The sequence below is a fragment of the Streptococcus sp. cx1 genome (genome assembly GCF_052384325.1).
GTDB classification, from domain to species: domain Bacteria; phylum Bacillota; class Bacilli; order Lactobacillales; family Streptococcaceae; genus Streptococcus; species Streptococcus salivarius_G.
The window spans coordinates 1-57,671 of record NZ_JBQSUN010000004.1 but is presented as its reverse complement, the minus strand read 5'-3'; the positions used below and the strand labels follow the sequence as shown (position 1 = coordinate 57,671).

Genomic DNA, 57,671 nt, shown 5'->3' with positions numbered 1-57,671 from the left:
TCTGCATCCAAAACGATACGGTTATTCTCTTTGTCAATCTCATCAACAATAGCAATCAAACCACCGATTGTTTCAACTTCAGCACCCTTAGCAAGGCCTGCAAAACGGTCTTCCTGTGCCTTTGCTTGGCGACGACGGCTGAAAGCCACATAAGCAACAATGGCGACCACATAAATGGCCAAAACTAGCATCATATTCATATTTCGTATTCCTCCAATAATTCACTTAGCTACTACTATATCAGATTAAGTCAGGACAAGCAAGACAAATCCTTAGACAGACCACACAAAAACACTTTCCTCACGATGGAAAGTGTTGAATGAGATTACATATCCGCTACGTTGTGATAAACCTTTTGAACATCATCGTCTGCTTCAAGGGCATCAATAAGTCCTTCGAAAACTTCAAGGTCTTCACCTTCAAGAGTAACCTCAGTTTGTGGAATCATTTCAAGTTCAGTCACTTGGAACTCTTCTTGTCCGTTAGCACGGAGAGCTTCCAACGCTTTATGAAGATCTGTTGGCTCAGTATAAACAGTGATAGTACCATCTTCTGCTTCTACATCTTCAACTTCCACATCAGCTTCAAGCAATTGTTCAAAGATTGCATCTGCATCTTCACCTGCAAAAACGATAACACCTTTTTTATCAAACATGTATGAAACAGAACCTGATGCACCCATGTTACCGCCATTTTTACCAAAGGCAGTACGTACGTTAGCAGCTGTACGATTAACGTTTGAAGTCAAAGTATCTACGATGATCATAGAACCATTTGGCCCAAACCCTTCATAACGTCCTTCAACGAAAGTTTCATCTGTGTTACCTTTAGCCTTATCAATGGCCTTATCAATAACGTGTTTTGGTACTTGCGCTTGTTTAGCACGATCCAAAACAAATTTCAAAGCTGAGTTTGATTCTGGATCTGGTTCACCTTGTTTAGCAGCTACATAGATTTCAACACCAAACTTAGCGTACACCTTTGAGTTTGCACCATCTTTAGCAGTTTTCTTAGCAACGATATTAGCCCATTTACGTCCCATGGGATTCACCTCTTCTAAGAGATTTGCATCTCTGATTTGTTTTTTCTTTTTTGAAAATAGCAGAATTTGCTAAATTCACAATCCCCTACATTATAGCACTTTGACTGCCGTTAGTAAAATTGAAATAAATCCTAAGCATTTATCTTATGAAACATTTACTCAGTGCCCTCTCCCAAACGAATAATCTCATCAAAATATGGTTCATTTTCCTTTATAAGATGGTGGGTAACCGTGATATAAGTGATATTAGGATCACTTAATAAAAGGTGCTCAATACGAGTAGCATTATTATGGTCAAGATTTGCAGTGGCTTCATCAAAAATCACAACAGAACATCCTTTTAAAAATGCTCTTATCAGGCCTATTCTTTGTTTTTGGCCCTCCGAAAAGCTACCGTCGCTTACTTGCTCATCTATACGACTTAAAAAAGATAAAAGATTAACCCTTTCAAGAACTTCCTTGATGTGCGTATCAGTAATAGCATCATTCCAAAGAGTTAGATTATTCCTCAAGGTATCATTATAGATATGAGTTTGACTCCCAACATAGGCACAATTAGATACGATTGAGTTCTCATCAATCTCTTTTAACTCCAATTTCCCAAACAAGATTTTTCCCTCATAATCTTTAAGATTTCCTAGGAGCATATTAAGCAGGGTAGACTTCCCACTACCTGAGCATCCAGTAATAGCGTACTTTCCTCCTTTTTTAAAGGTTTGGGTGAATCCCTCAATAATACCCTTCTCTCCAAAATGATAACTTACATTCTCAAAACGAACATCCTGAATAGTCGCTATGCAAGTCTTTGGTTCCTCTGGAAAATCGTGAAATTTTTTTAAGATAGGATCGACAGACTTAATTGTCACTTGCAGCTGATTAATGGTAGATAGAGAGTTAAAAATATTACCTGATATCTGACCCACAGAAGCAATGGTACCTACGGCAATATTTCCAAAAATAATTAACAAGCCAGTTAGAAGAAGTATCAACATCTGAGCGGCAACTGAAAATAAAGCCATCAGCGTCTCTGTGCTAGTATTTCTTTTTGTAAAAATAATTTTTTGTACAATATATTCCTCAACAATGGACCTCACTTGTCTAAGAAATATCTGTTTACGACTGGCATAATAAACATCCGCATATCCATATAACTGATCGCTTACTCCAGAAACAAGCTCTTCATTCGCTTGGGAAAATTTCTCCATTGATTTCTGCATTTTATTGGTAAATGGTTTGGGAAGATAGGTCAGACACAAAGTTAAAAAAATGGCTAACAGAACAATTCTTACATCATAACTTAATAAGGCAATAATTGAAAACAAAGTAGTGAATACTGTTGAACAAAAGGTATAAATACTTGTAAAGCCATTTGATTCAATCAATTGGATATCATTATTTAATACAGAGAGATGCTCTCCAATATCTCTCTTTCTGAATTCACTAAAAGAATGGTGAATAATTTTACTAAGATAAGACTGACGAATAGACAAAGTCATTTTCTGAATTAGTTTTGTTTGATTTACAGCAATAATATAATTTAAAACTAAATAAACAACGTAAAGCCCTACCTCTAAACCTAATAAAGCTAAAAAGGATTGGATTCGCTTCGATACCAGCTGATTCGTCATTAAAGCCAAGGTTACCGAAGCACTCACGAAAATAGCAGCATTCAACGCTAACAGTAAGATATGAACTAAATTTTCATATTTGTATTTAAGAATATAGGTTCTCATAGATTTCCTCACAATCTAAATCACCTTGGTATTTAGTCAGTTGGATAAATTGAAGACATTGGAACTCCATATATCCATTGAAAATTAAAAACCATAGTGATATTGTACTATGGTTTTAGTTTATTCTATTTTTTAATTCACTCTATAAAATTGTCATATAGTGGAATTTAGCAACTCTTGATACTCTGATTCCTTAGTAAGCAATAAATTTTCCGCACCTAAAGTCCTAAGAGTTTCTAAACACCCCTCAATTAGACTTCTCCCTTCAGTAACTTCACCTGACTTTATCAAGTAGGTTCCCATTACAAATATCAACTCATGTCTTTCATATAAGAGGACCTCAGGAATTCCACTATCATTGACTAAATCTAAGTAGTATTTCGCAAAATCTAATTCATCACGCCGTAAAAATTCATAAGCTGCATTAATAAGAAGACTAAGTCGAATTCTTTGATTTGAGTCGCTCTTTCCAAAAAGGCTAGTTCTATACACGATCTCCTTGGTCAAAACATTAAGTGTCTGGGTGGAAATAAACGACATACTATTTCCTAATATGATTAACTCTCTTTTTCCCCATTGTTCAATGCTAAAAAGATAGTCTGTTAATTCCCTTACCTTATTTTCATCAACTTCTTTATTTGAAACACTTACCAAAAAAGATTCTAGCATAATACTGTTATAGAGAAATGATTTGTCTTGTGTGAGCTCAAATTTATGACGCTCTTCTCCAGCGTACTTCTGTAACAATAAACTATCGTTTTGATAATAAGCCTTACTAGCACTTTCTAATAACTTTTCAGTATGAGTTGGATTATCTTGAGATAAAATACCATAGAACTCTTCAATACTGACATCCAATTTATCTAACAAAAGAAAAAATCTAGATAATGAGATATCAGATTCTCCACGTTCAAATTTTGATAGGAAAGATACTGATAAATAATCACTAGCAAGTTCTTTCAATGTCAAATTCTTTGATAAACGAATTTTTTTCAACAAAGCACCCATTTCCACAGGTCCAATCATGATCCATCCTCCTATGCTTGAACTAATTATAACAACAATCATTTCTAAATTAAAGAGCCACAAAGCCCAACTAGCCAGTCCAAAACATTTAAAATAAAAATTCGTAAATTAACCTACAAGAAATCATTAATGGAGGGTTTAGCCTACAAATGGATAAAAAAAGACCAGCCAAAGCTGATCTTATCTGAGAATTACAAGCGAGCGTTAAGTTCTGCTCCAAGTTCTTCAAATCCTGGTTTACCAAGAAGGGCGAACATGTTTTTCTTGTATGCTTCTACACCTGGTTGGTCGAATGGGTTGATAGCATTCAAGTAACCTGAAAGGGCGATAGCAATTTCAAAGAAGTAGATGATGTAACCTAATGTAAAGGCATCTTGTTCAGGAAGAGTGATGAACATATTTGGCACATCACCATCTGTGTGTGCAAGAAGAACACCGTCTGTTGCTTTTTTGTTAACAAAGTCAACATCTTTACCTTGGAGGTAACCAAGTCCATCAAGATCTTCTTCCAATTCAGGGATAATCACGTTCTTACGTGGTTTTTCCACACGAACAACTGTCTCAAAGAGGTTACGTGTACCTTCTTGGATAAATTGTCCAAGAGAGTGCAAGTCTGTTGAGAAGTTTGCTGATGTTGGGTAGATACCTCTTTGGTCTTTACCTTCAGATTCACCAGCCAATTGTTTCCACCATTCTGAGAAGTATTGAAGTGATGGTTCGTAGTTAGCCAAGATTTCAGTTGTGTAACCTTTACGGTAAAGGATATTACGAAGTGCAGCGTATTGGTAAGCTTCATTTTCAGAGATTTTAGATGAAGAGTACTCTTTACGTGCAGCGTTAGCACCTTCCATAAGGGCTTTGATATCAGCACCTGAAGCTGCGATTGGCAAGAGACCTACAGCTGTCAATACTGAGAAACGTCCACCGATGTCATCTGGAACAACGAAAGTTTCCCAACCGTTAGCATCTGCTTCAACTTTAACTGCACCTTTTTGGCGGTCAGTTGTTGCGTAGATACGTTTGTTTGCTTCTTCTTGACCGTATTTCTTAACAAGGAGTTCCTTGAAAACACGGAAAGCGATAGCTGGTTCAGTTGTTGTACCTGATTTAGAGATAACGTTAACTGAGAAGTCTTTATTTTCAACATACTCAAGCAAGTCTGCAAGATAAGTTGATGAAATTGAGTTACCAGCGTAAACGATTTGTGGGGCTTTGCGTTCTTCTTTTGTTTGAAGGTTAGCAAAGTGATGATTCAAGAAGTCAATGGCTGCTTTGGCACCAAGGTAAGAACCACCGATACCGATAACAACCAAAACATCGCTTTCTTCTTTGATTTTTTCAGCAGCTTTTAAGATACGATCAAATTCTTCACGATCGTAGTTTTCTGGAAGGTCACGCCATCCAAGGAAGTCTGCCCCTGGGCCAGTTCCTTTGCGAATCATTTCGTCTGCTACTGTTACTTGTGCTTGAAGGTTGTCCACTTCGTGTGGTGCTACAAATTTATCCAAAACTTTTGAATAATCAAATGTAATATGAGCCATTAGTCTCTCCTTATAAAAATTCAATTATAGCTTCTAGTTTACTCTTTTATTTGTCTTTTGACAATGTTTTTTACCCTTATTAGGTCATAATAGGATACAGTTTCTACTTAAATGTTAATTCTGCTTCAAGACCGTAATGGTCACTTACCAAAGGTTGATTATTACCGTCAAAAATCACACTAAGGCGCTCTACTGTCCAATCTTGGCTAGCAAAGACATAATCGATACGTAAAGGCTCTTCATTGCCCTTCCAGCCATCGATACCTGGTCCAACTGTATAGCTACCAGTTGTTTCTTTAGCTACTTCAAAACTATCTTGAAGATTGAGCGAGCTAGCCAAGATGGCTTGATGCCCTTCGCGACCTGCTGGGTTATTAAAGTCACCTGCTAGGATGAGCGGTTTCCCAATAGCTTTGAAACGTTCCTCAATACGTGCCCACTCTTCTTGGAAACCTTTGTCCCACCATGAAAGGTGAACACTAGCAACAGCAACTTCTCGGCCATCTACAGTAGTTTCAGCAACTGCTACACGGCGTGTATGGTAGTCAGTTGGATCATCAACATCTGAAACCAAGATTTCACTCGCTGTCAATGGTTGACGTGACAAGACGGCAACCCCTTCATTAAGGTGATCATAACCAATGTGATTGTAGGCCCAAGTCCAATGGTATTGAAGCCCTTCTTCAGCCAACTTTTCCACAAGAAGACGGACAAAGTGATCTTGATGGATTGGTGTTGCTGATGGAAGTGCATGATAGTAAGCATCCGTGTCCACAACAGAAGTCTCTATTTCTTGGTTAACTTCTTGGAAGCAAATAATATCATACTTAGCCTTTAGGATCTGTTCCTTTAAGGTTTGGAATTTTCCTTCAGCATCTTCTTCCATCCAACTGTGAGTATTTAAAGTTAGAAATTTCATAAGTTTATCCCTCTTCTGACTTGCATCTAGAAATGACATAGGGTCATTTACAAACAAAACAGCCCAAGGGCTGTCTGCTTGTTTATCGTTTAGCAAATTAAAGTTCTACTTCTGCAACTGGAGCGTTAGCAGCCAATTTACCTGTATGTTCTACTTTAACTGATTTGATAGCATCTGCATTTGTAAAGACAACAACTGTAGATGTTTCACGACCTGCTTCACGGATAGCATCAAGGTTTGCTTCAACCAAGAGATCACCTGCAGCAACTGTTTGACCTTCAGTAACTTTAACGTCGAATGGTTTACCTTCAAGACTAACAGTGTCAAGTCCGATGTGAACCAAAACTTCAAGACCATTGTCTGTTACCAAACCAAGAGCGTGCTTAGTTGGGAAGATGCTTGTCACTTTACCAGCTACTGGTGAAACGATTTTACCATTTTCTGGTTCTACAGCGAAGCCGTCACCCATCATTTTTTGTGAGAATACTGGGTCTTTAACATCTTCGATGTTGATAACTTGACCATCAGCAACTGAATGCACTTCATCAGTCACACCTTTGAAGTTAGCTTCTGCTTTTTGAACAGCAGTCATTTGACTTGGAAGTGTTTCAGGAATAACTTCACCTGAATCAAGAACGTCTTGGATATCAGATTTCAATACGTCTGCTTTAGGACCATAGATAGCTTGAACCCCTTGTCCTTTCATGACAAGACCCATAGCTCCTTCAGCTTTCCATTGTTCTTCAGTTCCGACTTTTTCAGCGTCTTTAACAGTAACACGGAGACGAGTCATACATGCGTCAACATCGACGATGTTAGCACGTCCACCAAGAAGGTTGATGATATTGATGACTTGTGAGCTTGCTGAGCTTGTTCCAGCACCTGCTGATCCAGCAGATTCTGCAGGAGCATCATCATTTTGTTCATAGTTACCGTTACGTCCTGGTGTAGCGTAATCAAATTTCTTAATCATGAAGTTTGCGATGAAGAACATGATAACACCAAAGAGTACAGTTACCCAAATGAAGTTAACGATATCCATCGCCAAACCAGCGTTAATAGCGAGTGGTGTACGTGTCAAGAATTCGATAGAACCGAATGAGTGAACACGAAGGTGAACGATATCAGCCATGGCAAAGGCACATCCTTGCACCAAAGCATAAATGATGTAAAGCGGAGTAGCTACGAACATGAACATGTACTCGATAGGTTCTGTTACCCCTGTCAAGAATGTTGCAAGCGCAGTCGCAGTCAACATACCTTTGTACTGATGTTTCTTATCATCATCAACGTTACGGTAGATAGCTACGACCATACCCATCAAGATACCAAATGAACCAATCATTTGACCAACTTTAAAGCGGGCTGGTGTAACGGATTCAAGAAGGTGTTTGTATTGTTCTGGGTGTGCACCTTTAAGGTTTGCAAGGTCAGTAACCCAAGCAAGCCAGAGTGGGTCTTGACCCACTACTTCAGTACCTTTAGCAGCACCAGTCAATACGTGGTAAGTACCACCCAATTGAGTATAGTTAATTGGGATAGTCAACATGTGGTGGAGACCAAATGGCAAGAGAAGACGTTCCAAAGTACCGAACAAGAATGGTGCCAAGATTGGAGCAGTTTCTTTTGAGTTGGCAATCCACATACCAAAGCCGTTGATTCCTGATTGGATAACTGGCCATACGATAGCAAGAACGATAGCTGCGATAGCTGAACGAAGAATAACTACGAATGGTACGAAACGTTTACCATTGAAGAATGACAAAGCTTCTGGCAATTTACGGAAGTTATAGTATTTGTTGTAAGCAGTAGCTCCGATGAAACCAGAGATGATACCTACGAATACACCCATGTTAAGGGCTGGAGCTTCCAAAACACTGATGAAGTAGTCAGACACCTTGATTGATTGACCAAGAAGTGTGTGAACTGTAGCACCCTTATCAGCAAGAATATCTGAAGTAACACCAAAGATTGAACCAGTCAAACGGTTAATCAAGATAAATGCTAGACCTGCTGCAAAGGCACCGCCTGCACGTTCCTTAGCCCAGCTACCACCAATGGCAAGGGCAAACAAGATGTGAAGGTTACCGATAACCCCCCAACCAATTTGCTCAAGAAATCCACCAGTAATAACGAGAGGTGCCACGTTTGGATTAATCATGGCAATCGTTTTACCGATAGAGATCATGAGACCTGCTGCTGGCATAACTGCGATAACAACCATGAGGGCTTTACCGAATTTTTGCCAGAACTCAAAGCCAAATTTTTCTTTTAGCTTATTCATTTCATTTCCTCCTACGTTTGATGCAAACGTTTGCATACTTTATGTAATTATTATAGCATCTTTTGATGATTTGTAAAGCGTTTTCTTAAACTTTTTTGACTTTTTTTTTACAAAGAGAACCCGCCCAGCAAAAACCGGTGGGGTCAGGCATTTATTAGGCCATTAGAACCATGAGAATTGGGATAACAATCATGGTCGCGAGAGTAGTCTCAGTCACCATGACAGCAGCGTAATCACTATCAGCTCCGTAGAGTTTGGCAACCACAGGTGCATTGGTCATGACAGGCATAGCCGACTGGATGATAAAAACTTGCTTCATCAAAGTTGGAAGGGGTGCCCAATATACGATGATAGCCATCAAAAGCGGGGCAACCACAAAGCGACCAAGCAGAATTAATACCTGGTCTTTTTTCAGAACCAACTGCTTCAATCCTGCATTAGACACTGACAAACCGATGAAAATCATTGATAAAGGAGTTGTTAAACTACCTAGGTACTGCAAATCACTGGCTAAAAATGTCGGTAACTGAATATGAAGAATAACGATAATAAGACCTACGATAAACCCCATAAGAGGAGGAGAGAAAATCTTTTTTAAACTTGTTTTTACGTCAAAGTCAGCTTCTCCTTCACCATCACGCTGGATGAGGTAGGTTCCCAAGGTCCAGAAAAAGGTCGTATTACACATATAATAGATAAGAACATAGGGAATACTAGCATCGCCAAAGAGGGCTTGATTGATAGGGAGCCCCACAAAAATAGTATTCGAATTAAAAAACATGGAAATAAAGAGGCCACGACGCTCCTTTTTCACTGCAAAAATGCTAGCCACCGCTGTCGCAATGCCAAGCAAAATCACCATAGACAGTGCAGGAAAACGCAATTCTGGCAACATTTTAAGTAGGTCTGTCGCTGTGAAACGCTGTGTGATCGTATAGAGCATGTAACAAGGCAGGGCAATTTGAGTGACTAGCTTCGCTATAAGACCACGTGACTTGTCGTCAAACCAGCCTTTTTCGCCCATAACGAATCCCACTAAAATCATACCTAAGATGACTAGGATTCCCGATATACTCGTTAAAAAGATTTCCATGTTTTCTCCTTTTTGTTATTGCTACGATTTATGGCGGACACTAGCAAAATCTGACTGATTTTTTCTGACAAGAAATCTACCATTATTTTTAACTCAAATCTAAAAAACCACTTTAGTATATCACAAAAAGAGCTCGATTTCTCAAGCTCTTTTCTTCTATTATTTATTCTGCTTTTAAGAGAGGTTCAAAGATTGAGACCAGACCAAAGAAGGCGATGAAGATCAGAGTAATGGTCGCACTAGCTGGTGTTTCCCAATAATAGGAAATAAAGATACCAGAGAGCATTCCAACCAAACCAATACCAATAGCCCAGAAAATAACAGACTTGAAGGTTTGACCTATTTTCATACCAATAGCTGCTGGAAGAATCATGATGGTAGAAACCAAAAGTGATCCTGCCGCCGGAATCATCAGGGCAATCGCTATACCTGTCACAATATTGAAGAGAAGCGACATGAGACGTACTGGCAAGCCATCTACATGAGCAGTGTCCTCGTCAAAAGTCAAAAGATACATCGGACGAATAAAGAGAAGAGTCAAGACCAGTACAATAGTCGCAATCACAAAGAGGGCATGAACCTGCTCAGAGCTAATCGTGATGATAGAACCGAAAAGATAGCTATCCAGACTCATGCTACTGCTACCCGCCTTGTTACTAAGAATAAGGGCCACTGCCAATCCCATTGACATGAGGATAGCCGTTGAAATCTCCATATAATGCTTGTAACTAACCCTGAGATATTCCAAAACCAAAGCGGCAATAACCACAACCACAAGGGTCATCCAAGTGGTTGATTGTCCCAAGAAAATCCCAACAGCCACCCCAGCTAGGGACACGTGACTCAAGGTATCGCTCATCAGACTCTGACGACGAAGAATTAAGAAGAGCCCCAAAATTGGCGAAAAGATACTAATAGCAATCACGGCGAGAATAGCACGTTGCATAAAATCATAGGCTAATAATTCGCTAATCATGTTTGTGCTCCTCTCCATCCTTTTCATGGACATTGAAACAACGCCAAGGCAATTTCTGGTTACGAACCAGATGAATGTTACGATCTGTGTACTCCTTGACTTCCTCTGGGTCATGGGTAATCATCAAGACAGACTTGCCATGCTTATGAGCAGAGTGGTGCATGAGTTCGTAAAAGGTATTGGCTGTCCCTGCATCCATCCCTGTCGTTGGCTCATCCAAAACAAAGATATCAGGATCTGAAGCGAAAATACGAGCAATGACGGCACGTTGCTTTTGACCACCTGAGAGATGTCCAATCTGCTTGTGACGATTTTCCCACATGCCAACAGACTCTAGGGCACGTTGAACATGCTCCAAGTCGTGCTTCGTCAAACGACGGAACCAGCCCTTATGGGGGTAGCGACCTGACTTGACAAACTCATAAACGGTACTTGGGAATCCTGCATTAAAGCTGGCAATCTGCTGTGGAAGATAGGCCATACGAAGCTTTTTACCATCTTTATTGGTCTCAGAGATGGTTACAGTTCCCTTCTTAGGTTTGAGAATTCCTAGGGTAGCCTTAATAAGCGTTGACTTGGCAGCTCCATTTTCCCCAGTCAGGGTCACAAACTCCCCAGAATCCAAATGATAGTGAATATTGTCCAGAACGGGCTCCGCATCATACTGGAAGCTCAGTCCTTCAACTGTAATATAACGCATCTTATTCCTCGATTTTTTCTGCTAATGTTGTCAAGAAACGTCCAATAACCTGACGCTCTTGATTATCGAACTGATCCAATACAGACCGATAAACCCCCAAGGTCTCTTGGTGGTGTTCCTCATGCTCTTGGGCTATGGGTTGAGCTTCTTGTGTCAAGACAAAGTAGGTCACGCGCCCATCATCCTTGTCTTTCTTAGCCTCCAACATGCCCTCTTTGACCAAGGTTTTTACCGCCTTGGTAACAGCAGCCTGGCTGACATTGAGGGTCTTAGCCAACTCAGAATTGGTCTTTCGTCCCTCAGACAAAAGCATGAGAATATGCTCCTGGGTATTGGTCAACTTAACCTGACTACGGCACTGACCAATGAGGAGCTCATGCTGATTTTCAGCCTTAAGCAAAATCTGATTAATCAATTGATTTACTTGTTCTTCTAGTTCTAGCATTGCTTTCTCCATTTACTTAACCAGTTAATTATATCGAAAACACAGAGGTTTTGCAAGGGTGGACCAAGAAAAAGATTGGTGATGGGCTATCATCACTATCAAGGAAGAATAAAGGTAAAATAAAAACCTAACCAAGCTGGTTAAGTTTTCATCATATAGAAGCTTATCTCAAAGTTGCAAAGATTTCTTCGACCTGAGCAATAGAATCGGCACGTGAGACTTCGCCACGAACCTTAGCCGCTCCTGCTGTTCCACGAAGATAGTGTGGTGCCAGACCACGGAATTCACGAACAGCAATCTTTTCACCTTTAAGGTCCACCAAACGTTTGAGGTGGTCTTCAGCGATGTCCAGCTTCTTATCAAATGGAAGCTCTGGCAATTCCTCTCCCGTTTCGAAGAAGTGGTTGATTTGCGTGAAGATGTATGGGTTGTTCATAGCTGCACGCCCCACCATAACCGCATCTACACCAAGTTCTTCAATCATAAGTTTAGCATCTTGAACGCTACGAACATCACCATTTCCGATAAATGGAACCTTAGTAATAGCTTTAGCAACACGAGCCAGCGTCTCATGGTCACAGTGACCAGTATACATTTGTTCACGGGTACGCCCGTGCATGGCAAGAGCAGAAACACCTGCAGACTCAGCTGCAAGAGCGTTTTCCACAGCCAAATCACTATCTGACCAACCCGTACGCATCTTAACAGTCAAAGGAATATCAAGCACTGACGTGACTTCCTTGACAATGTGATAAATCTTATCTGGATCCTTGAGCCACTTGGCACCTGCTTCATTTTTGACCACCTTATTGACCGGACAACCCATGTTGATATCAACGATATCAGCCTTGGTATTGGTCTGGATAAAGTCGGCTGCTCGCTTCAAGCCTTCAGCATCTCCACCAAACAGCTGGATAGACATTGGATGTTCATTCTCATCAATATGAAGCATGTGGAGAGTTTTCTCATTATTGTAGAGGAGACCTTTTTCAGAAATCATCTCCATTACCACAAGACCAGCACCAAACTCTTTTGCAATGGTACGAAAGGCAGAGTTGGTCACGCCTGCCATAGGAGCTAGGACTGTTCGGTGAGGGATCTCTACATTTCCAATCATGAAGGACGAATTAAGTTTAGTCATTGATGAGTTCCTCCAAGTCAGCTTCTGAAAATTCATACTTGTTTTGGCAGAATTGGCAGATGATTTCAGCACCATGATCTTCATCTTTAATAGCTTGAAGTTCATCCTTACCAAGCGTCAAGAGGGCATTTTCAAAGCGTTCACGTGAGCAATCACAGTCAAAGCTAAGCTCCTCTTCAGACAAACGTTTGAAAGGCTCATCCCCATAAATAGCATTCAAGAGAGCTTCGATATGGTCATCAGACTCCAAAAGCGTTGAAATGGCTGGCATCTCTTGGATGCGTTTTTCGTAACGAGCGATTTCTTCCTCGCTAGCCCCTGGCAAGACCTGAAGCATGAAACCACCAGCAACCTTAACCTTGTCCTCTTCGTCAAGAAGTACATTAAGACCAACAGCAGATGGCGTTTGCTCAGATTCCGTCAAATAGTAGGCAAAATCTTCACCAATTTCACCAGAAATAAGTGGTGTTGATGACGTGTAAGGATTACCAGTTCCATAATCGATGATTGAGACAAACTGCCCTTGCCCCATGAAAGGTCCTACCAAAACTTCACCAGTCGCTGTTTTCTTGATGTCCACGCCTGGATTTTGGATGTAGCCCTTAACATGTCCTTTGGTATCAGCTACTGAGATGATATGCCCAAAAGAGCTATTTCCGATAACCTTAACCGTAATTTTGCTTTCACCTTTTTGGTTAGCAGCCAAGATTTGGTTAGCAATAAGGGTACGCCCCAAAGCAACTGTCGATGATGATAAAGTATTGTGTTTTTCTTGTGCGGTTCTAACAGTTTCCGTGCTATCAAGAACATAAGCACGGAAAGAACCTGATTCTGAAATTGTTTTAATTAATTTATCCATAGTGATTCTATTATAACACAAAAAAGAGGGTGGAAAAGTCGTAAACGCTTGGCGTTTCCTCTCCCACTCTCTCTAGCAAATTACCATGAAAACTCGGAAAGTTTAGCTTTCCAGTCCATTATTTGGCGATTATCAAGCTGATGTTTTTCTTTTATTAATGGCGGCAAATTCTCCAAATACTCAATATAGATGCTGACAAGGAGATTATAGTCATTAGTCGTCAAACGTTTGAGTTGACTATGAATGAAGGCTGTCGCCTGATCATACTTTTCGTGAATTAACAAATCATCAATGTAGTCATTTCCATCAACAGTGTGCCCTTGCTCATCTTCCACCTGACCTAAATCAATATCCAGAGTCTCAAATTTAAAAGCCTTGCTGACGACATTAGCTGTCCCTCGAATCTGATTGAGTAGCCAGTCACTGTTATATACTCCCATATTAGTCACCTCCATTACTTGCTATTCAAATCTATTATATCTTTTTAAACATGAGTTGTAAACGCTTTCTACACTTTGCAATTACTCTGTTCCTAACAGTTATCTATAGCCCATCTCCTGATTTTTCAAGCAAAACAAAAAGGACCATCTGGTCCCTTTAGATTATCAGAGTTTTTACCCAACTGATCCTTCCATTTCATAACTAATCAAGCGGTTAAGCTCAACAGCATATTCCATTGGAAGTTCTTTGGTAAATGGTTCCACAAATCCCATAACAATCATCTCTGTTGCTTCTTGTTCTGAGAGTCCACGGCTCATGAGGTAGTAGAGTTGCTCTTCAGAAATCTTAGAAACTTTAGCTTCGTGTTCAAGGGCAACTTGTGAGTTGTGGATTTCGTTGAATGGGATAGTGTCTGATTTAGATAAGTCATCCATCAAGATGGTGTCACATTCGATGTGAGATACCGATTTCTTAGAATCCTTGTTGAAAGTAACTTGTCCACGGTAGTCAACCTTACCACCATTACGAGCAATTGATTTAGAGACAATAGATGATGATGTATGCGGTGCATTGTGAATCATCTTAGCTCCTGTATCTTGGTGTTGACCCGCATTGGCGAAGGCAATTGAAAGCATGGTACCACGCGCACCTTCTCCATCAAGGTAAACAGATGGGTACTTCATAGTAACTTCGGCACCAAGGTTACCATCAATCCACTCAACAGTCGCATTTTTCTTAGCGGTAGCACGTTTAGTTACCAAGTTGTAAACGCTATCTGACCAGTTTTGGATAGTTGAGTAGCGCATGTAGGCACCATCAAGCGCAAAGATTTCAACAATGGCTGCATGAAGGCTAGCCGTTGTGTATGTTGGTGCTGTACATCCTTCAACATAGTGAACGCTGGCACCTTCATCTACGATGATAAGGGTACGTTCAAACTGAGCAGTCGCTTCGTTATTGATACGGAAGTAGGTTTGAAGCGGAATATCCACCTTGACGCCTTTAGGTACATAAATAAAGGTACCACCTGACCAAAAGGCAGAGTTAAGGGCCGCAAATTTATTGTCTGTTGGCGGAACCAGTTTTGAGAAGTACTTCTTAAAGAGCTCTGGATGCTCTTTGAGAGCTGAGTCCGTATCTGTAAAGATAATACCCAACTTGTCATACTCTTCTTTCATGTTGTGGTAAACCACTTCTGATTCATACTGAGCTGAGGCTCCAGCAAGATAGGCACGCTCTGCTTCTGGGATACCAATACGTTCAAAAGTTTCCTTGATTTTCTCAGGAACGTCTTCCCAGTCACGAGCAGGTTTGTCTGATGCTTTTTGGAAATATGTCAAGTCATCAAAGTTAATACCAGAAAGGTCTGGTCCCCACTCTTGCATGGCCATTTTGTTAAAGGTTTCCAATGATTTCAAGCGGAATTCAAGCATCCACTCAGGCTCCCCTTTTTCAGCAGACATGGCACGGACCACATCTTCACTGATTCCTTTTCCTGTTGAAAAGACTGGTGTCACATCGTCATGGAAACCATATTTATATTCTCCCAAATCAATGGGTTTTGGTTCTACTTTTTCATTTGTTTCAGTCATAGTATTTTCCTTTATTAAAGGTTTGATTCATTTTCTTTTTTGCTTGGGCAAGGAGACTAACTGCTCCCTGACTTCCTAAAGCTCGCTTCTCTCTATGGCTTTTTTAAGGGCATTCCAAGAGAGTGTTGCACATTTGATACGTTGTGGAAATTTAGAAACCCCCGCCAAGAGCTTGGCTTCGCCCAGCTTATCTTCATCTTTATGATCTCCTTGAATCATAAGAGAGAAAATCTCCGCTAGTTCTAAGGCCTCTGCCTTGGTTTTACCTATAACAGCATCCGTCATCATACTTGATGAAGCTGTAGAAATGGTACAACCATCACCAGCAAAGGCAATGTCTTCAATCACGTCACCATCAAATTTAACTGACAGATTGATAACATCTCCACAAGTCGGATTATTCAGTTGAAGTTGCTCCACATCAGGTAGGACACCATGATGGTGAGGGCTCTTAGAGTGATCGGCCACAACAGCCATATATAAACTATCTAGTCTAGAGAGTGCCATTGAAAAACTCCTTCGTCGCAAGAATTGCCTCTACAAGCTTGTCACAATCCTCTTTAGTATTGTAAATATAGAAGCTTGCTCGGGCAGCTGATGAGATACCTAAATGATTGATTAAAGGCTGAGCACAGTGGTGACCTGCACGCACTGCTACTCCTTCATAGTCAAGGGCAGTCGCCACATCATGAGGATGAAGCCCATCAATGTTAAAGGCAATAACACCTGCGTGCTGGCTAGGATTATCTGGACCGTAGACTGTCAATCCCTCAATCTCATGAAGTTTAGGCAAAACATAGTCTACTAACTCCTGCTCGTAAGCATGAACATTTTCCATACCTAAAGCAGAGAGGTAGTCGACAGCAGCACCAAGAGCAATCGCCCCCGCAATGTTAGGTGTCCCAGCCTCGAATTTCCAAGGCAATTCCTTCCAAGTGGCTTCCTGTTCGTAAACGAAATCAATCATTTCACCACCAAATTCAATAGGATTCATCTGGTTAAGAATCTCTTCCTTGCCGTAAAGAACCCCAATCCCTGTTGGACCTAACATCTTATGTCCAGAAAGGGTGAAGAAATCACAATCCAAATCCTGAACATCAATGACCATGTGGGGCGCCGATTGGGCACCGTCCACCACCATATAGGCACCAACTTGGTGGGCGAGCTTGGCAATTTCTTTGACAGGATTGATGCAGCCTAAAACGTTAGAAACCTGAGCTAGACTGACAAATTTTGTCTTTTCAGTAATCTTGTTGGCAAAATCTTCCATATCCAATTGGCCATCCTTCAAGTAGGCGTAAACAAGTTTAGCCCCCGTCTTCTTACAAGCTTCCTGCCAAGGAATGATATTCGAGTGGTGTTCCATAATTGAAATAACCACCTCATCTCCTGGCTCAAGAACCTGCTCTGCAAAACGACCAATCCAGTTAAGACCTGTCGTCGTTCCACGGGTAAAGAGGACCTCTTTGGTTGATTTAGCATTGATAAACTGACGAAGCTTTTCACGACTAGCTTCGTAAGCAGCTGTTGCACGCTCAGCCAAAGTGTGCACACCACGGTGAACATTGGCATTGTCCTCATGATAGTAGGCCATGAGAGTATCCAAAACTACTTGAGGCTTCTGAGTCGTTGCTGCATTATCCAAGTATACCAAAGGTTCATCATTAACTACCTGATCTAAAATGGCAAAATCTTGTCGAATCTTATAGGCATCTAAAGCTGACATCTTATCTCCCTATCTAGATATATCATAGGTTAGACTATCTGTGTCGATAGTTCCTAACGTTTGTTTAGTTTTGTATCAGTTACAGAAATCATTTCATCGCGCACTTCTTTAACTGGGATTTCAGTAATAACTGCTCCTAAGAAACCGCGAATAACCAAACGTTCTGCAGTGTCTTGATCAAGTCCACGACTCATAAGGTAATACATATCCTCTGGATCTACCTGACCGATTGAAGCAGCATGTCCTGCTGTAACTTCGTTTTCGTCAATCAAGAGGATTGGGTTGGCGTCTGAACGTGCCTTGTCAGAAAGCATAAGCACACGGCTTTCTTGTTGTGCATCAGCACCCTTAGCACCTTTGACAATGTGACCAATACCATTGAAAGTCAAAGTACCACGTTCCAAAATAACACCATGTTGGAGGATATGTCCCACAGAGTTGTTACCATAGTTCGTCACACGAGTATCAATCCCTTGAACCTGACGACCTGATGAAAGACCAATAACTTTAAGGTTGGCATGACTTCCATTGCCAATCAAGTCACTATCAAAGTCAGCAATAACATTGCCCTCGTTCATGATCCCGAGAGCCCAGTCAATGCTGGCATCACGACCGATACGACCTCGACGACTAATATAAGTTGTGACGTTTTCACCCAAACGGTCAATAGCCGCAAACTTGACTTGTGCACCGTCTTGAGCAATGACTTCAACTGAAATATTGGCACTAGCTTTTTCAGTCGCTTCACCTAGCGTTTCAAAGCGCTCAAGGTAAGTCAATTTACTGTTTTTACCAGCCACGATCAAAACGTGTTTGTTAAATGGAACATTTGAAGTTCCATCTTGGTAAAAATAGCTTTCAACTGGCAAGTCAACTTCAACATTATCTGGTACATAAAGGACTGCTGCACTATTGAAATAGGCATAGTTATAAGCTGCCAATTTGTCCTCGTCATAGGCTACAGCCTTACCAAAGAAGGCTTCAACGACTTCTGGGATTTCCTCAAGAGCAGTCGTAAGGTCTGTGAAGACCACACCTTGACTAATCAAGTCAGCTGGCAATTGTTCAAGTACAGTATTTGTTCCTACTTGGACCAATTTAGGGTTGTTTCCAAGCGCTGTAAAATCAGGCACATTTGCTGATGGTTCATTTTCAGTAATCGTTCCATCACCGAGATTCCAACGGTGGAATTTAACACGCTCAATTTTTGGAAGAGCCAAACTTTCAATCTTATCAAAGGCTGCTTGACGAAGGTCTTGCAACCAAAGTGGCTCTGCCTTTGCTTGTGAAAAAGCGATAATAGATTCTTTTGACATAGGTTACTCCTTTTCTAGTTATTTCGAGTAACAGACTTACGCTTCTTCGTGGTACTCGTAACCGAGCTCTTCAGCGATTTTCGCATAACCTTCTTGCTCAAGACGAGCAGCCAATTCAGGACCGCCTGAAAGAACCACTTTACCTTCCATCATTACGTGTACGACATCTGGAGTGATGTAGTTCAAGAGACGTTGGTAGTGAGTGATAATCATAGCACCGAAGCCTTCGCCACGCATAGCGTTAACCCCTTTTGAAACCACTTTAAGGGCATCAATATCAAGACCTGAGTCAATCTCATCGAGAAGAGCAAACTTAGGTTCCAACATGAGCAATTGAAGGATTTCGTTACGTTTTTTCTCACCACCTGAGAAACCTTCATTAAGGTAACGCTCAGCCATTTCTTCACGCATACCAAGCAATTCCATCTTTTCATCCAACTTAGTGATGAAATCAAGAACAGAAATCTTTTCGTCATCTTCTTTTCCAGCGTTCATAGCCGCACGGATGAACTCAGCATTTGTGATTCCTGGGATTTCAGCTGGGTATTGCATAGCAAGGAAAAGACCTAGGCGTGCACGTTCGTCAACTTCCAAATCAAGGATGCTTTCGCCATCAAAAAGGATGTCCCCTTCTGTGATTTCATAGTTTGGGTTACCCATGATAGCAGCTGAAAGGGTAGATTTACCAGTTCCGTTAGGCCCCATGATAGCAGCAATTTCACCAGTTTTAAGAGTCAAATTAAGACCCTTCAAGATTTCTTTATCTTCAACAGAAACATGAAGATTTTTGATTTCAAGTACAGACATTGTATACTCCTTTTTTCATATATACAGCGAGTACTTGCTCGCTAATTTGCATTATTTTTTTGAAAATAGTCTTACTATTTTCTGGAAAATAAAAAGAGAACTTCCATTTTCCTTAATTAGAATCATTATAACAAAAAAGCCATTACTTGGCTTTTCAAATGTTTAATTTTTTCGCCCTTGCTTCCATTTTAACATGGTTGCTTGACGATAATCGCTATTCCCGATAAATTTTAGGAAATTGAAGAGAGGTGTTCGACCAACGCCCCAAATCTCAAGCCCTTCAATCAGAATTTCCATTCCCAAAATCAAACTCAAGAGTAAGAGAATACCACCGAGACGACTGGAAACGTTTAACAAGAGGGCAATCAATGAAAAGAGGATAGCGATGGCATAAACCACCAGAACCGCTCCTCGATGAGTGAAGCCCATGGCTAGGAGACGATGATGCAAGTGCATCTTGTCAGCCTCCATGGCTGGTCGCCCTGACAATTTACGTCGGACAATGGCTACCACTGTGTCGACAATAGGCACTCCAAGGATAATAACAGGTGACAAAATAGCTACTGCGGTTGCATTTTTTAACCCTTGCAATGACAAGACACCAATCATAAAGCCAATAAAGAGCGCCCCCGTATCACCTAGATAGATAATTGCTGGATGATAATTGTAGGGGAAGAAGCCCATAATGGCAGCGACCAAGACAAAGATGGTCATGGTCAAGAAAATATCAGTATCATAGAGGAAGAAATAAGAAATCACCCCCATAGTCATAAGGGAAATGATAGAAACTCCTCCAACCAAGCCATCTAAACCATCAATCAGATTAATGGCATTGGTGATGGCCGCAATCCATAACACCGTTAAAATCAAGGTCAGGACTGGCCCAAAATGAATCATGGGACCACCAAATGGAATCTTAAAGCTATCAAATCGGAAGTCTGTAAAAGCCCAAACGATAACAGCTCCAATAACAATACCAAGCATCTTAGGTAGAGGCTTTAATTCCAAGATATCATCAATGAAGCCCGTCAGAGCTACGACAGATCCACCCACAACAACCGGTAAGATATACCTGATGTAGGAAACATGCCAAATATCCTTATGGATAATCATAGGCATAAAGACCAAGGTCGCTAGTACAAAGGCCAACAAAATAGCTAGACCACCAGCACTAGGCATTGGCTTTTTATTGATACGTCTTGCATTGGGATTGTCAACAGCTCCGACACGTAAGGCCAAAGAGCGTACCAAAGGGGTCGTCACGATGGCTATCAAAAAGGTCCCAATCAAAACGAATATATAATTAATGGTCCAAGGCATGTCTTAGCTCCATTTCGTTGCTTGTAGTACCGGTAAGGCGTCCTCTTCCATCAAGATTGTTGCATGCTCTTGTAGGTAGGCACGTGTTCGGTCTGCCACATTCGCATATTCAAGAAAACGCGCATACATATTGTTCGCGTAATAATCAGGCTCATCAGCCAAGTAAAGAAGGACTGTCATATAGTAGACATCCCCAAGTTTATAAAGCTCAGAACCTTCAACAGGCACATCCTTCAAACCTTGCGTAAAAGTCACCACTTGATCAAAGTCAGAGAAGGCCAAGACATAGTGGGTATAGTCTTCACGAATATTTTCTTCAGCCACTTCCTTGGTAGGCTCTGTCATAGCCTTATCAACCTCTTCCAAGGTCTTTTCAAGCTCTTCGAGCTTATGGTGTGCTTCGATGTCACCCTTGTCCATAAAGTTACCCTCAAGGGCCTTGAGGAACTCTTCTGGAGAAAGCCCTGAGTAGTCATCCATATCTGACAAATCGTTGAAATCAAGGTCTTCCTTAAGATCTGATTTAGTCACAAAGACATCCACACGATCCTTGCGTGGCGTGACACGGAAGCTCAGCATCCCACTATTTTTAAAGTTATCAGGCAAGTCCAACTCATCCATGACAGTATAGAAAAATTCCTCTGTTTTTTCCTGGGGAATCAAGAAATCCTTCAATTCCATACCATGTTCTTCAAGATCTTCCATGGTAATCATGATTTTTAGAGTTGTCTCGCTTATTTGTTTCATTTCCATATGTAAAAAACCTCGCACGAGTAGTTATTTCATTATACTAGAAAAGCCAAGAGATAGCAATTTCTGAGCAAGTTTGAGTCTTATTTTGGAAAGGATTTCTAAAAACTTCTTAATACTAACAAAACCTTGTATTTCCCCATTTATACCTGTCATCTATCCTAGATTGGAGTATAATAAAAGTGAAGATATACATGGAGGTGATGACCATGACTGCCTATAAAAAAGGGTGGCTACGAGCTAGCATTGCTGGAGGAATAACGAGTTTATTGACGCTCTTTCTCTACTTATCGGGGCAACCTTATCAAGTAAACAAATCTACCTTTCTTACAGGGCTAATCGTCGCCATCATACTAGCAACTGCACCCATTTACGACGATAACCGTTTATCGCTCAAACAGCAATCTCTTCTCCACTTCTCAATCATGTGTGTTACCATCCTTCCAATTCTCTGTTTGTCCGGATGGTATCCCTTGCATAATATCGTGGACTTCTTGAAAATCCTAGCTAGCTTCTTGACTTGTGGACTGGTCCTATGGTTGCTAGCTTACCTTATCTTTGGAAAACTTATCCACAAATAATCTCTAAACCAGATAAAAAGGACTTCAATTGAAGTCCTTTTCAGTTTACTTAAAAGTAATTATCCGAAAATAAGTTTGACAGCTCCATAAAGAAGCACAATAATACCAAGCACGATACGGTATTTTCCGAAAACAGTGAAGTCATGTTTCTTAATGTAATTCATCAAGAAGCGAATCACGAACAAGCTGACAACAAAGGCTGTCACACTAGCTACCAAGAGAATAGCCACTTGTCCACCTGTCAAGGTATTCCCGTCAATGAAATACTTAACCGCCTTAAGTCCACTATAACCAAACATGGTTGGAATACCAAGGAAGAAGGTAAAGTCAGCAGCTACGCTACGACTAGTACCAACGATGATACCCCCAAGAATAGTAGCACCTGAACGGCTTGTCCCTGGAATGATACTCAAGACTTGGAAAAGACCAATATAGAAAGCTGTCTTGTAAGACATACGTGCCAAATCCGTTACCTTAGGCTCTACACGTCGATTGCGGTCCTCAATCCAAATAAAGGCAATCCCGTAGACTACCAACATGATAGCTACTACAAAGAAATTACTGAGATGGGCCTCCATCCAGTCATCTAAAAGAAGACCAAAAAAGGCTGAAGGAATACAGGCAATGACCACCTTGAGCCAAAGTTGCCAAGTCAATTGCACTTCACGTGCTGTCTTACCAGGTTGGAAGGGATTCAAACGTTTAAAGTAAATGACCATAACCGCAAGAATAGCACCAAGTTGGATTACGATATTAAACATATCAATGAAATCTTTACTCTGTCTCAAGTTCAAGAATTCATTAACCAAAATCAAGTGACCTGTAGATGAAATAGGTAGCCACTCTGTGATTCCTTCGACAATCCCAAGAAAGACTGCTTTTAGTAATTCAATAATAAATTGTGCCGTTTGCATAATTATCTCCGTTTTAAAATGCTAGCCCATCATACCAAAAATGATCAGGGCTCCAAACCGTCCTTCCCATTATATCAAATTACAACTTGTATTTGAAGACAATCTTGATATAGAGATTGTTTTTCTAATCCCAGCTTATTGTCATTAGTCCTAATTTCCTGTAAAATAGTAAGGTATGACATTTTTATAGGAGACATTGTTTCAATGAAAAAAATTATTGTAGCCTGCTTTGCAGCGCTCCTCCTCGTTTTTGGTGGGGTATCAAGCGCTCAAGCAGACGAGTATCTCCGTGTCGGTATGGAGGCTGCCTATGCACCTTTCAACTGGACGCAGGACGATGACTCAAACGGAGCCGTTCCAATCGAAGGTACTAAACAGTATGCCAACGGTTATGACGTGCAAATCGCTAAAAAAATTGCTCAAGCCCAAGGTAAGAAACCCTTAGTGGTCAAAACAGCTTGGACAGGTTTGATTCCTGCCCTCACTTCTGGCAAGATCGATATGATTATCGCAGGTATGAGTCCAACAGCTGAACGTCGTCAAGAAATTGACTTTTCAGATAGCTACTACCGAAGCGAACCTGTTATGGTTGTTAGCTCTGATGGTGATTATGCTAACGCTAAGAGTCTCAAAGACTTCAAGGATGCTAAAATCACAGCTCAACAAGGGGTTTATCTCTATAATTTGATTGATCAAATCCCAGGTGTCAGCAAACAAACAGCTATGGGAGACTTCGGTGCTATGCGCCAAGCCCTTGCATCTGGTATCATCGATGGTTATGTTTCAGAGCGTCCTGAAGCAAAAACTGCCGAAGAAGCTAGCTCAAAATATAAGATGATTACGCTTAAAGATGGTGGTTTCCAGGTTTCAGACGATGACGTGTCCTTGGCCGTCGGTCTTCGTAAAGGAGACAGCCAGCAGATGGAACAAGTCAATAAGGTCCTTGCTGGAATCAGCCAAGAGGAACGTGTCAAACTGATGGATCACATCATTGACATCCAACCTGCAGATAAGACTGATGATGCTAAAAAAGGAAACTTCTTTAGTCAGATGAGCGCTATCATCGCTAAGAACTGGCCACAATTCTTACGTGGTACAGGAATTACCCTTCTTATCTCAATTATTGGTACAGTTGTGGGTACTTTCATCGGTCTTATGATTGGTGTTTACCGCACAGCTCCTAAAGCTGCTAATAAATTTGTAGCCTTGCTCCAAAAACTCTTCGGTTGGGTTCTTAATGTCTATATCGAAGTTTTCCGTGGTACGCCAATGATTGTACAATCTATGGTTATCTACTACGGTACTGCCCAGGCCTTTGGTATCAACATTGACCGTACCCTAGCAGCTGTCTTCATCGTTTCTATCAACACCGGAGCCTACATGAGTGAAATCGTTCGTGGTGGTATCTTCGCTGTAGATAAAGGACAATTTGAAGCTGCAACTGCTCTTGGATTTACCCATGGTCAAACCATGCGTAAGATTGTTCTTCCACAGGTTATCCGTAACATCTTGCCAGCTACTGGTAATGAGTTCGTTATCAATATCAAGGATACCTCTGTTTTGAACGTTATCTCTGTTGTGGAACTTTACTTCGCAGGTAACACTGTTGCAAGCCAAACTTATCAATACTTCCAAACATTCTTTGTTATCGCAGCAATCTACTTTGTCCTCACCTTCACAGTGACACGCATCTTGCGTTATGTAGAACGCCGTTTGGATCAAGATACTTACACACAAGGAGGGGTTCACTAATGACTGAGACGATTTTAGAAATTAAAAACCTCAAAAAATCATACGGAAAAAATGAAGTCCTCAAAGATATCTCCCTCAGCGTCAAAAAGGGTGAGGTTATCTCAATTATTGGTTCTTCAGGTTCAGGGAAATCAACCTTCCTTCGCTCTATTAACCTACTCGAGTCACCTTCAGGTGGTGAAATCCTCTATCATGGAGACAATGTCCTTGAAAAAGGTTACGACCTCACTACCTATCGTGAAAGACTCGGTATGGTTTTCCAATCTTTCAACCTCTTTGAAAACCTTAATGTTTTGGAAAATGCTATCGTAGCTCAAACAACCGTTCTCAAACGTGACCGTAAAGAAGCTGAGAGTATCGCCAAAGCTAACTTGGAGAAAGTTGGTATGGGGGAACAATACTGGAAAGCTAAACCAAAACAACTCTCAGGGGGACAAAAACAACGTGTGGCCATTGCCCGTGCCCTCTCTGTTGATCCAGAAGCCATCCTATTTGACGAGCCAACTTCAGCCCTTGACCCAGAAATGGTAGGGGAAGTACTCAAGACTATGCAGGAGCTATCTGAAACTGGTTTGACCATGATTATCGTTACCCATGAAATGGAGTTCGCACGTGATGTTTCAGACCGTGTCATCTTCATGGATAAAGGGGTAATCGCTGAACAAGGTAGCCCAGAACAAATCTTTGAAAATCCTAAAGAAGAACGTACCAAGGAATTCCTCAAACGTTTCTTGGGTTAAAAACAAAAAAGTTAAGGTCGAAACCTTAACTTTTTTTAGATTCTCAAATAGATAAAAAAACGGCAGATGCCGTTTTTTTGTCTATGATTAGTTACGACGTGTACGTCTGTCAACAAAACCAAGGAAGGCCAATAGTGTCATAAAGAGACCTACAAGACTGAATCCTACTGTAGTTGACTCACCTGTTTCTGGCAAGCTGTCTGTTTCTTGTACAGGAGCTTGTTTCTCTGCTTTTGCTTGACCATAATTTACAGGAATTTGAGCCGCCGTTTGAGCTGCTTTTTCTTGTGTTGTGAAAGCAACAACTTTACCATCTACATCGTAAACAGGTACTGGTGTAAGACCTTTAGAGATGATGTTAGCATACTCTTTAGTCAATTGTGTTTGAAGCTCTTTGTCTGCTTTAGCTTTCATATAGTTATCGAAAGCTGTTTGAACAGTCGTGTATTCGCTCGTTAATTTATCACGTTTAGCAGACAATTCAACCAGTTTCGCACGTTCAGTTGAAAGAGCACCTTTCGCCGCAGTAAATTTAGCAAAGGCTGTTGCACGTTCTGCTTTAGCCTTAGCTAGGTTACCTGAAGCATTTGTAAGGGCTGCTACACGGTTCTTAGCAGCAGTCAAGGCTTGGTTAGCTTGTGTCAATGCTACTTGTTTCTTAGCAGTATCTTGCTTAGCAGCGTTGTAGGCATTTGTCAAACGTTGCAAGGTTGCAGAACTTGTCGCAAGTTTATCTTTAGCTGTTTTAAGCTCTGCTTGTTTTTCATCAAGAGTTGCTTGAGCTTTGCTAAGGGCTGCTGCTTTTTCTTGTGCGTTAGCATTAAGGTTTTCAACTGCAGCGTTAGCTTTTTCCAATTCTGATTTAGCAGTTGCAAGGGCTGATTGTTTTTCAGAAAGGTTATTCTGAGCAGTTGCCAACTTGCTTGCAGTCGCTTTAAGAGCTGCAAGTTCTGACTGAGTATTCTTAAGCTTAAGAGTTGCTGACTCAGAAGCCGCTTTCTTGCTAGCCAAGTCACTTTGAGCTTGATCGTTAGCTTGCTTAGCAGCTTCATAAGCTGCTTTTGCAGCAGCAAGATTTGCATTTGAAGATGATTGAGATTGGTTACCTTCATATGGGTTAGCAATCTTAGTTGTGTCAAAGCTACTATCAGAAGCGATAGAATTTTTATTGACATTGTTTACGTGAACGTTAAAGGCACCGGCAACAACACTGATGTCTGTACCAATGTAAGCCTCACCACCATCTGCTGTAAGTCCAGAGATAGAACGAGCATGGTTCCACTCATTACCATTAAACATGAAGTCGAGCATAGCTTCATAGACATATTTCTTAATGTCGTTAAGTGTAAATGGTCCTGTCAAACCTTGCCATGTATTAAGGTTTTCACCAATACTTACACTATTAAATGACTTACCAGCACGGTCAAGGGCGGCACTATCATGTCTTTTATGGGTAATAGCTTCCCAACCCCAGTTATCTGCTACATAACCATCTGAAACACGATCAGCTGCAAGAACACTACCTTTTGAAACAGATGTTTGAGTTGTACCAAAGGCTGTACGAATTTGGTTAATCAAACTTGAAGCATACAATGACAAATCTGTAATTTGAGCTTCACTAAGATTATTCAAATCACTAATTTTAACATTTTTATCTGCTTCATTGTCTTGATAACTATTGTTACCACGATCACGTTTATTAACGTTCTTCAAGACTTGTTCAGCTTGAGCTATTTCTGCTGCTGTCGCTGTTTTAGACTCATGAATCTTAAGAGCATTGACATACTCTTGTGACACTGAGAATTTTTGACGAACATTAGCTGTTGAAGTTGTTGAAGATTCTGCTTTTTTCTTAGCTGCTTCAGCGGCTGCAAGGGCAGCTGCCTTTTCATTAGCTACTGTTTGAGCAGTCTCATAGGCTGCTTTAGCTTGGTTTGCTGCATTTTGGTCTGCAGTCAATTGACCTTCTTTAGCTAAAATAGCAGTAGCTTTTTCTTTATCAGCTGCCTGAGCTGCTGCCAGTTCTTCTTGAGCTTTTTTCTCAGCTACTGTTGCAGCGTCAAAAACTGATTGTGCTTTAGCTTGGTTAGAAGCTGCCTCAGAAGCGCTAGAACCATTAAGAGCTGCTTTAGCAGCATCTACTGATTTTTGAGCATTAGCAACTTCACTAGCTTTAGCATTGACATTAGCTTGATCTGTATTAACGACAGATTGCTGTTTGTCTGCTGCATCTTTGGCAGTTTTTTCTGCTGATTGAGCTGTTTCGACTGCTGACTTAGCTTCCTTAGCCGCATTTTCCGCAGTAGTTACTTGACCTTGAGCGGCAGCAATAGTTTCTGGACTTGCTTCATCGGCTGCTGTTTGTGCCTTTTGCAAGTTAGCATCTGCTGTCGCTAGGTTTGCTTGAGCCTGGTTGGCAGCTGCTTCATGATTAGCAACTACTGACTCTTGTTGCGATACTGCTTGATTTGCAGCGCTGGCTTGTTCTCTAGCCGCTTCAACTTGGGCTTGAGTTGGGACAGCTTGTGTAGCTGTCGATGATACTGATGCTGTTGTTGAGGCTTGATCGTTTGTCGTTACCTCATCAGCTTTAGCAACTGTAGCAGAAACTGCAAGTGCTGCAATTCCAGCTGTCGCCAAAACCTTTTTATTCATAAGACGAACTCCTTTTTATGTTAAAAATTCACTACTATATAATAACATTTTAATAATCCTGAAACAAGATGCTGACTCCTAATTTTTTAAATTTAATTATTTTATAAGCTTTCATAGCCTGTTTACAAAAACCATTAAATTGTTAGTCAAAAGTAGAGTTGCTGTTTCAAAGTCCTTTTTTAGTCTTTGATTCTGCCTTATCTTTCCATTCTATCAAAACTTCGTTACAGTTTCTTAACTTTCTTTAAACGTTTTTTTGATATAATGTGTGCTCATCATATGCAAATGGAGGAGCAAAGTGGCAAAAACATTAAAAACATTGAGTAATATCTTACTAGGAAGCCTATCACTGTGCTTGTCTTATTGGTTTTATAGGGGTCATCTCGAACAGTACGTTCATTACATCGCCCATTATGGCTCCTACTTCCAAGTCTTACTCAACCTAGTCATCATAGTCCTGCTTAGTTACTTTGTCTATGCTTTTTTGAAACTCCTTCTTACTAGACAGCTGAAAAAACAGACACTGCTCCTACTCTACTTCATTTACTTTCTTGCTCTCTTCTACCTACTTTTCTTGAAAAACATTGGTACCCAAGGTCTCTCACTTAATCCCCTTTCCTTCGCTCGGGAATTATACTGGGGGAGCCACTTCGTTCCCATCATGAACCTATTAATGTTCATTCCTCTGGGACTCCTCTTTTCTTCACGATTGAGTAATCTCCTACTTTGTCTCCTGACCCTTTTCACCGTCGAATCCATTCAGTATTTTGGACATTTGGGAGTCTTTGATTTAGGAGATATCGCCTTAAATATGCTAGGTATCCTTGTCGGAACCTCTATCCATCAACTCCCTCAATTTCAAACAGTTATCAAAAAGATTTTAAGATAGAGAAGCCTCCAGAATTAAACCTGGAGGTCTTTTGCTTGCTCTATAGATTTATCATCGTAAGAAATTCTTAGATGAATACAGCAAAACTGCCCTCTGAATCTAGAGAGCTGTTCTGAACTCGGGCTAAAATCCTGGTAAAAAAGAAAAACTGCCCCATCATAGAGCAGTTCCATTTTCGTGTATTCAATTGAACAAAGCCTAGACACTTGTATCTTGAATTAACGACGAAGTCCGAGTGAGCTGATCAACTCACGGTAACGGTTAACGTCTGTGCGGCGAAGGTATGCCAACAAGTTACGACGGTGACCGATTTTTTTCATCAAACCACGGTAAGTAGCGTGGTCTTTTTTGTGTTGTTTAATGTGTTCGTTAAGGTGGTTGATTTCCCAAGTAAGGACAGCAACTTGAACCTCTACTGAACCAGTGTCACCTTCGTGACGTGCGTATTGAGCAATGATTTCATTTTTTTTCTCTTTTGAGATTGCCATGTTTTTTCTCCTTTTTTTGCTCCATCCGAGTCTTAGGATTGGCTCTCCTAAAACCAAGAAAGAGTTGGTTTGTCTTTACGACCTCTCTATTTTAGCTCATCTACTAATCTTTGTCAATCGCAAGATTTCACTGATTAAGTTTTTGAAGCTTAGACTTTTTTGGCCATTTTTGCATTCAGAAAGAATCCAAGGAAAAGTAGGAAAAGTAGGAAACTTACGATAGCATAAGCTAGAAAAATCCAACTAAAACTTGGAGATATGAGTGCTAACAATTTCAAAACATAAGGGGAAATGGCTGACCCTAGGTTACAGCCTAAGAGGACATAGGCTGTCGCCTTGTTCAACAGACTTCTAGCAATAGACTCAGAAAGTCGGTTAAAGATAATTGTCAAAATAATACTATAAAAGAAACCAACACCAACTGAAGATAAAATCAAAATCGGTAAGTTACTAGCCACTGACATCCCAAAGAGACAAACCGCTAACAAGAACATCACTATAAGCAAAAGACGATTTTTAAAATGTCCTATAAGCGAGGCGAAACTCAGTCCAGCTACAATTCCAATTCCCTGCTCTAAACTCAGTACTAAGGCTGATTGACCACTCTCAATAGTCTTACCAGCAACTTGAAACAGAGGCACGCGCAAACTAATCGAAGAATTGATACAGATGACAAAACCTGCTAAAAGAGCCATGCCAAGAATCATACCAAGGTCTTTTTTGTTCAGAACTTGTTTTCTTTTTGTAATCTGCTTCTTCTCCACCTGCTCCATCGATGGCACAAAAAGGAGGTACATAATCAAAATCACAAAACCAAAACCATAGATAAGAAAGGCAAAGGTCCAATGAATTTTCAGTAATTGTCCAACTAAAAGAGAACAAGAAGCTCCACCAATCAACTCCATGGAGCCACGAATACCTAACATCTGAACTCGCTCTTTACCTTGATAACGTTGACTGATGATGGCAATCGCCTTAGCATTGATAAGACCAATCCCCATTCCAAAAGCAATACGTGACAGTAAGACAAGAGGATAGGCTTGTACAAAAAAAGGAAAAATCCCAGCACTACTAAGTAAGAGCAGCCCAGTCACAATTAGCTGTCTATCACTTAGCCATTTGTCAATAAATGAATTAAGTAAGAGCATCGCGACTACGGAAAATGAAGGGACAGATACTAAAAGCTCCACTTGCGCGGCAGAAAAGGTTGGGCTATAGTAGTCCAACATAGGTGGTAACGCTGTTGAAATCGAAAAGGCCGAAATCAAGAGCAAGGATAGCCCAAGCAGGCTCATTTTTTCTAAAATTCGTGTCATAATATAGGGATAAGAACATCCTTTCCTTACTTGTCTAATAGTTATTTTTTCATTATAATCTAAGGAGACTTTAAAAAATAGGACCTAGGTCCTAAAAAAGGAGATGTATGCGTAATCATACCATAAGACCTCAATTTGACCAGGTCTTTCCACCCCCCTACCTCAACCAATTACAGAAAGTCACCTTTCAAAAGAACGATTATATTTGTACCCAAGGGCAAGCTATCACTGAGCTGACCTACATTTTATCAGGAAAGGTAAAAATTGTTCGTTCTCTCTTCAATGGTAAAGAACATATCCTAGAAACGCTCAATCAGCCTCAGATATTGGGAGATGTAGAACTCATGACCAACCAACCAGCAGGATCATCAGTCATTGCTTTAGAAGAGGTTCAAGCAGTTCAGCTCCCATTAAATAATAAAGAAGAACTCCTCAAAGACCCTGTTTTTCTCTACCAAATTGGACGTAACCTGGCTATGGCACTGCATAAGCAAGGTATCACTGCTTCAACGAATGCGAGCTACTCTGTCAAAGAGCGTCTGGCCACCCATATTTTGAATAGTGAAGAAGAGAATATCTTTCAATTATCGCCATCTATTTTAGCTTCCCGTTTTGGAACTAGCTATCGTCATGTACAGCGAGTCATCAAACAATTTATCGACCAGGGAATTATCGAAAAAGAGGCCTTTAAAACCTATCGTATTTTAGAGAGACAAACCTTGGAAAAACTGGCTTTTATCGATTAGAAAAAGCCTCACTTTAATCCTTGATGGTTTAATTTTCAACCCTTTTGTGCTATAGTTATAAACAAGTAAATCAAAGAAAATAGAGGTAAACAAATGGACGCTCAAACCAAAATTATCCGCGCCAGCCATATGATTAATATGAATGATATCATTCGCGAAGGAAATCCAACCTTGCGTGCTGTCGCTGAAGATGTAACCTTCCCACTATCAGACGAAGACATTATCCTAGGCGAAAAAATGATGCAGTTTCTTCGTAACTCACAAGATCCTGTTATTGCCGAAAAAATGGGGCTTCGTGGGGGAGTCGGTCTTGCAGCCCCTCAATTAGATATTTCAAAACGCATTATCGCTGTTCTCGTTCCAAACCCTGAAGACGCTGAGGGTAATCCACCAAAAGAAGCATATAGTCTTCAAGAAATCATGTACAACCCTAAAGTAGTTGCCCATTCTGTTCAGGATGCTGCTTTGGGCGATGGCGAAGGATGCCTCTCAGTTGACCGCGATGTTCCTGGTTACGTGGTTCGTCATGCTCGAGTAACTGTTGAATACTTCAACAAAGAGGGCGAAAAGCAACGTGTTAAACTCCGTGGTTACAACTCAATCGTTGTTCAACATGAAATCGACCATACTAACGGTATCATGTTCTACGACCGCATCAATAAAGACAATCCATTCGCCATCAAAGATGGACTCTTAATTATCGAATAAAGAAAACCTCAGTAGAAATACTGGGGTTTTAGTTTGAAGATAAGGCATTAGTACCACTTTATAGCTAAGTCAAAGTAGAAAAGAACCGACTTCGTCGATTCTTTTTTCATTGTCTGAACCTGTCCTCAGACAAGCATATTGTATAGTGTTTCGTTACCGTGAAGGTTGATATAACTTGGGTCAAAGGCCGAAAGACGCTCGAGAAGTCCATCATAGTCGTTCTTATCACTAAGAGCTATACCAATGAGAACCGGACCTTTTCCTTTATTAGCACGTTTGATGTACTCAAAACGAGTGATATCATCATTTGGTCCCAAGATATCATTTACAAATTCACGAAGGGCACCAGGACGTTGTGGGAAGTTAACCACAAAGTAATGCTTGATACCATCGTAGATAAGCGCACGTTCTTCCATCTCTGGCATACGGTTGATGTCATTGTTACCACCTGAAATGATGCAGACGATGGTTTTTCCTTTAATCTCATCTTTGATCACTTCCAAAGCTGCCACTGATGCCGCACCTGCGGGTTCTGCAATGGTACCAACCTTAGAGTACATATCAATTAGGGTTTCTGAAATCAATCCTTCATCAACTCCCAAGAGGCGGTCAACATATTTACGTGCGACTTCATAGGTCTTGACACCTACCTTTTGAACAGCAATCCCGTCCGCAAACTTATCAATTTCTTCGAGTTTTACAGGATAACCACGGTCAAAGGCAGCACGCATACTACGAGCACCACTAGCCTCAACACCAATAACCTCCATAGACGGTGCTACATCCTTGATATAGGTAGCTACACCAGAGATAAGGCCGCCACCACCTACTGGAACCAAGATACTATCGAAGGAAACACCTTCCTCTTGAGCCTGCTCATAAATTTCATAAGCAACAGTTCCTTGCCCCGCTTGGACATTATAATCGTCGAATGGATCAATGAAAGTCATCCCTTCAGACTTGGTATATTCCTGCGCTGCTTGGGCAGAAGCATCAAAGGTATCTCCCACCAATTTGATTGTTACAAACTTGCCACCAAAGAAACGGACTTGACCAATTTTTTGGAGAGGTGTTGTTACTGGCATAAAGATGGTTGCCGGAATCTTCATCTCGTTACAAGTGTAGGCAACCCCCTGAGCATGGTTTCCGGCTGATGCACAAACCACACCACGCGCCTTATCCTCATCACTCAATTGATGGATAGCATAGTAGGCTCCACGCAATTTGAAAGAGCGTACCTTTTGCATATTTTCTTTTTTAATATAAATGGTCGCCCCGTATTTTTCAGATAGGTAGCGATCAAAATCTAGTGGTGTGCGTTCCACCACGTTTTTTAAGACTTCATTAGCCTTTACGATATCATTTGCAGTAATCATTGGCTCTCCTTTGACACAATATTCAAACTATTTCTATTGTATCACAATTTTCAGAAAAAATAGCAGCCAGTATAAAGAAAACTCCTTGTTTACACAAAGAGTTCTACTTATTATTTATCAACTTTTTTTGACATCAAGAAGTTACGAAGAGCTGCAAGGGTTGCCGCACCTGCAAGGACAATAGCTGTAAGGATAGCTACAGCATGTTCTCCCCACTTGTGAGATTTTGCTGTTTTAGCAATTGTAGCCTTAAGATCTTCAGTTGTTCCTTTTTCACCTGCTTGCGTCGTTGTCTTACTTGCAAGGTTAAGATCTTGACTACCATTGTAAGTATTATCTGACGAAGCTGTATTGACAAGGTCTTGACGGCTACTGCGAGTATAGCTGACATTTGTTGTAATGCTATCAATCATCTCAACAATATTTCTGATTGTTGTTGCATCGTACAAGCCACCCTCAGTATCTTTCAAGATAGATACTGCTAATTTTTCAATAGAAACTTCTGAAGAAGCTGCTACCATAGAGTGAGATTCTGAGCTTGCTGTTTCTGAATATCTTGCATAGTTGCTAAAGAGTGATGCTGCTTCTGTAATCGTTTCAGAAGTACTTGGTAAGGTTTCTGAGACGCGAGGAGCTACAGAGAGTCTATTCCAACTATTGATGTTTTCTGATAGTCCATCAAGGATGACTTCCTCTGATGTGCTTACTGTTTCTGAAATCGCCGAAGTCACTTCTGAAGTGCTCACTTGACTTTCTGATTCTGTCAATGAAACAGCTGGTTCTTCAACTACTTCTGATTCTGAAACGACTGTGCTGATTGAATTCTCTGATTCAGATGCTGAAGTCTCTGAAGTTGATGCTTCTGAGATAATATCAGTTTCTGAGACCTTCGATGATACTGTTGTGCTTTCTGATACTTCTGACGGAGCAACTGAGACAATTGTGCTTGTAGTTTCTGAAACAAGGCTAGTGCTTGCCTGACTTTCTGATTCTGTCAAAGAAGCCACTGGTTCAACTACTGCATGTGATTCTGAAATTGCTGTCGTCGTTGAAATTGCTGACTCTGAAGTCGATGCTGCTGAACTATTTTCAGTTTCTGATGCTTCCGATGATACTGTTGCACTTTCTGATACTTCTGATGAGACTGTTGAGGCAACTGTGCTTGCAGCCTCTGAAGCTGGTGCAGTGATTGAATCTGACGCTACTGTACCTTGATCCGTATTAGATACTGAGTTGTCATCTTTCTTATCATGTGCGGTCTCTGACACAGCTATCGCCACTGGAACAGCTGCTGAGTTTACTAACTCGTCAACTGATGGTGCTGGTTTGGTTGTTTCATCGAGTTTAGGAGCTTCAACAGATGGTTTCGTATTAGTTGGAGCCTCTGAACCTTTGTTTACTGTTGTATTTTCTGATTTAGCTGTTTCTGAGCTTGCTTCAGATGTTACGGTATTATCTGCTTTCTTACTAGCTTGGTTAGTAACTGGTTTCAAGATAACTGGTTCTACCGGTGTTGCTGTTGTGTCTTCCTTGATATAGAGCATGTCCCAAAGAGTTAGTTTAGGAACTGAAATGACAAGCACTGGTTGACCATTTTCATCTGTTTCAAGGCTTGCTTGTGCCTTCTTCATGCTTGAAGTTGCCCAATCATCTGGTGATGTCACATAGACTTGATCAGCAATTTTAGCTGCTTCTTGAGCTGTTTTACCTGCTAGGCTAAGACGAATTGTGAGATTTTCTTGTGCGTCCGGTGTTTTATTGTCCGCATAACCCTCTTCATTATGCCAGCCCGCATTGATGCCCATCATGTTAATCATTTGAACAGTTGAGAAACCTTTTCCTGATTTAGCAAATGTCCAAACTTGATCTCCTGTCACACCAAGAGCATCTTTAGAAAGGATTTCACCAGCCGCATTCTTGGTAGATACAGACTGAGTGCTGTTAGTCACACCCTCACCACGGAGAAGATTTTCATAAGCAGTGATAAACTGTTGGTAATTGTAAAGCTTACGAATAGTGTCCTTAGCTACACTGAGGTATTGCGTTGGGTAATAAGCACTTTGAAGAACGTTAAGGGCTGCATTAGCATTGGCAAGGGCTGCAATGGACATGTGATAGCCACCGGCTGCAGCTACTGTCGCATCTACGAGAAGTGTCGCGTCAGCTTGCAATGGTTTACCAGCAAGGGCATCTTTACCAGCACCGTTAGTTGCTTTTCCGCCAGGAACAGTATAGTCAATCCCTGGTTCTTCCATGTAGGCACCAACGATAAGTGATTTACCAGTTTTATTGCGTACCATATCGATACGTGCTTTCAAATCACCATAGGCAACCTGCATACGTCCTGGAATAACTGAACCACCGTTTGTCCAAAGCTCATTATAAACAACATCTTGACGTGCCTTGACTAGTTTATCATCATTACCACCATTAACATCATTGATTGTGATGTAGTACTTTTCACCGATGAGGTCCTTCATGGCATTAATAAATGACGCATATGAATCAGACATCATGTGTGAGTCAGCCTCGTCTGTGCTGTTACGGTGCTCATAATCAGTCACACGGTTGTCACCAATTGTATCACCTTGCCAACCATCGAATCCCATACGATCCATAGCTGATTTCATGACACCTGCGATGTATTTTTGCCAATCTGGATTCGCTGGATCATAGTAAACTTGAGTTGGGTTATCACCGATAGTGTAAGTCATCGGTTCACCCTTCTTACCAAAGCTATCGTAGAAGTTATAAGCCAAAGCAGCAAGTGGAAGTGCTGGATTCTTTGGATTTGAATCTGCTGAAATCATGTTATAAAGCATGGCAACAGCACCTGACTTATGAACTTGGTCAACCAATTCTTTAACAGCCTTAGTGTCAACCTGAGTATGACTCCAGGTATTCCATTTTTGAACAAAGCTATCGACACCTTCTGGGAAAGGATCTGTAGCTTCATTATAAGCATCATAGAAGAAATATGAGTTAATATTCATAGACTTCATGAGCTCAAGCTCTTTACGGTAGGCTTCAAGATTTTTAACAAGAATACTGTTTTGATCAGTTGGCGAACCTGCTACGATACCGTAACGTGGGAAAACTGTCCAATCATCTTCAACAGACAAGCCAGCACGCTTGCTTGACAAAGTACTACCTGATTTATCGTTGACACTGATTGTCACCAAGTAACCTGTATTGTTTGTCAACCACTCTGACGCTACTGTCAAGTTTGAAACCTTAGCTGAAGCTCCTGCCGCTAGCGTAAGGTCAACGTTATCTTGACCGATGATTTCTGAAGCATGTTGAAGTGTCAAGTTGACAGTCATCGTCTTAGTTTCTGCTGTTGGATTAGACACAACAACGGAATAATTAATATCACCATCTGTCTTGCTATAGGCTGCTTTTGTTGTTTCTGGATCTGTCAAGTAGGCATCACCATTCAAGTTTTGCTCTGTCACTTCTGTAACTGGTGTTACTTGAGCAGTTGAATGGCGTCCTGCTTCAGTAGCATTATCAGATGATGATGTGATGGTTTCCACAGCAGCTGACTCAGGAGCTAGTGCTTCACTGGCTACAAGCGTTTCTGAGCTAGCACTTTCTGCTGGCACAGCTTGTGAAAAGATTGTAGAAGCTGTCGCTGTTGTTGCAGTATCTGTCGCAACAGTAGCAGATGATGGACCTACTTCTGTTGTCGCTACTGGAGCAACGGCCTCAGTTGGTACCACCACCAAGTTATCTGCTTCAGTTGTAATAACTGGTTTTGTTGCTTCTGAACTGACCACATTATCTGCCTTGGCGACCTGATTAATCCCTAGGACACCACCGGCGACAAACAAACCTGATAATAATTTAGTTGACGCTACTTTCTTTGACATATCTCTCTATCCCTCTAAAAAAGTTTAAATCACCTCGGCGTTTCAAATTATCACTATTTGTATTTGCATGCTGTAAACTCGAGTTATTTTTAGTTTCATAAAAATCGCTTGGTGTTTCTTATGAAACTAATGTTAACTTAATCTTTTTTGTAAGACAAGGGAATTTCCGGTAATCCTCGTAAACGGTAATTTTTTCATCATGAATGGTCAGGTTTTTTCAGAAATTTGAGAACAACATTTTCTAATTTCATTAAATATTCACTTGATTCAGTCTACTTAAAATGACAAAAATAAATCCCAAATAATGAAAATCCATCACCTAAATAATTCCTGCGATGAGAATAAAAAACCACCTCTCACACAAGGCGAGAAATGGTTTATTTATCGATTTTTAGTATCTAAAATAATGGTCACAGGTCCGTCATTGACCAGACTAACCTGCATATCTGCACCAAAGCGGCCTCTTTCTACAGGAACATGAGTTGACAAGGATTGGTTGAAATCGTCATAGAGCTGGCTAGCCATGTCGGGCTTTGCAGCACCCGTAAATGCTGGTCGATTCCCTTTTTTCGTATCTGCAAAAAGCGTAAACTGAGAAATCGACAAAATCTGGCCACTAACATCCTTAACAGAAAGATTCATCTTGCCATCTTCATCTGAAAAAATGCGCATATTGACAATCTTACGAACTGCATACTCTAGGTCCTCTTTGGTGTCCTCGGGACCAACTCCGACCAAGAGTAAGAGCCCCTGCTTAATAGCGCCAACCGTACAATCCTCAATAACCACAGAGGCACTTTGAACACGCTGAATTACAATCTTCATCGCAGAAACTCCTTACCCATTCGTACGTTTAACACTGTAAACGTCAGGAATAATTTTAATCTTATCCACAAGACCAGTCAATTCAATAAGGTTTGCAATTTCAAAGCTAACGTGAATATTGGCAAACTTCATGTCCTTAGTTGGTTGCGCATTGACCGTAGCAATGCTCTTGGTCGTATTTGACAAGATTTGAAGAACATCATTCAACAGACCAGAACGGTTAAGGCCATAGATGTCAATCTCTGCCAAATAAGATTTATTGGCATTACGTTCATCCCACTCCACTTCGATTAAACGTTGCTCATAACCTTCTTGACTCTTGATATTATTACAATCGGAACGGTGAATTGCAATCCCACGGCCCTTGGTGATATAACCTTCAATCTCATCTCCAGGTACTGGGTTACAGCACTTAGCGATACGCATGAGGAGACCTGAAGCACCTTGAATGATGACGCCATTTTCACTCTTAACCTTAAGAACTTCTTTCTTCTCAGTCTTAACTTCGCCACCGTTCATTAGCTCTTCAGCTTCAGCTTTTGCCTTCGCACGCTCTTCTTCACGGCGTTCTTTTTCCGTCAAACGGTTGAAAACAGCAGCAGCACTAATTTCACCAAAACCAACAGCGGCATAGAGAGCTTCTTCACTACGCACACTCATACGAGGGAGAATTTCCTCAATATGTTTCTTGTCTAGGTACTTATTGGCAACATAGCCATGCTCTTGGAAGTAGGCAATCAAAAGCTCACGACCCTTGGTGATAGAGGCTTCCTTGTCCTGATTTTTAAAGAATTGACGAATTTTATTTCTGGCCTTGGTGGTCTTAACCATCTTAATCCAGTCACGGCTAGGGCCAAAGGAATTGGCATTGGTAACAATCTCAACCACATCACCTGTCTTGAGTTTGGCAGTCAAGGGCACCATACGGCCATTAACCTTAGCACCTGTGGCCTTCTCACCGACTTGAGTATGGATGGCATAGGCAAAGTCAATAGGTCCTGAATCTTTAGGCAGTTCCTGAACAGCACCATTTGGCGTAAAGACATAAATACGCTCCGAGAAGATATCCTCTTTAACAGAGTCAACAAACCCCATAGCATCACCATTTGAGGCGTCTTGAAGTTCAACAAGATCTTTAATCCAGTTCATTCCCAAAGCAGACTCTTTCGAATCTACCTTGCCCTTGATACCTTTCTTGTAAGCCCAGTGAGCTGCAACCCCGTATTCGGCAACTTGGTGCATTTCCTTGGTACGGATTTGGATTTCAATAGGTCCTTTTGGCCCATAAACCGTTGTATGGATAGACTGGTAACCATTGGATTTAGGATTGGCAATATAGTCTTTAAAACGGCCAGGCATCGGACGCCAGAGCTCATGGATGTATCCCAACATGGCGTAAACATCACTATGCGTCTCCATAACACAACGGATGGCAATCAAATCATAAATTTGATTGAAGCGCTTTTTCTTGTCGCGCATCTTACGGTAAATAGAGTAGATATGCTTTGGACGACCATACACATCACCAACAAGTCCTTGTTCAGCTGTATAGGTCTTAATTTTATCGACAATCTCGTCCACAAGTTCCTCACGCTCACGACGTTTTTCCTTCATCATGTGAGAAATCTTGTAGAATTCCACCTCATTAAGGTAACGGAAGGCCATATCTTCCAGTTCCCATTTGATACGGCTAATACCTAAACGGTGGGCCAAAGGAGCATAGATTTCCATAGTTTCGCGAGAAATGCGCTCTTGCTTATCCTTACGAAGATGCTTAAGGGTACGCATATTGTGCAAACGGTCGGCCAATTTAACCAAGATGACACGGATATCCTTAGACATGGCCATAAGCATCTTACGGTGATTTTCAGCCAACTGCTCCTCATGGGACTTGTACTCAACCTTACCAAGCTTAGTAACACCGTCCACGATATTTCGTACATCCGTACCAAAATCCGCTTCCAAATCATCGAGCGTTTTTTCGGTGTCTTCAACGACATCGTGTAAGAAACCACAGGCTACTGTCACTGCATCAAGATGGAGATCTGCCAGGATACCTGCCACTTGAATAGGGTGAATAATATAAGGTTCTCCTGACTGACGAGATTGCCCACTATGAGCATCTGTCGCATAATGCCAGGCTTTTTCAACTAATTTCAAATCATCTGCTGACATGTAGGCCGAGCAAATGTCTAAAATTTCTTCTCCTGTTACATTTTTATCTTTAGCCATGATTTCTTCCTTCGCTTCTTTTAATAACCTTTATTTTATCACTTTTACAAGTAAAGAAAAAGAGCTAGATAGGCAATTCTTAAGCGCAAGGAGCTAACTTGAAAAGCACAATATCTTGTGTTAGAATGATTGAACAAACACAAGATATAGATAGAAAGAGGACGCTTATGTCTCAACTTACCCTCGTTTATATTAGTCTAAGCGGTAATACCCAAAGCTTTGTCAAACGTATGTCTGACTATCTGTCCCTCAACCACGGGATTGAATGTCGCCAAATCAATATTAAAGAGCTTAATCATGAAACCTTCCAAGTAGATGAACCCTTTGTCGCACTCTTGCCAACCTACCTTGAAGGAGGAAATGGCGTTGACAATGGAGATGTTGAGATCCTAACCAATCCACTGGGTGACTTTATCGCAGCCCATGGCAATCACGAACGTTGCTTTGGTATCATCGGTTCTGGGAACCGTAACTTCAATAACCAGTACTGCCTAACCGCCAAACAGTACAGTCAACGTTTTGGCTTCCCAATGTTGGGAGACTTCGAGCTACGCGGCACACAGTCCGATATCGAACGTCTGGCACCTATTATCCTAGAAGCACAAAAGAACTTTAACCAACGCTAAAACTAGAGCAAAAAAGCCCTGATAGGGGCTTTTTCCTTTGCTTAATTTTTTTCGTGTTTTTTGATTCCAAAGAATCCAGCCAAGGTCATAAGAACCAGACCAGCTAAAGTTGCTGACACAGATTCGTCTGAACCAGTGTTTGGCAAGGTCTTATCTGAACTTGAACCTTGAGTTTCTTGTACTTGAGCTTGAGGCAAGATAACGACTTGAGCGTTTGACAACTGGATAGCTGGAACAGGTTTAGCCACGCTGGCACCTACAATAGCTTTTGGTGTCTCACGCTTAGTTTGATCTGTCGTCTCAACACCTTTTGGTGACTTCTCAGATTCTTTATTAGTCGTATCCTCAACTTGATTTGCCTTTTCCTTAACAACCAAACGATACTCTGCAAATCCTGCTTGTGTTGATGGTCCTACATAACTAATGGCATCCTGATCAGCAAGGTGGGCACGAGCATTGTCAGATGAGGCAAAACGGATATCTGCATTCGTAATATTAGGAACGAAGCTCCAATTTCCATCGGCAGTTGGGTTAATTGTCTTCTCGCTAACGATATAATCAATGATGGCCTGACGATTTTCAAGATTGAGGAGACGTTTTTCTGTAGCATCTTTAACACCAGGGAAGTTACCAGTCGCACGATAGTTGTTAGTCACGACAAGGAAAGTCTGATTCAAATCAATAGGTTTACCTTGATAAGCCAAGTCACGAACACGGCTAGCATCTGGGTTAACCAACTTACCTTCTCGATCGTATTTGTTAGGTTGTGTCAAATCAAACTTATAAGTCAACCCATCAATCACATCGTAATTGTATGAGCGATAGCTACTGTTAATAAGTTGCTGTGGTTCTTTACTGTTGGGATCAATTTGATTGAACTGTCCTGCAGACATTTCCAACCATTCTTTGATTTGTGCTCCAGTCACTTTGAGTAGGGCAGTAACATTGTCGTAGAGGTAGAGGTCTGCGACGTTCTTAATGGCCAATGGACCAGCTGGGATATCGGTATAGTAGGTCGCATCTCCACGAGTCCCTGCCTTGAAAGGTGCAGCTGCTGAGAGGAGTGGAAGATTCTCATCTGCTGTTCCAGCTACTTGTTTCTTAGCATACCATAGTTGTGCATTATTAACGATTTGAATAGATGGATCATCCTGAACCTGAGCAAAGTAGCTAGTGATTGGAGCCGTGGTCTCACCAACTTCCTTACGGACATAGTTGATTGTTCCATTATGGTCATGAGCAGCCATATCAATTAAGTCCTTGTCCGCAACATCTGACTTAGTATCAATCTTTTCAAGCTTGGCCTTACTATTGACAACTTTCCATTTACCATCCGTGTAAGTCAATTTGACATCCATGATACCTAGATGATCCCCGAATTTACCAGCCATAACCACAGGTTTCCCATTGATGAGACCATTGACATCATCTACACCAGGATATTTCGCATAAAAACTTGTGCCATCTCCATTTGGGAAATCCGCGTGGGAATGCCCTGTCGCAACAGCATCAACACCTTCGATACCAGCAATTTGGTAACCTTCATTTTCTTCGTTCTTAGTATATTCATTGTCACCAATACCAGAGTGAGCAGCAACAAGAATATAGTCAGCTCCTGCAGCCTTCATCTTAGGAACGATAGCCTTAACAGCCTCCATTGGATCATCAACGGTTACCTTACCTTCAAGGTTGGCCTTATCCCAAACCAAAATCTGTGTTGGAAGGACACCAGTAATACCGATTTTTAGTGTTACCTGTTTGCCGTCCGTATCAGTAAAGGTCTTGTTAACAATCTTATAAGGGTTGTAATAGTAATCACCGGTCTGAGCATTACGCACATTAGCATTGATAATGTTAATCTTAGCAGCCTTAACCATACGATCCAAAAATTCTAGACCATAGTTAAACTCGTGGTTTCCAAGCGTTTCGGCATCATAACCAAGCATCTCAAAAGCCTTATACATAGGGTGAGTCTCACCTTGGGCAACAGGATCAATCAAAGCCTTATAAGTCCCAAAAGGAGTTCCCTGAATCGTATCCCCACTGTCCACTAAGACTGTATTTGGATTAGTTTCACGGGCTTTTTTGATAAGGACAGCAGTTTTAGACAAACCAACTGTTTGAGACGGCTTATCTTGATAATAATCATAGTTAACCAAGTTGGTATGAAGGTCTGTTGTTGACAAAATCTGCATATCAACGGTCTGCCCCTCATGAGCAGGCTCTGTTACAGTTTCGGCCTGTACTGGCACTGCTGGTGTCACCTGATTGGCATTCGTCAAAACAGCACTGGCTTCTTGACTTGCTTGGGTCGTTGAGGTATTAGCTGATGGCTCTGCAGACGCATTTGTCGCTACTGTTGTTGGTGTAGCAGAGACAGTCTCTGTTCCTCCTTGAACAGCTGTCCCAGAAGTTCCTTGTCCTGATACTACTGATGCACCACTATCTGCCACGGTTTCGGTAGAAGTAGTTGATACAGGTGCCGTTGCTTCATCAGCTTGCCCTACGACTTGTGGCACAGTCAAGAGAGCAAAAAGGCCCAAAACCACAGCGGATTGAGTCACATAACGATTCGTTTTCATTAAAAATCTTCCCCTTTTATAAAGATAATACAATTATATTAAAACTAAATAAGATTATCAACTTTTTTAGAATTACTCGATTTGTCATACAAAACCAATGGCAAGATGCAATCTTAGCTTAAAAGTGTCAAATACAAAAAAAGTTGGAACAAGGCCAACTTTCTCTTATTTATTCAATTCTAGGGCATAACTGACACTACTCAAAGCGTAGAGAGGAGCCGTTTCCGTCCGCATAATACGCGGTCCAAGGCCAATTTTAAGGCCACCAGCTTCTTCAAATGCATCAATCTCAGACGGAGAAATACCACCTTCTGGTCCAAAGATAAAGAGAATTTTCTGACCACTCTCTACCTTAGCCAACTCACGAGCTAGAGTAGCCAACTCGCCTGCTTTGGCTGTTTCCTCATAGGCGATAAAAATCTTATCAAAATTATCTAATTCTGATAGAAATTCTCCCTTCTTCTCGAACAATCTAACTTCTGGAACACGATTACGCTTGGATTGTTCTGCAGCTCCTAGAGCAATCTTGGCAAGTTTATCTTCTTTCTTGGCAAGCTTCTTACCATCCCACTTGACCACAGACCAGTCGGCAGGGAAGGCCCAGATAGCCTGAGCTCCAAGCTCTGTTGCCTTTTGTGTCACCAGATCCAGCTTATCTCCCTTGGGAAAGCCAGAGGCAATGGTTACAGATACAGGCATCTCAACATTATCATTTAAGTCTTCAATCACTTCAAAGATATGATTCTCACGGTCAGTCACACGCGCAAGACGCTTGATACCGTCTTCAAAAACCAAGACAACCTGATCATCCTCTGTTAAACGCATAACGTTAAACATATGCTTCACAGTATCCTTGTCTTTGATGATTACTGGATTTTCAACCTGCCCTTTTATAAAATACTGTTGCATTTAGCCTCCAATCACACCTGAAATATCATCTGTCTTCTTGAAGACACAAGCATTCCACTCTCCCTGAACCATGTGAGTTTCTAGGAAGAAACCAGCTTTCTCAGCCGATTCACGCACCATATCCCATTTTTCAGAGATAATCCCTGACATAATCAAATAACCTTCATCCTTAACCAAACGGTAGGCATCTTCCGTCAGATGGATGAGAATATCCGCCAAAATATTAGCCACGATAACATCAGCTTCTTGAGTTACACCCTTCAAAAGGTCACCTGCAGCAACGTGGATATTTTCCATGCCAGGATTCATATCAATGTTTTCCTGTGTCACTCGAACCGCCACATCGTCAAGGTCATAGGCATAGATTTCCTTAGCTCCAAGAAGAGAGCTAGCAATCGAGAGGACACCCGAACCAGTTCCCACATCAATCACAGTCTCGCCACCACGAAGCACCTGTTCGAGTGCAAAAAGACTCATCTTAGTTGTCGGGTGTGTTCCTGTCCCAAAGGCCATGCCAGGATCTAGCTTGATAATCTTCTCACCTACTGATGCCTCATAATCCGTCCATGACGGTACGATAGTCAAATCGTGGGTAATGCGAGCTGGTTCATAGTACTTCTTCCAATTCTCAGCCCAGTCTTCTTCAACCAATTCTTGAGTAGCCAAGTGAATATCTCCAGTTTCAAGACCAAAATCCGTCAACTCAGCCAAACGCTCATTAACCTGCTTAGTAATAGCTTCGATATCTGCTGACTCCGGATAGTAAGCCGTAATTTTAACCGTCTCAACCTGTTCAACCTCAGGATAAAGCTCACCAAAACGGTCCGCATTTTCCAAATAATCTGCACTATCATCAATAGCCACACCCTGGCTTCCAGATTCAATTAAAATATTAGAAGCCACCTCTTCGACCTCACGATTAACCTCAATCGTTAGTTCTTGCCATTTGTCCATATATTATTTTCTTCCTTTTCTGATAAATAGTCTTTAAAGCGTTCCTGCAACTGGGGAATGACACCTTCTGCTTTTATAAAGTCCTCTACAGGCATTAGTTTAAATTCCTGCCCCTCGTCACCAAAACGAATCTCACGATACTGCTCTTGGCTAATTCGGCCAACCACAAAGACAGCTGACCTATCTTTATCCAACATACTAGGATAGATTTTCGACCAAATAATCGATTCCTCTGTCAAAGTCAAGCCCAGCTCCTCCCAGACCTCACGTTGAAGACATTCAAGAGGCGTTTCTTGACCTTCTCTTCCACCACCTGGCAATTCCCATGTATTTGGCCAAGGAATATCTGGTTTATTATCTCTGAGAATGACCAAAATACTTTGCTCTACGAGTAAGGCAGCCTTAACACCTGTAAAATCAAACTGATCTTTTAAATAAGCATCCATCCCTTTTCGCTCCCTTTAATACCTCGGATAAGCAAAAAATTCCTTCTCTTCAAGTTGATCTTTCCCTTTTTCGAAAGCTTCTTTGTCCCAAACCAAACCAAATTCCTCAGGTCCATCATCAGATAGAAAATCCATCAAGTCACTCAATCCTTCTGTCGCCACCTCATTCAAAGTCTCCGCAAAATAGGCCAAAAACTCACGAGATAGACCTTTCTTAGGTTCATATGGGATTGTCGCTAGGTAGTCCTCTTCATCAAAACGTGATTTTGCTGGATTGTAAAAGAGCACGTAATCTTCAAAAATAACATCTTCATCAGACACTTCACCCTTATCATCAATAGTCTCCACATTGCCACTGTTTTGCGCTTCTAGGATAAAGGTTACTTCCACAGCATGATTTTTTTTATCCCAGTCCATCGCAAAATCATAGTCTAGATGCTTATCCAATTCTTCTTCCAATACTGACAAAAAGCCAAATTTAGCCATTTGTTTTCCTCGTTCTTTCTTATTATTCCCTTTATTTTAGCATAAAAGGAGACAATAAAAAACAGAGTAGGCTCCCCCACTCTGTCTTAGATAATTATTTAGCATTTTCAACCGCTGCTGTTACAAAGGCATTATAAAGTTCTTCAGCATGGTTTGGACGGCTATGGTATTCTGGGTGGTATTGTGCTGCCACAAAGAATTTCTTGTCTGGGAGTTCTACAACTTCCATCAAACGATTATCTGGTGACACACCTGAGAATACAAAGCCCTCAGCCTCAAACTGTTCACGGAACTTAGTATTAAATTCATAACGGTGACGGTGACGACGTTGAACAACTTCTTGGTTGCCATAAGCGGCAGCAGCCTTAGAACCTGGTTTCAACTTACATGGGTAAAGACCGAGACGAAGAGTACCACCCATATCTTCAATGTCAATTTGATCACGCATAATATCGATAATTGGATATTTTGTGTTTGGATCAAGCTCAGCTGAATTAGCGCCATCCAAGTGAAGAACGTGGCGAGCAAACTCAATACATGTCAATTGCATACCGAGACAGACACCTAACATTGGCACATCATTTTCACGTGCATAACGAATAGCTTGAATCTTACCTTCAGTACCACGTTGACCGAAACCACCAGGAACAATGATACCATCAGCATCAGCCAAACGAGAAGCAACATTTTCAGCAGTCAAATCATTAGCATTGACCCAGTCAATATCAATGGCAGTATCATTTGCCAAACCTGAGTGTTTAAGTGCCTCAACTACTGACAAGTAAGCATCGTGAAGCTCCACATACTTACCAACAAGAGCAATTTTAGTTGTTTTCTTAAGGTTAAGCACCTTATCAACCATAGCAGACCACTCTGTCATATCTGCAGCTGGAGCATCCAGTTTCAAATGATCACAAACGATTTGATCCATACCTTGAGCCTGCATATTAAGTGGCACTTGATAGATATGTTCCACGTCGAGTGATTCGATAACAGCCTCAGGTGCAACATCACAGAACTGAGCTAATTTATTCTTGATTCCCTGACCAGCAGGTTGTTCTGTACGAATAACCAACATATTTGGTTGGATACCCAAACCACGCAATTCCTTAACAGAGTGTTGCGTTGGTTTTGTCTTCATTTCACCAGCAGCCTTCAAATAAGGAAGAAGCGTTGTGTGGATATACATAACGTTGTCAGAGCCCACATCAGCCTTCATTTGACGAAGCGCTTCAAGGAATGGAAGACTTTCAATATCACCAACCGTACCACCAACTTCAGTGATAATGACATCTGAATCAGTTGTTGTCGCTGCGCGCTTAATCTTGTCTTTCAAAGCATCTGTGATATGCGGAATCACCTGAACAGTCGCACCAAGATACTCTCCTTTACGTTCCTTACGCAAAACTTCGCTATAAATCTTACCAGTAGTCACGTTAGAGTATTTATTAAGATTGATATCAATAAAGCGTTCGTAGTGACCAAGGTCAAGGTCAGTTTCAGTACCATCATCAGTGACGTAAACTTCACCGTGTTGGTAAGGACTCATTGTCCCTGGGTCAATATTGATGTAAGGATCAAATTTTTGAATCGTAACCTTAAGACCACGGTTCTTAAGCAAACGCCCAAGACTTGCAGCTACAATCCCTTTACCAATTGAAGATACCACACCACCAGTGACGAAAATATATTTTGTCATGTTAACTCCTTATAATATAATTCAAAACAACTACAGATAGCAGATTGATTACCCACTCAGATAATCACGATAGTCCTTTCCTAGTACCTGATGGGAGCCGTACAAAGTACCTCACCTTAGACAAGTCCAGTAAATGACTAAAAATAAAAATGACCCCCAAGAGTTTTACTCTGGGAGCCTTAATCATGACCTCTTCAAAAGAGGTGCCCGATAAATAGTCTAAACTATCCAAGACCATTTGTCAATGAAAACTTAGTCGTTTGACTCATCCTCATAGTCATCGTCATCATCTTCTTCTGACAACTCAACATCATCCAAATCATCATCTGGAATAATTTCATTCAGCTCAGAGTCATAAGATTCCACTTCGGCTTTCTCATCATCTTCGCTATCGTCGTCATATTCAAGACTATCAGAATCAGGTGTAAAGTTCTCGTCTTCTGGATCATCGTCATTATAATCGATGGCATCTTCATCACCATCCATGAAGGCATTAACTTTCTTGTTCTTACGTTTTGGTGCATTTTCATCAGTATCTTCCAATGTGATGACCTCTTCATCGATTTCATCAATTGCATACCATGAACGCAAGCCCCATTTGTTATCACCTAGTGGAATGAAACTTCCATCCGTATTCAAATCTGAATAAAAGAATGGCAAAGCATTGCGGATATCAGCATCCGATTTTTCTAAGTAATTTTGAATTTCATTGACCAAATCATTGAAATACATTTCATTATCACGACCACGTGTTTCTAAGATAGCACGGGCCACTTCAATCATTGATAATTCACTTTTTTCTTGTCCAGCAAATACGTCTAGTTCCAAAGTGGTTCTCCTTCATTCTTACTCAAGCTAGTTTCTATCAGAAATAGCTCAGCAATCAATTTTTCGCTACCTTTTATTTTACGCTAAAAAGAGTCAATAGTCAAAGCATTTATAGAAGAAAAAATCAAGTCTCAACAGAAACTTGATTTTAGTCATATTATTTAACTTTTGCTGTGCTTGTGATAACTTCAACAGCTTTCTTCATAGTGATATCGTGTTTAAGCATTTCAGGTGAAAGAAGTGCAGAAACTTGTGATACTTCCATGTTGTACTCAGCTGCAAGATCGTTAATTTCTTTTTGGATTTCTTCTTCTGTAGCGTCGAATCCTTCAGCAGCAGCAACAGCTTCGATAACAAGGTTAGTTTTCACACGTTTGTCAGCGTCAGCTTCATATTGTTTGTGAAGATCTTCTTGAGTTGTACCAGTGATTTGGAAGTACATTTCAGGAGAGATACCTTGACGTTGCATGTTACCCATGAATTCGTTCATAGCACGGTGAACTTCGTCTTCAACCATTTCTGCTGGCAATTCAACGATTTCAGCGTTTTCAACAGCCAAATCAAGTGCAGCACCTTCAACAGCGTCATCAAATGCGATTTCTTTAGCTGCTTCAAGTTCTTTACGGTATTTAGCTTTCAACTCGTCAAGAGTTTCAACTTCATCGTCAAGATCTTTAGCCAACTCATCATCAAGAGCTGGAACTTCTTTAGCTTTAACTTCGTTAACTTTAGTAACAAATACAGCAGCTTTACCTGCAAGGTCAGCAGCTTGATAGTCTTCTGGGAAAGTTACTTTAACTTCTACTTCATCACCAGCTTTTGCTCCAACCAATTGGTCTTCGAAACCTGGGATAAATTGACCTGAACCAAGTTCAAGAGAGTGGTTTTCACCTTTACCACCATCAAATTCAACACCGTCTACTGAACCAACAAAGTCGATAACAACAGTGTCGCCATTTTCAGCTGCACCTTCTTTAACAACCAATTCAGCCAAGTTTTTGCGTTCGTTTTCAAGCTTAGCATCAACTTCTTCATCAGTAACTTCTTTAGAAGCTTCAACTGAAACTTCAAGATCTTTATATGCACCAAGTTTTACTTCAGGTTTTGTAACAACTTCTGCAGTAAGTGTCCAATCTTGACCTTTTTCAATTGATTTTACATCAATTTTTGGTTGTGCAACAACATCAAGACCAAGTTCAGCAATCGCTGCTTCATAAGCTGCTGGAAGAATTGCATTCAAAGCATCGTCATAAAGAGCTTCTTCACCAAATTTTTGGTTAAATACGGCACGAGGCATGTGTCCTTTACGGAAGCCTGGAGCGTTCAAATTCTTTTTAACCTTGTTAAATGCTTGATCCAAAGCTGGTTGAATTTTATCTTGACCGATAGTGAATGTCACCACACCACGGTTAGTGGCTGTGTTTTCAAATGATACAGACATGTAGTCATTCTCCTTAAAATTTTTTATAGATACAGTTTAGTTTACCATATTTCAAAGCCTTTTAAAAGTTTTTTTATCCAATTTAATCACAAGAAAATCGTTAGAAACTGCTACTTTTTCAAAATTTTGATAAACTATAGCTATGAATATTTTACAAAGATACATCCAACAATTTAATTTTGAAGAGGCCCTAATGGTACTCATTACGAAAGGGATTAAACTCCTTATTCTCCTCATCATCTTTCTTCTTAGTAAGAAGATTATCAACTTCCTTTTTAAACATACAGTGGGACGCTCTCTAGCTTGGACAATTCAAACACCTGCTCGACAAAAAACCATTGAACGATTACTACACAATTGCATGAACTACGTGCTATACTTCTTCCTTGTTTACTGTCTTCTTAGTATCCTTGGGGTCCCAGTATCTAGCCTCCTTGCTGGGGCAGGACTTGCTGGGGTTGCTCTTGGTCTAGGAGCTCAAGGCTTCCTATCTGATGTCGTTAATGGTTTTTTCATATTGTTAGAAAACCAATTTGAAGTCGGTGACGCAGTTGAAGTAGGAGCCGTTACAGGCCTTGTTTCAACCGTAGGTATTCGAACTACTCAAATTCGAGGATTTGATGGAACCCTCCATTTTATACCTAACAGAAATATCACAATTGTATCCAACAAATCTCGAGGGGACATGAGAGCTCAAATTGATATCCCAGTCTACCCGTCAACCGATATCAATAAGGTGACAAGTATCATACAAGAAGTAAATCGAGAAAACATTGAAAACTATCCCCAAATCTGTGGAACTCCAAATATCATTGGGTTAAGCACAACTCCTTCTGGACAACTAGTATTTCGTATTGATATTTTTACACAAAATGGACAACAAATTCATATCTATGCTGATTTCTTAAAACTTTACCAAGAAGCCCTAACCAAAGAAAATATTGAACTTCCAAGATTCATTGGGAACCCTATAGCAGTAAAATAAATTCTTTACACTACATTAAAAACACTTCAAAAGATAGATAACAGAAATCTACTTTCGAAGTGTTTTTTATGACTTTTACTCAATAATACTAGACTAGAATCTATATTCAAAATTAATCATCTTCATTATAAGGATCAAAATCTACCATCCAAAATTTTAACTCCCTGATCATCTTTTTTCGACCTCTAAAACATTCTCCAGCTAGCAGACGGTCTAACTTAGTAGCATCTTCCGAAGACAACTGATTACGGAAAGCATTAAGCTGCTCATCATAAACAAGCCTATCTACCGCATCTAACTCTTTATTCGGAAGACAAAAAGCAATATCTGAAATTTCGATATAACATTGTCGATTAGCTTGTCGTTTTACAGACTCCTGCCTTCTAACCTCATCATTAAGTCTATTCCTAAATTTCGTTTTAAAATATCGCCGTAACTTATCATCATCAGACTTTAATTCAGGAAACTTTTCTAAAAGCTGATAAAGCGTCATCATAGCTTCTTGCTCCATATCAGCTTGGTCCCAAAGTTGGATGAAATATTGTCGACTAGCCTTAAGTACAATCGGCCTAACAACCTCATATGCGTGAACAAAAACTTCTTGTTCCATTCAACCTCCTATTAATAGATATAATTTTTGTAATTAAATTAATTACGAGACCTATTATAAGAGATAAATAAGAAATAAAATAGCGACATATATGTCACTATAAAAGGTGATAAAAACAAAAAAAGCTAGACCAACGTCCAGCAATGAAATCTATACTCCGCCAGTAGGACTCGAACCTACGACATCATGATTAACAGTCATGCGCTACTACCAACTGAGCTATGGCGGATAAACGCTAAGCGACTACCATATCTAACAGGGGGCAACCCCCAACTACATCAGGCGTACTAGGGCTTAACTTCTGTGTTCGGCATGGGAACAGGTGTATCTCCTAGGCTATCGTCACTTAACTCTGAGTATTCTCAACTCAAAATTGAATATCTATACTGTATCAAGAAACCAAATCGTTGTCAATATGTCTCAGTTACTTTCTTTGGATAAGTCCTCGAGCTATTAGTATTAGTCCGCTACATGTGTCACCACACTTCCACTTCTAACCTATCAACCTGATCATCTCTCAGGGCTCTTACTGATATAAAATCATGGGAAATCTCATCTTGAGGTGGGCTTCACACTTAGATGCTTTCAGCGTTTATCCCTTCCCTACATAGCTACCCAGCGATGCTCTTGGCAGAACAACTGGTACACCAGCGGTAAGTCCACTCTGGTCCTCTCGTACTAGGAGCAGATCCTCTCAAATTTCCTACGCCCGCGACGGATAGGGACCGAACTGTCTCACGACGTTCTGAACCCAGCTCGCGTGCCGCTTTAATGGGCGAACAGCCCAACCCTTGGGACCGACTACAGCCCCAGGATGCGACGAGCCGACATCGAGGTGCCAAACCTCCCCGTCGATGTGAACTCTTGGGGGAGATAAGCCTGTTATCCCCAGGGTAGCTTTTATCCGTTGAGCGATGGCCCTTCCATGCGGAACCACCGGATCACTAAGCCCGACTTTCGTCCCTGCTCGAGTTGTAGCTCTCGCAGTCAAGCTCCCTTATACCTTTACACTCTGCGAATGATTTCCAACCATTCTGAGGGAACCTTTGGGCGCCTCCGTTACCTTTTAGGAGGCGACCGCCCCAGTCAAACTGCCCGTCAGACACTGTCTCCGATAGGGATAACCTATCTGGGTTAGAGTAGCCATAACACAAGGGTAGTATCCCAACAACGCCTCACTCGAAACTGGCGTCCCGAGGTCATAGGCTCCTACCTATCCTGTACATGTGGTACAGATACTCAATATCAAACTGCAGTAAAGCTCCATGGGGTCTTTCCGTCCTGTCGCGGGTAACCTGCATCTTCACAGGTACTAAAATTTCACCGAGTCTCTCGTTGAGACAGTGCCCAAATCATTACGCCTTTCGTGCGGGTCGGAACTTACCCGACAAGGAATTTCGCTACCTTAGGACCGTTATAGTTACGGCCGCCGTTTACTGGGGCTTCAATTCATACCTTCGCTATTGCTAAGCACTCCTCTTAACCTTCCAGCACCGGGCAGGCGTCACCCCCTATACATCATCTTACGATTTAGCAGAGAGCTGTGTTTTTGATAAACAGTTGCTTGGGCCTATTCACTGCGGCTGACCATAAGTCAGCGCCCCTTCTCCCGAAGTTACGGGGCCATTTTGCCGAGTTCCTTAACGAGAGTTCTCTCGCTCACCTGAGGCTACTCGCCTCGACTACCTGTGTCGGTTTGCGGTACGGGTAGAGTATAATTAACGCTAGAAGCTTTTCTCGGCAGTGTGACATCACTAACTTCGCTACTAAACTTCGCTCCCCATCACAGCTCAATGTTATAGATATAAGCATTTGACTCATATCACACCTCACTGCTTGGCCAGACACTTCCAATCGTCTGGTTTAGTTAGCCTACTGCGTCCCTCCATCACTATATACTCTAGTACAGGAATATCAACCTGTTGTCCATCGGATACACCTTTCGGTCTCTCCTTAGGTCCCGACTAACCCAGGGCGGACGAGCCTTCCCCTGGAAACCTTAGTCTTACGGTGGACAGGATTCTCACCTGTCTTTCGCTACTCATACCGGCATTCTCACTTCTATGCGCTCCAGCACTCCTCACGGTACACCTTCTTCGCACATAGAACGCTCTCCTACCATACCTATAAAGGTATCCACAGCTTCGGTAATATGTTTTAGCCCCGGTACATTTTCGGCGCAGGGTCACTCGACTAGTGAGCTATTACGCACTCTTTGAATGAATAGCTGCTTCTAAGCTAACATCCTAGTTGTCTGTGCAACCCCACATCCTTTTCCACTTAACATATATTTTGGGACCTTAGCTGGTGGTCTGGGCTGTTTCCCTTTCGACTACGGATCTTAGCACTCGCAGTCTGACTGCCGATTATATCTCGTTGGCATTCGGAGTTTATCTGAGATTGGTAATCCGGGATGGACCCCTCACCCAAACAGTGCTCTACCTCCAAGAGACTTAACATCGACGCTAGCCCTAAAGCTATTTCGGAGAGAACCAGCTATCTCCAAGTTCGTTTGGAATTTCTCCGCTACCCACAAGTCATCCAAGCACTTTTCAACGTGCCCTGGTTCGGTCCTCCAGTGAGTTTTACCTCACCTTCAACCTGCTCATGGGTAGGTCACATGGTTTCGGGTCTACGACATGATACTAATGCGCCCTATTAAGACTCGGTTTCCCTACGGCTCCGTCTCTTCAACTTAACCTCGCATCATATCGTAACTCGCCGGTTCATTCTACAAAAGGCACGCTCTCACCCATTAACGGGCTCGAACTTGTTGTAGGCACACGGTTTCAGGTTCTATTTCACTCCCCTCCCGGGGTGCTTTTCACCTTTCCCTCACGGTACTGGTTCACTATCGGTCACTAGAGAGTATTTAGGGTTGGGAGATGGTCCTCCCAGATTCCGACGAGATTTCTCGTGTCTCGCCGTACTCAGGATACTGCTAGGTATAAAGACTATTTCGAATACGAGGCTATTACTCTCTTTGGCCTACCTTCCCAGGTAGTTCTTCTATAATCTTTAAGTCCACGTTGCAGTCCTACAACCCCGAAGAGTAAACTCTTCGGTTTGCCCTCTTGCCGTTTCGCTCGCCGCTACTAAGGCAATCGCTTTTGCTTTCTCTTCCTGCAGCTACTTAGATGTTTCAGTTCACTGCGTCTTCCTCTACATTACCTTAACAGTAATGAGTGACAGGCATTACCTGCCGGGTTCCCCCATTCGGACATCTCTGGATCATTGCTCACTTACAGCTCCCCAAAGCATTTCGTCGTTAGTCACGTCCTTCATCGGCTTCTAGTGCCAAGGCATCCACCGTGCGCCCTTATTAACTTAACCTTATTTTGGTCTTTCGACCTAACTCATTAAATATTCACAGCGTTTCGGTTTATTTTCTTGTTACTATCTATATGTAATTAATTACATATGGAATTTGATATAGATATTCAATTTTCAATGGACAATACTTGAATCTTTCGATTCAATGGAGCCTAGCGGGATCGAACCGCTGACCTCCTGCGTGCAAAGCAGGCGCTCTCCCAGCTGAGCTAAGGCCCCACAAGACCTCTCAAAACTAAATAAGAAACTCAAGTACATTCCGTTTTTCCTTAGAAAGGAGGTGATCCAGCCGCACCTTCCGATACGGCTACCTTGTTACGACTTCACCCCAATCATCTATCCCACCTTAGGCGGCTGGCTCCAAAAGGTTACCTCACCGACTTCGGGTGTTACAAACTCTCGTGGTGTGACGGGCGGTGTGTACAAGGCCCGGGAACGTATTCACCGCGGCGTGCTGATCCGCGATTACTAGCGATTCCGACTTCATGTAGGCGAGTTGCAGCCTACAATCCGAACTGAGATTGGCTTTAAGAGATTAGCTTGCCGTCACCGACTCGCAACTCGTTGTACCAACCATTGTAGCACGTGTGTAGCCCAGGTCATAAGGGGCATGATGATTTGACGTCATCCCCACCTTCCTCCGGTTTATTACCGGCAGTCTCGCTAGAGTGCCCAACTGAATGATGGCAACTAACAATAGGGGTTGCGCTCGTTGCGGGACTTAACCCAACATCTCACGACACGAGCTGACGACAACCATGCACCACCTGTCACCGATGTACCGAAGTAACTTTCTATCTCTAGAAATAGCATCGGGATGTCAAGACCTGGTAAGGTTCTTCGCGTTGCTTCGAATTAAACCACATGCTCCACCGCTTGTGCGGGCCCCCGTCAATTCCTTTGAGTTTCAACCTTGCGGTCGTACTCCCCAGGCGGAGTGCTTAATGCGTTAGCTGCGGCACTGAATCCCGGAAAGGATCCAACACCTAGCACTCATCGTTTACGGCGTGGACTACCAGGGTATCTAATCCTGTTCGCTCCCCACGCTTTCGAGCCTCAGCGTCAGTTACAGACCAGAGAGCCGCTTTCGCCACCGGTGTTCCTCCATATATCTACGCATTTCACCGCTACACATGGAATTCCACTCTCCCCTTCTGCACTCAAGTTTGACAGTTTCCAAAGCGAACTATGGTTGAGCCACAGCCTTTAACTTCAGACTTATCAAACCGCCTGCGCTCGCTTTACGCCCAATAAATCCGGACAACGCTCGGGACCTACGTATTACCGCGGCTGCTGGCACGTAGTTAGCCGTCCCTTTCTGGTAAGCTACCGTCACAGTGTGAACTTTCCACTCTCACACTCGTTCTTGACTTACAACAGAGCTTTACGATCCGAAAACCTTCTTCACTCACGCGGCGTTGCTCGGTCAGGGTTGCCCCCATTGCCGAAGATTCCCTACTGCTGCCTCCCGTAGGAGTCTGGGCCGTGTCTCAGTCCCAGTGTGGCCGATCACCCTCTCAGGTCGGCTATGTATCGTCGCCTAGGTGAGCCGTTACCTCACCTACTAGCTAATACAACGCAGGTCCATCTTGTAGTGGAGCAATTGCCCCTTTCAAATAAATGACATGTGTCATCCATTGTTATGCGGTATTAGCTATCGTTTCCAATAGTTATCCCCCGCTACAAGGCAGGTTACCTACGCGTTACTCACCCGTTCGCAACTCATCCAAGAAGAGCAAGCTCCTCTCTTCAGCGTTCTACTTGCATGTATTAGGCACGCCGCCAGCGTTCGTCCTGAGCCAGGATCAAACTCTCATTAAAAATTTTAATAATTGTTCGAGCGTTAACTCATTACCGTCGTCTGACGATTTATTCTTGTAAATTGACAGGTTATAATTCTTCTATCATAACCCTGCACTTGGTTTCTTATTCAGTTCTCAAAGGTCTTTGTCTCTCTTAAGACAACT

At 41.5% G+C, this 57,671-nt stretch carries 46 protein-coding genes, 2 tRNA genes and 3 rRNA genes (1 of these 51 running past the window's edge); 8 read left to right on the top strand and 43 right to left on the bottom strand.

Translation table 11 applies throughout. The features are described from left to right. The 21 genes from ACT170_RS06410 to mecA all read right to left on the bottom strand — a co-directional run. Positions 1-200, bottom strand: partial view of a preprotein translocase subunit YajC gene (locus ACT170_RS06410; RefSeq protein WP_002889798.1) — the 5' portion only. The gene continues 139 nt to the left of window position 1, outside the view; 200 of the gene's 339 nt are visible here — the first part of the coding sequence; its start codon is at positions 198-200; the stop codon falls past the left edge of the window. A 125-nt stretch (positions 201-325) separates the two neighbouring features. Further along, positions 326-1,042: a YebC/PmpR family DNA-binding transcriptional regulator gene (locus ACT170_RS06405; protein WP_049545128.1), complete on the bottom strand. Its 717-nt coding sequence runs from the start codon at positions 1,040-1,042 to the stop codon at positions 326-328. A gap of 155 nt (positions 1,043-1,197) precedes the next feature. After that, the gene (locus ACT170_RS06400) at positions 1,198-2,775 is read right to left on the bottom strand and encodes an ATP-binding cassette domain-containing protein (protein WP_444818136.1); all 1,578 of its coding nucleotides are present in this window, start codon (positions 2,773-2,775) and stop codon (positions 1,198-1,200) included. 153 nt (positions 2,776-2,928) lie between these two features. Then, complete coding sequence (locus ACT170_RS06395; RefSeq protein ID WP_371490340.1) at positions 2,929-3,801, bottom strand: helix-turn-helix domain-containing protein; 873 nt, start codon at positions 3,799-3,801, stop codon at positions 2,929-2,931. A gap of 191 nt (positions 3,802-3,992) precedes the next feature. Further along, complete coding sequence (locus tag ACT170_RS06390; RefSeq protein ID WP_013989986.1) at positions 3,993-5,342, bottom strand: glucose-6-phosphate isomerase; 1,350 nt, start codon at positions 5,340-5,342, stop codon at positions 3,993-3,995. Positions 5,343-5,445: 103 nt separating this feature from the next. Continuing rightward, complete coding sequence (locus tag ACT170_RS06385; RefSeq protein WP_021143492.1) at positions 5,446-6,261, bottom strand: endonuclease/exonuclease/phosphatase family protein; 816 nt, start codon at positions 6,259-6,261, stop codon at positions 5,446-5,448. Positions 6,262-6,358: 97 nt separating this feature from the next. Continuing rightward, positions 6,359-8,545, bottom strand: coding sequence for a PTS transporter subunit IIBC (locus ACT170_RS06380; RefSeq protein ID WP_444818135.1), 2,187 nt, complete (start codon positions 8,543-8,545; stop codon positions 6,359-6,361). Between the two features lie 154 nt (positions 8,546-8,699). Beyond that, positions 8,700-9,638 carry an AEC family transporter gene (locus tag ACT170_RS06375; protein ID WP_444818134.1) on the bottom strand — a complete coding sequence of 313 codons (939 nt, stop codon included), beginning with the start codon at positions 9,636-9,638 and terminating at the stop codon, positions 8,700-8,702. A gap of 163 nt (positions 9,639-9,801) precedes the next feature. Next, positions 9,802-10,614 (bottom strand): metal ABC transporter permease, encoded by an 813-nt coding sequence (locus ACT170_RS06370; protein ID WP_444818133.1) that lies wholly within the window; start codon positions 10,612-10,614, stop codon positions 9,802-9,804. Further along, on the bottom strand, positions 10,607-11,314 hold the full coding sequence (locus tag ACT170_RS06365; RefSeq protein ID WP_444818132.1) for a metal ABC transporter ATP-binding protein: 708 nt from the start codon (positions 11,312-11,314) through the stop codon (positions 10,607-10,609). Before ACT170_RS06365 ends, ACT170_RS06370 begins: the two co-directional genes overlap by 8 nt. A gap of 1 nt (position 11,315) precedes the next feature. Beyond that, on the bottom strand, positions 11,316-11,759 hold the full coding sequence (locus tag ACT170_RS06360; RefSeq protein ID WP_022496535.1) for a zinc-dependent MarR family transcriptional regulator: 444 nt from the start codon (positions 11,757-11,759) through the stop codon (positions 11,316-11,318). Positions 11,760-11,922: 163 nt separating this feature from the next. Further along, complete coding sequence (dusB, locus tag ACT170_RS06355; protein ID WP_014633819.1) at positions 11,923-12,900, bottom strand: tRNA dihydrouridine synthase DusB; 978 nt, start codon at positions 12,898-12,900, stop codon at positions 11,923-11,925. After that, positions 12,893-13,759: an Hsp33 family molecular chaperone HslO gene (gene hslO, locus ACT170_RS06350; protein ID WP_013989978.1), complete on the bottom strand. Its 867-nt coding sequence runs from the start codon at positions 13,757-13,759 to the stop codon at positions 12,893-12,895. Before hslO ends, dusB begins: the two co-directional genes overlap by 8 nt. 80 nt (positions 13,760-13,839) lie before the next feature. Next, on the bottom strand, positions 13,840-14,199 hold the full coding sequence (locus tag ACT170_RS06345; RefSeq protein ID WP_013989977.1) for a hypothetical protein: 360 nt from the start codon (positions 14,197-14,199) through the stop codon (positions 13,840-13,842). Between the two features lie 174 nt (positions 14,200-14,373). Continuing rightward, on the bottom strand, positions 14,374-15,792 hold the full coding sequence (gene sufB / locus ACT170_RS06340; protein WP_002883666.1) for a Fe-S cluster assembly protein SufB: 1,419 nt from the start codon (positions 15,790-15,792) through the stop codon (positions 14,374-14,376). 75 nt (positions 15,793-15,867) lie between these two features. Next, positions 15,868-16,299 carry a Fe-S cluster assembly sulfur transfer protein SufU gene (gene sufU / locus ACT170_RS06335; RefSeq protein WP_002883658.1) on the bottom strand — a complete coding sequence of 144 codons (432 nt, stop codon included), beginning with the start codon at positions 16,297-16,299 and terminating at the stop codon, positions 15,868-15,870. After that, entirely contained in the window at positions 16,286-17,518 is a 1,233-nt protein-coding gene (locus ACT170_RS06330) for a cysteine desulfurase (protein WP_444818131.1), read from the bottom strand. The genes sufU and ACT170_RS06330 overlap by 14 nt, the downstream gene beginning before the upstream one ends. Positions 17,519-17,571: 53 nt before the next feature. Further along, positions 17,572-18,834 (bottom strand): Fe-S cluster assembly protein SufD, encoded by a 1,263-nt coding sequence (gene sufD, locus ACT170_RS06325; protein WP_013989976.1) that lies wholly within the window; start codon positions 18,832-18,834, stop codon positions 17,572-17,574. 36 nt (positions 18,835-18,870) lie between these two features. Next, on the bottom strand, positions 18,871-19,641 hold the full coding sequence (gene sufC / locus ACT170_RS06320) for a Fe-S cluster assembly ATPase SufC (RefSeq protein WP_002883600.1): 771 nt from the start codon (positions 19,639-19,641) through the stop codon (positions 18,871-18,873). Between the two features lie 162 nt (positions 19,642-19,803). Next, positions 19,804-20,961, bottom strand: a complete 1,158-nt coding sequence (locus ACT170_RS06315) for a glycosyltransferase family 4 protein (RefSeq protein WP_014633818.1) — start codon at positions 20,959-20,961, stop codon at positions 19,804-19,806. Between the two features lie 3 nt (positions 20,962-20,964). Then, positions 20,965-21,714, bottom strand: coding sequence for an adaptor protein MecA (gene mecA, locus ACT170_RS06310; protein ID WP_002883698.1), 750 nt, complete (start codon positions 21,712-21,714; stop codon positions 20,965-20,967). Positions 21,715-21,920: 206 nt separating this feature from the next. Here mecA and ACT170_RS06305 point away from each other — a divergent pair, with 206 nt between their 5' ends. Beyond that, the gene (locus ACT170_RS06305; RefSeq protein ID WP_002886434.1) at positions 21,921-22,292 is read left to right on the top strand and encodes a DUF3021 family protein; all 372 of its coding nucleotides are present in this window, start codon (positions 21,921-21,923) and stop codon (positions 22,290-22,292) included. Between the two features lie 59 nt (positions 22,293-22,351). Here the strand turns inward: ACT170_RS06305 and ACT170_RS06300 are convergent, their stop codons facing one another. Next, a complete protein-coding gene (locus ACT170_RS06300; protein ID WP_002883622.1) occupies positions 22,352-23,206 on the bottom strand; it encodes an undecaprenyl-diphosphate phosphatase in 855 nt (284 codons plus the stop codon). Between the two features lie 204 nt (positions 23,207-23,410). Between ACT170_RS06300 and ACT170_RS06295 the strand changes: the two genes are divergently transcribed. Together ACT170_RS06295 and ACT170_RS06290 are read left to right on the top strand one after the other, a co-directional pair. Next, a complete protein-coding gene (locus ACT170_RS06295) occupies positions 23,411-24,958 on the top strand; it encodes an ABC transporter substrate-binding protein/permease (RefSeq protein ID WP_444818130.1) in 1,548 nt (515 codons plus the stop codon). Then, the gene (locus tag ACT170_RS06290) at positions 24,958-25,698 is read left to right on the top strand and encodes an amino acid ABC transporter ATP-binding protein (RefSeq protein ID WP_002886432.1); all 741 of its coding nucleotides are present in this window, start codon (positions 24,958-24,960) and stop codon (positions 25,696-25,698) included. Before ACT170_RS06295 ends, ACT170_RS06290 begins: the two co-directional genes overlap by 1 nt. Before the next feature lie 87 nt (positions 25,699-25,785). On the opposite strand, the gene ACT170_RS06285 is transcribed toward ACT170_RS06290, so the two are convergent. Beyond that, positions 25,786-28,353 (bottom strand): SEC10/PgrA surface exclusion domain-containing protein, encoded by a 2,568-nt coding sequence (locus tag ACT170_RS06285; RefSeq protein WP_444818129.1) that lies wholly within the window; start codon positions 28,351-28,353, stop codon positions 25,786-25,788. A 298-nt stretch (positions 28,354-28,651) separates the two neighbouring features. On the opposite strand from ACT170_RS06285, the gene ACT170_RS06280 reads away from it, so the two are divergent. Then, on the top strand, positions 28,652-29,242 hold the full coding sequence (locus ACT170_RS06280; protein ID WP_347096077.1) for a VanZ family protein: 591 nt from the start codon (positions 28,652-28,654) through the stop codon (positions 29,240-29,242). Between the two features lie 218 nt (positions 29,243-29,460). Here ACT170_RS06280 and rpsO read toward each other — a convergent pair whose 3' ends face one another. Continuing rightward, positions 29,461-29,730, bottom strand: a complete 270-nt coding sequence (gene rpsO, locus ACT170_RS06275) for a 30S ribosomal protein S15 (protein ID WP_002883618.1) — start codon at positions 29,728-29,730, stop codon at positions 29,461-29,463. A gap of 149 nt (positions 29,731-29,879) precedes the next feature. Then, entirely contained in the window at positions 29,880-31,046 is a 1,167-nt protein-coding gene (locus ACT170_RS06270) for an MFS transporter (RefSeq protein ID WP_064525450.1), read from the bottom strand. Positions 31,047-31,153: 107 nt separating this feature from the next. On the opposite strand from ACT170_RS06270, the gene ACT170_RS06265 reads away from it, so the two are divergent. Both ACT170_RS06265 and def read left to right on the top strand, forming a co-directional pair. Continuing rightward, positions 31,154-31,792, top strand: a complete 639-nt coding sequence (locus ACT170_RS06265; RefSeq protein WP_444818128.1) for a Crp/Fnr family transcriptional regulator — start codon at positions 31,154-31,156, stop codon at positions 31,790-31,792. Positions 31,793-31,885: 93 nt separating this feature from the next. After that, positions 31,886-32,500, top strand: coding sequence for a peptide deformylase (gene def / locus ACT170_RS06260; RefSeq protein ID WP_444818127.1), 615 nt, complete (start codon positions 31,886-31,888; stop codon positions 32,498-32,500). 125 nt (positions 32,501-32,625) lie between these two features. Here def and ilvA read toward each other — a convergent pair whose 3' ends face one another. From ilvA to ACT170_RS06240, 4 genes are all read right to left on the bottom strand, one after another. Beyond that, positions 32,626-33,876, bottom strand: coding sequence for a threonine ammonia-lyase IlvA (ilvA, locus tag ACT170_RS06255; protein ID WP_002883616.1), 1,251 nt, complete (start codon positions 33,874-33,876; stop codon positions 32,626-32,628). A gap of 110 nt (positions 33,877-33,986) precedes the next feature. Continuing rightward, complete coding sequence (locus ACT170_RS06250) at positions 33,987-37,748, bottom strand: glycoside hydrolase family 66 protein (protein ID WP_444818126.1); 3,762 nt, start codon at positions 37,746-37,748, stop codon at positions 33,987-33,989. A 381-nt stretch (positions 37,749-38,129) separates the two neighbouring features. Then, positions 38,130-38,573, bottom strand: coding sequence for a D-aminoacyl-tRNA deacylase (dtd, locus tag ACT170_RS06245; RefSeq protein WP_037611138.1), 444 nt, complete (start codon positions 38,571-38,573; stop codon positions 38,130-38,132). Between the two features lie 12 nt (positions 38,574-38,585). Next, a complete protein-coding gene (locus ACT170_RS06240) occupies positions 38,586-40,805 on the bottom strand; it encodes a RelA/SpoT family protein (RefSeq protein WP_444818125.1) in 2,220 nt (739 codons plus the stop codon). 167 nt (positions 40,806-40,972) lie between these two features. Here ACT170_RS06240 and nrdI point away from each other — a divergent pair, with 167 nt between their 5' ends. Continuing rightward, positions 40,973-41,431, top strand: a complete 459-nt coding sequence (nrdI, locus tag ACT170_RS06235) for a class Ib ribonucleoside-diphosphate reductase assembly flavoprotein NrdI (RefSeq protein ID WP_002883589.1) — start codon at positions 40,973-40,975, stop codon at positions 41,429-41,431. A 41-nt stretch (positions 41,432-41,472) separates the two neighbouring features. On the opposite strand, the gene ACT170_RS06230 is transcribed toward nrdI, so the two are convergent. From ACT170_RS06230 to tig, 8 genes are all read right to left on the bottom strand, one after another. Continuing rightward, on the bottom strand, positions 41,473-44,013 hold the full coding sequence (locus ACT170_RS06230; RefSeq protein WP_444818124.1) for a bifunctional 2',3'-cyclic-nucleotide 2'-phosphodiesterase/3'-nucleotidase: 2,541 nt from the start codon (positions 44,011-44,013) through the stop codon (positions 41,473-41,475). Positions 44,014-44,178: 165 nt separating this feature from the next. Next, a complete protein-coding gene (locus ACT170_RS06225) occupies positions 44,179-44,922 on the bottom strand; it encodes a 16S rRNA (uracil(1498)-N(3))-methyltransferase (RefSeq protein WP_021143472.1) in 744 nt (247 codons plus the stop codon). Further along, positions 44,923-45,876, bottom strand: a complete 954-nt coding sequence (gene prmA, locus ACT170_RS06220) for a 50S ribosomal protein L11 methyltransferase (protein WP_021143471.1) — start codon at positions 45,874-45,876, stop codon at positions 44,923-44,925. Continuing rightward, positions 45,855-46,322: an NUDIX hydrolase gene (locus tag ACT170_RS06215; protein ID WP_002885611.1), complete on the bottom strand. Its 468-nt coding sequence runs from the start codon at positions 46,320-46,322 to the stop codon at positions 45,855-45,857. The genes prmA and ACT170_RS06215 overlap by 22 nt, the downstream gene beginning before the upstream one ends. 15 nt (positions 46,323-46,337) lie before the next feature. Next, positions 46,338-46,808, bottom strand: a complete 471-nt coding sequence (locus tag ACT170_RS06210; RefSeq protein ID WP_021143470.1) for a DUF3013 family protein — start codon at positions 46,806-46,808, stop codon at positions 46,338-46,340. 94 nt (positions 46,809-46,902) lie between these two features. Further along, on the bottom strand, positions 46,903-48,507 hold the full coding sequence (locus ACT170_RS06205) for a CTP synthase (protein ID WP_444818123.1): 1,605 nt from the start codon (positions 48,505-48,507) through the stop codon (positions 46,903-46,905). A 252-nt stretch (positions 48,508-48,759) separates the two neighbouring features. Beyond that, positions 48,760-49,335 (bottom strand): DNA-directed RNA polymerase subunit delta, encoded by a 576-nt coding sequence (rpoE, locus tag ACT170_RS06200; RefSeq protein ID WP_002885605.1) that lies wholly within the window; start codon positions 49,333-49,335, stop codon positions 48,760-48,762. A gap of 157 nt (positions 49,336-49,492) precedes the next feature. Then, positions 49,493-50,776: a trigger factor gene (gene tig / locus ACT170_RS06195; RefSeq protein ID WP_002889721.1), complete on the bottom strand. Its 1,284-nt coding sequence runs from the start codon at positions 50,774-50,776 to the stop codon at positions 49,493-49,495. A 142-nt stretch (positions 50,777-50,918) separates the two neighbouring features. Between tig and ACT170_RS06190 the strand changes: the two genes are divergently transcribed. Next, positions 50,919-51,761: a mechanosensitive ion channel family protein gene (locus ACT170_RS06190; protein WP_349204542.1), complete on the top strand. Its 843-nt coding sequence runs from the start codon at positions 50,919-50,921 to the stop codon at positions 51,759-51,761. Between the two features lie 112 nt (positions 51,762-51,873). Here the strand turns inward: ACT170_RS06190 and ACT170_RS06185 are convergent, their stop codons facing one another. From ACT170_RS06185 to ACT170_RS06160, 6 genes are all read right to left on the bottom strand, one after another. After that, complete coding sequence (locus ACT170_RS06185) at positions 51,874-52,371, bottom strand: sigma factor (RefSeq protein ID WP_021143466.1); 498 nt, start codon at positions 52,369-52,371, stop codon at positions 51,874-51,876. A gap of 155 nt (positions 52,372-52,526) precedes the next feature. Beyond that, positions 52,527-52,600: transfer RNA gene (locus tag ACT170_RS06180), tRNA-Asn, on the bottom strand. A gap of 5 nt (positions 52,601-52,605) precedes the next feature. Beyond that, positions 52,606-52,721: ribosomal RNA gene (gene rrf / locus ACT170_RS06175) — 5S ribosomal RNA — on the bottom strand. Positions 52,722-52,804: 83 nt separating this feature from the next. Next, positions 52,805-55,704: ribosomal RNA gene (locus ACT170_RS06170) — 23S ribosomal RNA — on the bottom strand. 146 nt (positions 55,705-55,850) lie between these two features. Then, positions 55,851-55,923: transfer RNA gene (locus ACT170_RS06165), tRNA-Ala, on the bottom strand. Between the two features lie 54 nt (positions 55,924-55,977). After that, positions 55,978-57,525 (bottom strand): 16S ribosomal RNA (locus ACT170_RS06160). The 16S, 23S and 5S rRNA genes sit together here with 2 tRNA genes alongside, the layout of an rRNA operon. Between the last annotated feature and the right edge of the window lie 146 nt (positions 57,526-57,671).

Excerpts from the sequence above, each read along its gene's own strand:
- ACT170_RS06290 (WP_002886432.1), top strand. The coding sequence starts at position 24,958 with ATGACTGAGACGATTTTAGAAATTAAAAACCTCAAAAAATCATACGGA.
- ACT170_RS06365 (WP_444818132.1), bottom strand. The coding sequence starts at position 11,314 with ATGCGTTATATTACAGTTGAAGGACTGAGCTTCCAGTATGATGCGGAG.
- ACT170_RS06370 (WP_444818133.1), bottom strand. The coding sequence starts at position 10,614 with ATGATTAGCGAATTATTAGCCTATGATTTTATGCAACGTGCTATTCTC.
- hslO (WP_013989978.1), bottom strand. The coding sequence starts at position 13,759 with ATGGATAAATTAATTAAAACAATTTCAGAATCAGGTTCTTTCCGTGCT.
- ACT170_RS06285 (WP_444818129.1), bottom strand. The coding sequence starts at position 28,353 with ATGAATAAAAAGGTTTTGGCGACAGCTGGAATTGCAGCACTTGCAGTT.
- ACT170_RS06360 (WP_022496535.1), bottom strand. The coding sequence starts at position 11,759 with ATGCTAGAACTAGAAGAACAAGTAAATCAATTGATTAATCAGATTTTG.
- ACT170_RS06265 (WP_444818128.1), top strand. The coding sequence starts at position 31,154 with ATGCGTAATCATACCATAAGACCTCAATTTGACCAGGTCTTTCCACCC.
- ACT170_RS06205 (WP_444818123.1), bottom strand. The coding sequence starts at position 48,507 with ATGACAAAATATATTTTCGTCACTGGTGGTGTGGTATCTTCAATTGGT.
- ACT170_RS06395 (WP_371490340.1), bottom strand. The coding sequence starts at position 3,801 with ATGATTGGACCTGTGGAAATGGGTGCTTTGTTGAAAAAAATTCGTTTA.
- ACT170_RS06190 (WP_349204542.1), top strand. The coding sequence starts at position 50,919 with ATGAATATTTTACAAAGATACATCCAACAATTTAATTTTGAAGAGGCC.
- ACT170_RS06380 (WP_444818135.1), bottom strand. The coding sequence starts at position 8,545 with ATGAATAAGCTAAAAGAAAAATTTGGCTTTGAGTTCTGGCAAAAATTC.
- ACT170_RS06225 (WP_021143472.1), bottom strand. The coding sequence starts at position 44,922 with ATGCAACAGTATTTTATAAAAGGGCAGGTTGAAAATCCAGTAATCATC.
- ilvA (WP_002883616.1), bottom strand. The coding sequence starts at position 33,876 with ATGATTACTGCAAATGATATCGTAAAGGCTAATGAAGTCTTAAAAAAC.
- ACT170_RS06240 (WP_444818125.1), bottom strand. The coding sequence starts at position 40,805 with ATGGCTAAAGATAAAAATGTAACAGGAGAAGAAATTTTAGACATTTGC.
- ACT170_RS06400 (WP_444818136.1), bottom strand. The coding sequence starts at position 2,775 with ATGAGAACCTATATTCTTAAATACAAATATGAAAATTTAGTTCATATC.
- mecA (WP_002883698.1), bottom strand. The coding sequence starts at position 21,714 with ATGGAAATGAAACAAATAAGCGAGACAACTCTAAAAATCATGATTACC.
- ACT170_RS06330 (WP_444818131.1), bottom strand. The coding sequence starts at position 17,518 with ATGTCAGCTTTAGATGCCTATAAGATTCGACAAGATTTTGCCATTTTA.
- ACT170_RS06300 (WP_002883622.1), bottom strand. The coding sequence starts at position 23,206 with ATGCAAACGGCACAATTTATTATTGAATTACTAAAAGCAGTCTTTCTT.
- ACT170_RS06295 (WP_444818130.1), top strand. The coding sequence starts at position 23,411 with ATGAAAAAAATTATTGTAGCCTGCTTTGCAGCGCTCCTCCTCGTTTTT.
- ACT170_RS06385 (WP_021143492.1), bottom strand. The coding sequence starts at position 6,261 with ATGAAATTTCTAACTTTAAATACTCACAGTTGGATGGAAGAAGATGCT.
- dtd (WP_037611138.1), bottom strand. The coding sequence starts at position 38,573 with ATGAAGATTGTAATTCAGCGTGTTCAAAGTGCCTCTGTGGTTATTGAG.
- ACT170_RS06210 (WP_021143470.1), bottom strand. The coding sequence starts at position 46,808 with ATGGCTAAATTTGGCTTTTTGTCAGTATTGGAAGAAGAATTGGATAAG.
- ACT170_RS06185 (WP_021143466.1), bottom strand. The coding sequence starts at position 52,371 with ATGGAACAAGAAGTTTTTGTTCACGCATATGAGGTTGTTAGGCCGATT.
- ACT170_RS06375 (WP_444818134.1), bottom strand. The coding sequence starts at position 9,638 with ATGGAAATCTTTTTAACGAGTATATCGGGAATCCTAGTCATCTTAGGT.
- ACT170_RS06230 (WP_444818124.1), bottom strand. The coding sequence starts at position 44,013 with ATGAAAACGAATCGTTATGTGACTCAATCCGCTGTGGTTTTGGGCCTT.
- ACT170_RS06215 (WP_002885611.1), bottom strand. The coding sequence starts at position 46,322 with ATGGATGCTTATTTAAAAGATCAGTTTGATTTTACAGGTGTTAAGGCT.
- ACT170_RS06315 (WP_014633818.1), bottom strand. The coding sequence starts at position 20,961 with ATGCCTTGGACCATTAATTATATATTCGTTTTGATTGGGACCTTTTTG.
- dusB (WP_014633819.1), bottom strand. The coding sequence starts at position 12,900 with ATGACTAAACTTAATTCGTCCTTCATGATTGGAAATGTAGAGATCCCT.
- sufB (WP_002883666.1), bottom strand. The coding sequence starts at position 15,792 with ATGACTGAAACAAATGAAAAAGTAGAACCAAAACCCATTGATTTGGGA.
- ACT170_RS06250 (WP_444818126.1), bottom strand. The coding sequence starts at position 37,748 with ATGTCAAAGAAAGTAGCGTCAACTAAATTATTATCAGGTTTGTTTGTC.
- sufD (WP_013989976.1), bottom strand. The coding sequence starts at position 18,834 with ATGTCAAAAGAATCTATTATCGCTTTTTCACAAGCAAAGGCAGAGCCA.
- ACT170_RS06390 (WP_013989986.1), bottom strand. The coding sequence starts at position 5,342 with ATGGCTCATATTACATTTGATTATTCAAAAGTTTTGGATAAATTTGTA.
- sufU (WP_002883658.1), bottom strand. The coding sequence starts at position 16,299 with ATGGCACTCTCTAGACTAGATAGTTTATATATGGCTGTTGTGGCCGAT.
- def (WP_444818127.1), top strand. The coding sequence starts at position 31,886 with ATGGACGCTCAAACCAAAATTATCCGCGCCAGCCATATGATTAATATG.
- sufC (WP_002883600.1), bottom strand. The coding sequence starts at position 19,641 with ATGTCTGTACTTGAAATCAAAAATCTTCATGTTTCTGTTGAAGATAAA.
- ACT170_RS06405 (WP_049545128.1), bottom strand. The coding sequence starts at position 1,042 with ATGGGACGTAAATGGGCTAATATCGTTGCTAAGAAAACTGCTAAAGAT.
- rpsO (WP_002883618.1), bottom strand. The coding sequence starts at position 29,730 with ATGGCAATCTCAAAAGAGAAAAAAAATGAAATCATTGCTCAATACGCA.
- nrdI (WP_002883589.1), top strand. The coding sequence starts at position 40,973 with ATGTCTCAACTTACCCTCGTTTATATTAGTCTAAGCGGTAATACCCAA.
- ACT170_RS06345 (WP_013989977.1), bottom strand. The coding sequence starts at position 14,199 with ATGGGAGTATATAACAGTGACTGGCTACTCAATCAGATTCGAGGGACA.
- prmA (WP_021143471.1), bottom strand. The coding sequence starts at position 45,876 with ATGGACAAATGGCAAGAACTAACGATTGAGGTTAATCGTGAGGTCGAA.
- tig (WP_002889721.1), bottom strand. The coding sequence starts at position 50,776 with ATGTCTGTATCATTTGAAAACACAGCCACTAACCGTGGTGTGGTGACA.
- ACT170_RS06270 (WP_064525450.1), bottom strand. The coding sequence starts at position 31,046 with ATGACACGAATTTTAGAAAAAATGAGCCTGCTTGGGCTATCCTTGCTC.
- ACT170_RS06305 (WP_002886434.1), top strand. The coding sequence starts at position 21,921 with ATGACTGCCTATAAAAAAGGGTGGCTACGAGCTAGCATTGCTGGAGGA.